The organism is Nocardia sp. CA-128927 (genome assembly GCF_050955855.1).
In the GTDB taxonomy this organism is placed as follows: domain Bacteria; phylum Actinomycetota; class Actinomycetes; order Mycobacteriales; family Mycobacteriaceae; genus Nocardia.
The window spans coordinates 2,631,065-2,688,187 of the sequence record NZ_CP192087.1 but is presented as its reverse complement, the minus strand read 5'-3'; the positions used below and the strand labels follow the sequence as shown (position 1 = coordinate 2,688,187).

At 67.6% G+C, this 57,123-nt stretch carries 53 protein-coding genes (2 of these 53 only partly in view); 22 read left to right on the top strand and 31 right to left on the bottom strand.

Annotated elements, in window-relative coordinates; all coding sequences use genetic code 11:
• Nucleotides 1-398 carry the 5' portion of a hypothetical protein gene (locus ACQPW1_RS12750; protein WP_433662927.1) on the bottom strand. Its footprint begins 85 nt before the window's first position, so the window shows 398 of its 483 coding nt (coding positions 1-398); the start codon lies at nt 396-398; the stop codon falls past the left edge of the window.
• A 140-nt stretch (nt 399-538) separates the two neighbouring features.
• Here ACQPW1_RS12750 and ACQPW1_RS12745 point away from each other — a divergent pair, with 140 nt between their 5' ends.
• A complete protein-coding gene (locus ACQPW1_RS12745; protein ID WP_433662926.1) occupies nt 539-1,462 on the top strand; it encodes an alpha/beta fold hydrolase in 924 nt (307 codons plus the stop codon).
• A gap of 39 nt (nt 1,463-1,501) precedes the next feature.
• Here the strand turns inward: ACQPW1_RS12745 and ACQPW1_RS12740 are convergent, their stop codons facing one another.
• Nucleotides 1,502-2,635, bottom strand: a complete 1,134-nt coding sequence (locus ACQPW1_RS12740; RefSeq protein WP_433662925.1) for a GGDEF domain-containing protein — start codon at nt 2,633-2,635, stop codon at nt 1,502-1,504.
• Nucleotides 2,636-2,884: 249 nt separating this feature from the next.
• Here ACQPW1_RS12740 and ACQPW1_RS12735 point away from each other — a divergent pair, with 249 nt between their 5' ends.
• On the top strand, nt 2,885-5,008 hold the full coding sequence (locus ACQPW1_RS12735; RefSeq protein ID WP_433662924.1) for a RecQ family ATP-dependent DNA helicase: 2,124 nt from the start codon (nt 2,885-2,887) through the stop codon (nt 5,006-5,008).
• Between the two features lie 726 nt (nt 5,009-5,734).
• Here ACQPW1_RS12735 and ACQPW1_RS12730 read toward each other — a convergent pair.
• The 3 genes from ACQPW1_RS12730 to ACQPW1_RS12720 form a co-directional block, all read right to left on the bottom strand.
• Nucleotides 5,735-5,938: a hypothetical protein gene (locus tag ACQPW1_RS12730; protein ID WP_433662923.1), complete on the bottom strand. Its 204-nt coding sequence runs from the start codon at nt 5,936-5,938 to the stop codon at nt 5,735-5,737.
• Between the two features lie 62 nt (nt 5,939-6,000).
• The gene (locus ACQPW1_RS12725) at nt 6,001-6,309 is read right to left on the bottom strand and encodes a hypothetical protein (RefSeq protein WP_223885149.1); all 309 of its coding nucleotides are present in this window, start codon (nt 6,307-6,309) and stop codon (nt 6,001-6,003) included.
• Nucleotides 6,306-6,554 carry a DUF6364 family protein gene (locus tag ACQPW1_RS12720; RefSeq protein WP_433662922.1) on the bottom strand — a complete coding sequence of 83 codons (249 nt, stop codon included), beginning with the start codon at nt 6,552-6,554 and terminating at the stop codon, nt 6,306-6,308. Before ACQPW1_RS12720 ends, ACQPW1_RS12725 begins: the two co-directional genes overlap by 4 nt.
• An 85-nt stretch (nt 6,555-6,639) precedes the next feature.
• Between ACQPW1_RS12720 and ligD the strand changes: the two genes are divergently transcribed.
• Nucleotides 6,640-7,614 carry a non-homologous end-joining DNA ligase gene (gene ligD, locus ACQPW1_RS12715; protein WP_433662921.1) on the top strand — a complete coding sequence of 325 codons (975 nt, stop codon included), beginning with the start codon at nt 6,640-6,642 and terminating at the stop codon, nt 7,612-7,614.
• 65 nt (nt 7,615-7,679) lie between these two features.
• Here ligD and ACQPW1_RS12710 read toward each other — a convergent pair whose 3' ends face one another.
• Nucleotides 7,680-7,847 (bottom strand): hypothetical protein, encoded by a 168-nt coding sequence (locus ACQPW1_RS12710; RefSeq protein ID WP_433662920.1) that lies wholly within the window; start codon nt 7,845-7,847, stop codon nt 7,680-7,682.
• Nucleotides 7,848-7,968: 121 nt separating this feature from the next.
• Here ACQPW1_RS12710 and ACQPW1_RS12705 point away from each other — a divergent pair, with 121 nt between their 5' ends.
• The 8 genes from ACQPW1_RS12705 (at nt 7,969) to ACQPW1_RS12670 (ending at nt 15,286) form a co-directional block, all read left to right on the top strand.
• Complete coding sequence (locus tag ACQPW1_RS12705; RefSeq protein WP_433662919.1) at nt 7,969-8,919, top strand: D-isomer specific 2-hydroxyacid dehydrogenase family protein; 951 nt, start codon at nt 7,969-7,971, stop codon at nt 8,917-8,919.
• Between the two features lie 209 nt (nt 8,920-9,128).
• The gene (locus tag ACQPW1_RS12700) at nt 9,129-9,485 is read left to right on the top strand and encodes a nuclear transport factor 2 family protein (protein WP_433662918.1); all 357 of its coding nucleotides are present in this window, start codon (nt 9,129-9,131) and stop codon (nt 9,483-9,485) included.
• A gap of 46 nt (nt 9,486-9,531) precedes the next feature.
• A complete protein-coding gene (locus tag ACQPW1_RS12695; RefSeq protein ID WP_433662917.1) occupies nt 9,532-9,951 on the top strand; it encodes a hypothetical protein in 420 nt (139 codons plus the stop codon).
• A 137-nt stretch (nt 9,952-10,088) separates the two neighbouring features.
• Complete coding sequence (locus tag ACQPW1_RS12690) at nt 10,089-11,075, top strand: alpha/beta hydrolase (protein WP_433662916.1); 987 nt, start codon at nt 10,089-10,091, stop codon at nt 11,073-11,075.
• Nucleotides 11,076-11,077: 2 nt separating this feature from the next.
• Entirely contained in the window at nt 11,078-11,983 is a 906-nt protein-coding gene (locus ACQPW1_RS12685; RefSeq protein WP_433662915.1) for an SDR family NAD(P)-dependent oxidoreductase, read from the top strand.
• Nucleotides 11,984-11,990: 7 nt separating this feature from the next.
• A complete protein-coding gene (locus ACQPW1_RS12680) occupies nt 11,991-12,911 on the top strand; it encodes a ferritin-like domain-containing protein (RefSeq protein WP_433665217.1) in 921 nt (306 codons plus the stop codon).
• A gap of 5 nt (nt 12,912-12,916) precedes the next feature.
• A complete protein-coding gene (locus ACQPW1_RS12675; protein ID WP_433662914.1) occupies nt 12,917-14,419 on the top strand; it encodes a flavin-containing monooxygenase in 1,503 nt (500 codons plus the stop codon).
• Nucleotides 14,420-14,461: 42 nt separating this feature from the next.
• Nucleotides 14,462-15,286 (top strand): MerR family transcriptional regulator, encoded by an 825-nt coding sequence (locus tag ACQPW1_RS12670; RefSeq protein WP_433662913.1) that lies wholly within the window; start codon nt 14,462-14,464, stop codon nt 15,284-15,286.
• On the opposite strand, the gene ACQPW1_RS12665 is transcribed toward ACQPW1_RS12670, so the two are convergent.
• The 3 genes from ACQPW1_RS12665 to ACQPW1_RS12655 all read right to left on the bottom strand — a co-directional run bounded on the left by ACQPW1_RS12665 (nt 15,283) and on the right by ACQPW1_RS12655 (nt 18,343).
• Nucleotides 15,283-16,182, bottom strand: a complete 900-nt coding sequence (locus ACQPW1_RS12665; protein ID WP_433662912.1) for an alpha/beta fold hydrolase — start codon at nt 16,180-16,182, stop codon at nt 15,283-15,285. The genes ACQPW1_RS12670 and ACQPW1_RS12665 overlap by 4 nt on opposite strands.
• 81 nt (nt 16,183-16,263) lie before the next feature.
• Nucleotides 16,264-17,031, bottom strand: a complete 768-nt coding sequence (locus ACQPW1_RS12660; RefSeq protein ID WP_433662911.1) for an ABC transporter permease — start codon at nt 17,029-17,031, stop codon at nt 16,264-16,266.
• Nucleotides 17,032-17,062: 31 nt separating this feature from the next.
• A complete protein-coding gene (locus ACQPW1_RS12655) occupies nt 17,063-18,343 on the bottom strand; it encodes a glycosyltransferase (RefSeq protein WP_433662910.1) in 1,281 nt (426 codons plus the stop codon).
• Nucleotides 18,344-18,450: 107 nt separating this feature from the next.
• On the opposite strand from ACQPW1_RS12655, the gene ACQPW1_RS12650 reads away from it, so the two are divergent.
• From ACQPW1_RS12650 to ACQPW1_RS12640, 3 genes are all read left to right on the top strand, one after another.
• Nucleotides 18,451-21,021, top strand: a complete 2,571-nt coding sequence (locus ACQPW1_RS12650; protein WP_433662909.1) for a cytochrome P450 — start codon at nt 18,451-18,453, stop codon at nt 21,019-21,021.
• 47 nt (nt 21,022-21,068) lie between these two features.
• A complete protein-coding gene (locus ACQPW1_RS12645) occupies nt 21,069-21,599 on the top strand; it encodes a pyridoxamine 5'-phosphate oxidase family protein (protein WP_433662908.1) in 531 nt (176 codons plus the stop codon).
• Between the two features lie 98 nt (nt 21,600-21,697).
• The gene (locus ACQPW1_RS12640) at nt 21,698-22,792 is read left to right on the top strand and encodes a methyltransferase (RefSeq protein WP_433662907.1); all 1,095 of its coding nucleotides are present in this window, start codon (nt 21,698-21,700) and stop codon (nt 22,790-22,792) included.
• On the opposite strand, the gene ACQPW1_RS12635 is transcribed toward ACQPW1_RS12640, so the two are convergent.
• Nucleotides 22,789-23,379: a TetR/AcrR family transcriptional regulator gene (locus ACQPW1_RS12635; protein ID WP_433662906.1), complete on the bottom strand. Its 591-nt coding sequence runs from the start codon at nt 23,377-23,379 to the stop codon at nt 22,789-22,791. The genes ACQPW1_RS12640 and ACQPW1_RS12635 overlap by 4 nt on opposite strands.
• A gap of 73 nt (nt 23,380-23,452) precedes the next feature.
• Between ACQPW1_RS12635 and ACQPW1_RS12630 the strand changes: the two genes are divergently transcribed.
• Nucleotides 23,453-24,277: a class I SAM-dependent methyltransferase gene (locus ACQPW1_RS12630; protein ID WP_433662905.1), complete on the top strand. Its 825-nt coding sequence runs from the start codon at nt 23,453-23,455 to the stop codon at nt 24,275-24,277.
• A gap of 82 nt (nt 24,278-24,359) precedes the next feature.
• Here the strand turns inward: ACQPW1_RS12630 and ACQPW1_RS12625 are convergent, their stop codons facing one another.
• The 9 genes from ACQPW1_RS12625 to ACQPW1_RS12585 form a co-directional block, all read right to left on the bottom strand.
• Nucleotides 24,360-24,704, bottom strand: coding sequence for a hypothetical protein (locus tag ACQPW1_RS12625; RefSeq protein WP_433662904.1), 345 nt, complete (start codon nt 24,702-24,704; stop codon nt 24,360-24,362).
• A 157-nt stretch (nt 24,705-24,861) separates the two neighbouring features.
• Nucleotides 24,862-25,782 carry a hypothetical protein gene (locus ACQPW1_RS12620; RefSeq protein WP_433662903.1) on the bottom strand — a complete coding sequence of 307 codons (921 nt, stop codon included), beginning with the start codon at nt 25,780-25,782 and terminating at the stop codon, nt 24,862-24,864.
• Nucleotides 25,773-26,381, bottom strand: a complete 609-nt coding sequence (locus ACQPW1_RS12615; RefSeq protein ID WP_433662902.1) for a nitroreductase family protein — start codon at nt 26,379-26,381, stop codon at nt 25,773-25,775. Before ACQPW1_RS12615 ends, ACQPW1_RS12620 begins: the two co-directional genes overlap by 10 nt.
• Complete coding sequence (locus ACQPW1_RS12610) at nt 26,381-27,373, bottom strand: ScbA/BarX family gamma-butyrolactone biosynthesis protein (RefSeq protein WP_433662901.1); 993 nt, start codon at nt 27,371-27,373, stop codon at nt 26,381-26,383. Before ACQPW1_RS12610 ends, ACQPW1_RS12615 begins: the two co-directional genes overlap by 1 nt.
• Nucleotides 27,370-28,290 carry a nucleoside-diphosphate kinase gene (locus ACQPW1_RS12605; protein WP_433662900.1) on the bottom strand — a complete coding sequence of 307 codons (921 nt, stop codon included), beginning with the start codon at nt 28,288-28,290 and terminating at the stop codon, nt 27,370-27,372. The genes ACQPW1_RS12610 and ACQPW1_RS12605 overlap by 4 nt, the downstream gene beginning before the upstream one ends.
• A complete protein-coding gene (locus ACQPW1_RS12600) occupies nt 28,287-29,378 on the bottom strand; it encodes an SDR family oxidoreductase (protein ID WP_433662899.1) in 1,092 nt (363 codons plus the stop codon). The genes ACQPW1_RS12605 and ACQPW1_RS12600 overlap by 4 nt, the downstream gene beginning before the upstream one ends.
• Entirely contained in the window at nt 29,375-29,644 is a 270-nt protein-coding gene (locus ACQPW1_RS12595; protein ID WP_433662898.1) for an acyl carrier protein, read from the bottom strand. The genes ACQPW1_RS12600 and ACQPW1_RS12595 overlap by 4 nt, the downstream gene beginning before the upstream one ends.
• Complete coding sequence (locus ACQPW1_RS12590; RefSeq protein ID WP_433662897.1) at nt 29,641-33,135, bottom strand: AMP-binding protein; 3,495 nt, start codon at nt 33,133-33,135, stop codon at nt 29,641-29,643. Before ACQPW1_RS12590 ends, ACQPW1_RS12595 begins: the two co-directional genes overlap by 4 nt.
• Nucleotides 33,125-35,821: a phosphoenolpyruvate synthase gene (locus ACQPW1_RS12585; protein WP_433662896.1), complete on the bottom strand. Its 2,697-nt coding sequence runs from the start codon at nt 35,819-35,821 to the stop codon at nt 33,125-33,127. Before ACQPW1_RS12585 ends, ACQPW1_RS12590 begins: the two co-directional genes overlap by 11 nt.
• 185 nt (nt 35,822-36,006) lie before the next feature.
• Between ACQPW1_RS12585 and ACQPW1_RS12580 the strand changes: the two genes are divergently transcribed.
• The 3 genes from ACQPW1_RS12580 (at nt 36,007) to ACQPW1_RS12570 (ending at nt 38,314) form a co-directional block, all read left to right on the top strand.
• A complete protein-coding gene (locus ACQPW1_RS12580; RefSeq protein ID WP_433662895.1) occupies nt 36,007-36,738 on the top strand; it encodes an ESX secretion-associated protein EspG in 732 nt (243 codons plus the stop codon).
• A 92-nt stretch (nt 36,739-36,830) separates the two neighbouring features.
• Nucleotides 36,831-37,205 carry a hypothetical protein gene (locus ACQPW1_RS12575; protein ID WP_433662894.1) on the top strand — a complete coding sequence of 125 codons (375 nt, stop codon included), beginning with the start codon at nt 36,831-36,833 and terminating at the stop codon, nt 37,203-37,205.
• Nucleotides 37,202-38,314, top strand: coding sequence for a hypothetical protein (locus ACQPW1_RS12570; RefSeq protein WP_433662893.1), 1,113 nt, complete (start codon nt 37,202-37,204; stop codon nt 38,312-38,314). The genes ACQPW1_RS12575 and ACQPW1_RS12570 overlap by 4 nt, the downstream gene beginning before the upstream one ends.
• A gap of 153 nt (nt 38,315-38,467) precedes the next feature.
• On the opposite strand, the gene proB is transcribed toward ACQPW1_RS12570, so the two are convergent.
• From proB to ACQPW1_RS12525, 9 genes are all read right to left on the bottom strand, one after another.
• Nucleotides 38,468-39,604, bottom strand: coding sequence for a glutamate 5-kinase (gene proB / locus ACQPW1_RS12565; protein ID WP_433662892.1), 1,137 nt, complete (start codon nt 39,602-39,604; stop codon nt 38,468-38,470).
• A 56-nt stretch (nt 39,605-39,660) separates the two neighbouring features.
• Entirely contained in the window at nt 39,661-41,115 is a 1,455-nt protein-coding gene (obgE, locus tag ACQPW1_RS12560) for a GTPase ObgE (RefSeq protein WP_433662891.1), read from the bottom strand.
• Between the two features lie 154 nt (nt 41,116-41,269).
• Nucleotides 41,270-41,536 (bottom strand): 50S ribosomal protein L27, encoded by a 267-nt coding sequence (gene rpmA / locus ACQPW1_RS12555; RefSeq protein ID WP_040732806.1) that lies wholly within the window; start codon nt 41,534-41,536, stop codon nt 41,270-41,272.
• A gap of 22 nt (nt 41,537-41,558) precedes the next feature.
• Complete coding sequence (rplU, locus tag ACQPW1_RS12550) at nt 41,559-41,870, bottom strand: 50S ribosomal protein L21 (protein ID WP_040732804.1); 312 nt, start codon at nt 41,868-41,870, stop codon at nt 41,559-41,561.
• 341 nt (nt 41,871-42,211) lie between these two features.
• Nucleotides 42,212-45,322 carry a translation initiation factor IF-2 N-terminal domain-containing protein gene (locus ACQPW1_RS12545; RefSeq protein WP_433662890.1) on the bottom strand — a complete coding sequence of 1,037 codons (3,111 nt, stop codon included), beginning with the start codon at nt 45,320-45,322 and terminating at the stop codon, nt 42,212-42,214.
• 506 nt (nt 45,323-45,828) lie between these two features.
• Nucleotides 45,829-46,245, bottom strand: coding sequence for a nucleoside-diphosphate kinase (ndk, locus tag ACQPW1_RS12540; RefSeq protein WP_433662889.1), 417 nt, complete (start codon nt 46,243-46,245; stop codon nt 45,829-45,831).
• 73 nt (nt 46,246-46,318) lie between these two features.
• The gene (locus ACQPW1_RS12535; protein ID WP_433662888.1) at nt 46,319-46,735 is read right to left on the bottom strand and encodes a DUF4233 domain-containing protein; all 417 of its coding nucleotides are present in this window, start codon (nt 46,733-46,735) and stop codon (nt 46,319-46,321) included.
• Nucleotides 46,732-48,201: a bifunctional tetrahydrofolate synthase/dihydrofolate synthase gene (gene folC / locus ACQPW1_RS12530; RefSeq protein WP_433662887.1), complete on the bottom strand. Its 1,470-nt coding sequence runs from the start codon at nt 48,199-48,201 to the stop codon at nt 46,732-46,734. Before folC ends, ACQPW1_RS12535 begins: the two co-directional genes overlap by 4 nt.
• The gene (locus tag ACQPW1_RS12525) at nt 48,198-50,876 is read right to left on the bottom strand and encodes a valine--tRNA ligase (RefSeq protein ID WP_433662886.1); all 2,679 of its coding nucleotides are present in this window, start codon (nt 50,874-50,876) and stop codon (nt 48,198-48,200) included. Before ACQPW1_RS12525 ends, folC begins: the two co-directional genes overlap by 4 nt.
• A 118-nt stretch (nt 50,877-50,994) precedes the next feature.
• On the opposite strand from ACQPW1_RS12525, the gene ACQPW1_RS12520 reads away from it, so the two are divergent.
• Complete coding sequence (locus tag ACQPW1_RS12520) at nt 50,995-51,318, top strand: helix-turn-helix domain-containing protein (protein WP_433662885.1); 324 nt, start codon at nt 50,995-50,997, stop codon at nt 51,316-51,318.
• A gap of 111 nt (nt 51,319-51,429) precedes the next feature.
• Here the strand turns inward: ACQPW1_RS12520 and ACQPW1_RS12515 are convergent, their stop codons facing one another.
• Complete coding sequence (locus ACQPW1_RS12515; RefSeq protein ID WP_433662884.1) at nt 51,430-52,353, bottom strand: NAD(P)/FAD-dependent oxidoreductase; 924 nt, start codon at nt 52,351-52,353, stop codon at nt 51,430-51,432.
• Between the two features lie 354 nt (nt 52,354-52,707).
• On the opposite strand from ACQPW1_RS12515, the gene ACQPW1_RS12510 reads away from it, so the two are divergent.
• Nucleotides 52,708-53,382, top strand: coding sequence for an AAA family ATPase (locus tag ACQPW1_RS12510; protein WP_433662883.1), 675 nt, complete (start codon nt 52,708-52,710; stop codon nt 53,380-53,382).
• A gap of 58 nt (nt 53,383-53,440) precedes the next feature.
• Here ACQPW1_RS12510 and ACQPW1_RS12505 read toward each other — a convergent pair whose 3' ends face one another.
• Complete coding sequence (locus tag ACQPW1_RS12505) at nt 53,441-54,397, bottom strand: diacylglycerol kinase (protein ID WP_433662882.1); 957 nt, start codon at nt 54,395-54,397, stop codon at nt 53,441-53,443.
• Nucleotides 54,394-55,971, bottom strand: coding sequence for an FAD-binding oxidoreductase (locus ACQPW1_RS12500; protein WP_433665216.1), 1,578 nt, complete (start codon nt 55,969-55,971; stop codon nt 54,394-54,396). The genes ACQPW1_RS12505 and ACQPW1_RS12500 overlap by 4 nt, the downstream gene beginning before the upstream one ends.
• A 139-nt stretch (nt 55,972-56,110) precedes the next feature.
• On the opposite strand from ACQPW1_RS12500, the gene ACQPW1_RS12495 reads away from it, so the two are divergent.
• Together ACQPW1_RS12495 and ACQPW1_RS12490 are read left to right on the top strand one after the other, a co-directional pair.
• Complete coding sequence (locus tag ACQPW1_RS12495; protein ID WP_433662881.1) at nt 56,111-56,743, top strand: TetR/AcrR family transcriptional regulator; 633 nt, start codon at nt 56,111-56,113, stop codon at nt 56,741-56,743.
• On the top strand, nt 56,740-57,123 hold the start of the coding sequence (locus ACQPW1_RS12490; RefSeq protein WP_433662880.1) for a glycerol-3-phosphate dehydrogenase/oxidase. 1,167 nt of this gene lie beyond the right edge of the window; only the first 384 of its 1,551 coding nucleotides appear in the window; it begins with the start codon at nt 56,740-56,742; its stop codon lies off the right edge, out of view. The genes ACQPW1_RS12495 and ACQPW1_RS12490 overlap by 4 nt, the downstream gene beginning before the upstream one ends.

Here is a 57,123-nt window from a genome sequence, read left to right as displayed (position 1 = left end):
TGCAGTGCGAGATGGAAATCGTCGGACAGCTCGGGCAGATTCTCGATCTGCTTGTAGGTGTCCTCCGGGAAGAGGATGTGCAGGACCCCGGGGATCAAGCCCCACACCAGGCCTGCGATCGCCGTGCCCACCGGGGAGAACGCCGCCAGCGCGGCCACCAGGAACAGCAGCACCGCGCCGCCGATGATCTGGAAGTTCGAAGCCCAGCGGTCGGCCGAGCTACCTAGGATGACCCACTGCCTGGTGTCCAGCGCGCCGTGCGCGGCTAGCCCGATCCCGATCGGCGTGATCACCAGCGAGATCAGCGTGCCGGTGAGCGTCCGGCCGAAGCCGCTGCGACTCTGGAACTGGGCGCCCGGCGGCGACCAGCCCGCCGGCGGCTGGTATTGGCTCGACATGGTTGGCCTCCTGCGCGGACTCCGGTGCCGGAATCCTCTTCGCCCTATTCTCCGTCGTTCATGGTCATTTCGCGATGAATGCCGCGCCGTTGCCCGTGCAGGGCGGCGACCGCACTCGTCGCCGCTGGTTACCATCGGGTATGCGCCAGCAGCAAGGTGATTCCGGCTCAGCGACGTCGACAGTGTCGGAAGCGGCCGATCCCCCGGCGATTCCGGGCGTTCGCCGATCCTTCGTCACCGCGCGCGGCGTCCGCTTCCACGTGACCGAGGCCGGACCGGCGGACGGTCGGCCGGTGCTCGCGCTGCACGGGTGGCCGCAACATCACTATGCCTATCGCCATCTGCTGGCCGATCCGCCGGAGGGTTTGCGCGTCATCGCACCGGATCTGCCGGGTTACGGCTGGTCCGGTCCGGCACCGCATCGGTGGGCCAAAGACGATGTGGCCTCTGATGTCCTGGCGCTGATCGATGCGCTCGAGCTCGATCGGGTGCTGCTCATCGGCCACGATTGGGGCGGTTACATCGGCCACCTCATGGTGTTGCGGGAGCCCGAGCGGTTCGACGGATATCTGGTGCTGAACATCGCTCATCCGTGGCAGACACCGCGCAGCTTCCTGCCGCATCTGTGGCGATTCCTGCTCTATCAACCGGTGGTCGCGAGCTTCGGCAAAGTCCTGCAACAGCGCACCCGGATACTGGAAGTGATGCTCGGCAAGGGCGTCAAGAATCGTGCGGAGTTCGGTCCGGAAGTGGTTCGCGCCTATAGCGATCGGTTCCGCGATCCGGTCGTCGCCAGCGCAGGCGTCGACACCTATCGCACCTTTCTGCTCCGCGAATTCCCACGCGGCGCCCGGCATGGTGAAACCCGTCGCGCCACCATCCCGATCCGTGCGCTGTTCGGTGTCGACGACGGTGCCGTGCACCACTCCCTGGCAGCCGCCGAAACCGCGCAGGCCGACGACTACACGTTGGAGCGGGTGGCGAACTGCGGTCACTTCATCGCCGAGGAACGTCCCGACCTGATCCGCGCCCGCCTGATCACGCTCGCCGCGGCGACCGCCTGACCCAGCAGTGCCGGATGTTGTTGTGGCGGAGCCCGATCCTCACATCGGCCGGATCGAATCGTGGTTGTCGATGCCCTGTAGCGCGGTGATGTGCTCCACCACAACGGTATTGCCGCCGCGCTGTTTCGCCTGATACATCGCGCTGTCGGCACACCGGATCAGATCCTGCACCAGCTGACGGCTGCGGCGGTAGCCGTCGGCACCCGCGTCGGCGACGGCGATACCGATGCTCGCGGTGACCGAGATCGACCCGACGGGTTCGGCGACGGCGTTGCGCAATCGCTCTGCGGCGGCGACCGCGGTCGGCACAGGCAGGCGCGCGACGATCGCGAACTCCTCGCCGCCGAGTCGGGAAACGATGCTGTGCGCGGGCGCCGCGCGCTGCAACCGATCGGCGGTACGCACCAGCACCTTGTCGCCCGCGGAGTGCCCGAAGGTGTCGTTGACGGATTTGAAACGATCCAGATCGACCATCATCACGCAGACCGGCACCGGCCCGCCGGTGCCGCCGACGATCATCGCGGAGTGGTACTCGAATCCGCGCCTGCTCAACAGCGTCGTCAATGGATCGGAGAGCATGTCGGTCCGCAGCACCCAGTAGCAGAACTGCAACCCGGGCGGCACCACCGTGGCCGCGACCATGCCGAGGATCATGATCACCGCCGACGCGGCGTCACCGACGCCGAACAGCGGAATCGACAGCACCGCGGCCGACGCCAACGACCATGCCGTGTGCCCGGCGAGGACCTGCGGACTGTGGAAGGCGCTGACATAGATGCCGACTATCAGCAGCAACATCATCCCGACCGAACGGACGACATAGCCGGGGCTCAGCACGCAGACCACTGTGATGCACAGGTCGCCGACCGCGACCAACGTCAGCGATTCGACTCTGCTCGGCCACGGCAACCACCACCAGCGCACGACCCACACCACGGCCGCCGCCACGATGCACCACAGCACCGTCCGGCCGAGCACGCTCTGCGGGCCCGCCGACGACGTCACGGTCAGCACGCTGACGAGCGGCGTCGCCAGCCCGCACAGTCCGATCGCGAACTTCACCACGCCGAGCGCCGAGCGGTCGGCGAGGGCGTTCACGACCCAGCGGTAGTCGACGCCATCGCGCCACCAGTCCCGCAGCAACCGCAGATATGACCTGACTCGCTCGCTCATTCGACTCGTCCTCGGCGTCTGAAGGAAGCCTCGTATCGTCTCGAACCGCACTCACTTGTGGTGAACGCCGCCGTGGGCCGGGGATTTCGGCAACATAGCGGCGATCCACGCAGTGTAAGACACATCACGGCGCATACCGAGAGTCCGACCGGTATCGATTCACGCGGTATCACTCACAACATGCACGGCCGGGGCGGGCGCGCGCGACGGGCGCGGTTCCTGTCGGTACCGTCGGGCACGATGGAGCGCATGACCACGGCGACCGATGTCCCGGCGATCGACCTCACCGCACCCGACCTTCGCGAGCGCGCGGAACACCTGCTGCGCGAGCTGGCCGGACCCAACGCTCGGCTACGCGAGGATCAGTGGACCGCGATCGAGGCGCTGGTGGTGCAGCGGCGCCGCGCGCTGGTCGTGCAGCGCACCGGCTGGGGTAAGTCGGCGGTCTACTTCATCGCCGCCAAGCTGCTGCGCGGGGCCGGGCGCGGGCCGACGGTGATCGTGTCGCCGCTGCTCGCGCTGATGCGCAACCAGGTCGCCGCCGCGCAACGGGCGGGTGTGGTTGCCGCGACCATCAATTCGGGCAATGTCACCGAATGGGACGAGATCCACACCCAGGTCGCGTCCGGCGAGGTCGACGTGTTGCTGGTCAGTCCGGAGCGGTTGAACAACCCGGACTTCCGCGATCAGGTGCTGCCGAAGCTCGCCGCCGACGCGGGTCTCGTGGTGATCGATGAGGCGCACTGTGTCTCCGACTGGGGTCACGACTTCCGGCCCGACTATCGGCGGATCCGGACATTGATCGCCGACCTCGGTTCCGACGTGCCGGTGCTGGCCACCACCGCGACCGCGAACGACCGGGTGGTCACCGACGTCGCCACCCAGATCGGCACCGACACCCTCGTGTTGCGCGGCACGCTGGATCGCGAGTCGCTGCACCTTTCGGTGGTGCGCTTCGACGACGCGGTGGAACGCACCGCCTGGCTCAGCGGCCACCTGCGCACGCTGGCCGGATCCGGGATCGTCTACACGCTCACCGTCGCCGCCGCGCACGACCTGGCCGACGTGCTGAACTCGCATGGGCACACCGTCGCCGCCTACACCGGACAGACCGATCCCGCCGAACGCGAGGCGTTGGAGTCGGCGCTGCTGAACAACGAGGTGAAGGCGCTCATCGCCACCTCGGCGCTCGGGATGGGGTTCGACAAGCCCGACCTCGGCTTCGTCGTGCATGTCGGCGCGCCGTCCTCGCCGATCGCCTACTACCAGCAGGTCGGTCGTGCGGGCCGCGCGACCGAGAGCGCCCAGGTGGTGCTGCTGCCCGGGCCGGAGGACGCGCGGATCTGGAGTTACTTTGCCTCCGTTGCGTTTCCGCGCGAGCACATCGTGCGCTCGGTGCTCGATGCGCTCGACACCGACCGGGCCTTGTCCACGGTCGCGCTGGAACCGCTGGTCGAGCTGAACCGCTCCCGGTTGGAGATGGTGCTCAAGGTGCTGGATGTGGACGGTGCGGTGCGCCGGGTGCGCGGCGGCTGGCTCTCCACCGGCCAGCCGTGGACCTACGACACCGAACGCTACGAGCGGCTGTCCGAAGCCCGCGAGGTCGAGCAGCAGGCGATGGTCGACTACCAGTCGACGAGCGCCTGCCGGATGGTGTTCCTGCGCAGTCAGCTCGATGATCCGGGATTGGTTGCCGGGCAAGTGGATTCGCCAGGGTGCGGCCGCTGCGACAACTGCACCGGCACCCGGCCCGATGTCTCGGTGGACGCCGAGGCGGTCGCCGCTACCCGGGCCCGCCTCGACCGTCCCGGCCTGGATTTGAGCCCGCGCAAGCAGTGGCCGACCGGCATGGCGAAGCTCGGTGTTCCGTTGTCCGGCAAGATCACCGGCGGCGCCGAGACCGGTCGCGTACTCGGCAGGCTCACCGACCTCGGCTGGGGTCAGCGCCTGCGTACCTTGCTCGACGGGCCTGATGATCCGATCCCCGAGAAGGTGTTCGAAGCCTGCGTCGCCGTGCTGCGCGACTGGAAGTGGACCACCCGGCCGACGTCGGTGCTGGCCCTGGAATCCCCCCGCTACCCGGTGCTGACCGCCACGCTCGCGGCGGGGCTCGCCGAGATCGGCCGCCTGAACGACCTCGGCACACTGCCGAATCGCCCGGACCGCCCACCAGTGTCGGCCGCCAACTCCGCACACCGCGTCGCGGGCCTGTTCGACTCCTGGGACGTCCCCGACCTCACCGACGTCGAAGGCCCGATCCTGTTGGTAGACACCCTCGCCGACACCGGTTGGACCCTCACCCTCGCCGCCCATGCCCTGCGCACTGCGGGCGCGGACGCGGTACTCCCGTTCGCCCTCGCATCCGTCACCTAGGCGGGCCAAGCCATCGAGGCGAGTCGAATGGTCGCTAAAGGATCTTCAACAGCGACCATTCGACTCGCCTCGATTGCGCTCAACCACCATTTGACTCGTCTCGATTTCCGGAAGCTCCCTCAACGGGACCACAGCCAGTCCTCACGCCGGAACTCGAGCGTTGCCCATCCCGGGCTGCGGAAGAGAAGGTCGGGTACGGCAGGCGACGTGCTCAGCACTACTCGATCATTCCCCGGATGGGTGCACCTACCGGGTGAGTACAGCTAAGGACGACCCAACGCGACCAGCCCAGTGAACTGAAGACCTACCCAGGTTTTCCCGTGAGTAGTGCTGGGCGCGTCGTGTGCCGTACCCGGCTTTAGGTGCACCTCAGGTGCGCGGTGTCGCGTTCCCGAGGTGGTCATCTGGCTGTGGTTGCGGCACAAACGCTTCGGACACAAGAGAGGTCGTCGGTAGGCGGCGGTTGGGTTGTCGATCAGCCCCGCGAACCGACCCCTCGCTCGTGTTGCCCAAGATCCGCACTCTCTCGGGATCCGCACTCGGAATAGGGCCCTGAAGTCAGTGCGGATCCCGAGTGTGGGTGCGGATTCTGCTGCCAGGCCTCTTCGCACACTTCCTTCTTCTTTCGCATATCTCGTGGCGTGCTGAGGGGTATGCGAAGGAAGAAGCAGGTGTGCGAAGGCGACCTATCTGTCGCTTGGTCTGTGGTCCAGGGGGCGGCAAGGATCAGTGGCGAGAGTCGGGGAAGGTGATCGTCTTCGGGTCGGGTTCGATTCGGCGGGTGGCGCTCAGGTGGTTGTCCGGCGGCAATGGCCTGCGGGGTTCGCGGACGCCTGCGGTGCCACCGCCGCCTTCACGACCTGGTCGACCGCCTCCGGTGGTCACCTTGCCGCCCAACAATCTTCGAATTGCCTGTAGCAGTTTTCTCATGAGATCCAGTGTGCGCGCAGCACGGGCGGTCACCGCTGTGTTCGCGCGCAGCGAAGGACCGATTACAGGCTGAGGGTGGCGCGGAGGCGGGCGTCGAGTGATTCGGATTCGCTGGTTGTCAGTTCGCCGAGTTGCTCGGTGAGCCAGGGGCGGTAGGCGCGGTGTAGTTCGAGGGTGTCGGCCCAGCCGTGTTCGGTGTGCGTGGCCAGGACGTGGCCGGGGTCGGCATCGCGCAGCGGGACGACGTGCAGCCAGCGGTACGGGGAGGTGATCACCGCGGAGTCGGAGACGAGCACGACCGACATGCGTCGCGGCAGCGGGGTGCCGTCGCGCAGTGCCGGGGAGTAACGCCAGACCTCGCCGCGCCTCATGCCGCGCCGCGGTTGCGGCGGGCGTCGGTTTCGGCCGCCTCGGTGACGTTCAGGTCGTCGTAGGCCGCGGCTTGTTCGGCGGCGTCGTCGACGGCCAGCTTGGCCAGGCTGTCGTGCACCAGCGCGGAGCGCAGGGAGGCGTTGATGACTGCGGACAGGCTGCGATTCTGCTGGTCGGCCGCCTGCTTCGCCCATTCGGCCACCTGCGGATCCAGCGTCACGGTCACACGCGTCGCCTTGCTCATACCCTCATGCATACCAGAATGCAGCACATTGTGGAGCGCGTTTTCGGACGGCGAGCAGGGTGGCTTGTCGGCTATCGTCGGACGCGTGGCCAGCAAGGCTGCGGCGTCGGCCATCGAACTGGATGTCGGCGACCGCACGATCCGCATTTCCAACCCGGACCGGGTGTACTTCCCGGAGACCGGCGCGACGAAGCTCGATCTGGTGCAGTACTACCTGAGCGTCGGCGACGGCATCGTCCGCGCGCTGCGCGATCGGCCGTGCATGCTGCACCGCTTCCCGAAGGGCCTGGCCGGGGACAAGGTGCATCAGAAGCGGCTGCCCGCGGGCGCGCCGGACTGGATCAACACGGTCCGCGTCTTCTTTCCCCGCTACAGCCGGCACGCCGACGAGCTCTGTGTGAACGAGCTCGCCGATGTCATCTGGGCGGTGCAGATGTCGACCGTCGAGTTCCATCCGTGGAACTCCCGCGCGGCCGACACCGAGAGCCCCGACGAGTGGCGCATCGATCTGGATCCGATGCCGGACTGCCCGTGGTCGCGGGTGCAGCGGGTGGCCGGGGTCGCGCACGAGGTGCTCGATGAGCTCGGCGCGGTCGGCTGGCCGAAAACGTCCGGCGGCAAGGGTTTACACATCTACGTTCGCATCGCACCCAACTGGGGGTTCAAGGAGGTGCGCCGGGCCGCGCTCGCCTTCGCCCGCGAGGTCGAACGCCGCGCACCCGACGACGTGACCACCACCTGGTGGCGCAAGGATCGCGACCCGAAACTGCTGTTCGTCGACTACAACCAGAACGCCCGTGATCACACTATCGCCGCCGCCTACTCGGTCCGCGGCGTGCCGACCGCCACCGTCTCCACCCCGATCCGCTGGGACGAGATCCCCGACGTCGACCCCCGCAACTTCACCATCAAAACCGTCCCCGCCCGCTTCGCCGAACTAGGCGATCTGCACGAGGGCATCGACGACTCGGTCTTCGAGATCGACCAACTGCTCGAATGGGCCGACCGCGACAAGGTGGACGCCGACCTCGACCAGGAAACCGACCTCGACGAAGACTGACCCACCCCGCTGGGCCGAGCACCCGCGCACCAATTCTCCCGGCGCGCACGAATCAGCCAGCAAAATCACGCGCGCCAGGCAAACTTGTGCGCGCCTTCGAAGGATGCAGCAGTCACACCGGAGCGCTCTCGGCACGTCTTCGTCGGATGCTCGAGCTGGCGCGCACCAATTCTCTCGGCGCGCACGGAATGGCTGGCGAATTCGAGCGCGCGGCGCGAAACGGTGCGCGGCATGGCGGCAAGAGAAGCGCAGGCCGGGGCGGTACTGCGCCGGATGGCGGCGGTGATAACGTCGCTGCGGCGTTGTCACCGGCGCCTTGCGCATCCGCTGTACTGCTCCGAAGGAGGTCTATCCATGAGCCGACCGGCAGTAGCGATAGCGATCGGGCCGACCGACCCGCCTCCCGCACTGTTGGCGAAGGCGGTCACGGACGGCGGCGCGACGGTGGCCGAGCTCCGCGAGGCGCGGGGCTTGATCTGGGTGGGCACTCCCGGACAGTTTCCGAAGGAGTTGCCGGACACGATCGAGTGGGTCCAACTACCCGCCGCGGGCGTGGAGGAATGGTTCAACGCGGGCGTCATCGCCGCCCATCCGAAGGTGCAGTTCACTTCCGCCGCAGGCGCTTTCGCGGCCAGCGTGGCCGAGCACGCGCTGATGCTGCTGCTGGCCGGGGTGCGCTATCTGCCCGAGCAGCTGCGCGCGGCCAGCTGGCGGCAACAGGACTTCATTCCGCACATCGGTTCGTTGCGCGGCAAGACGGTCACCATCGTCGGCGCGGGCGGTATCGGGCGGGCGCTGATTCCCATGCTCACCCCGCTCGGGGCGCACGTGATCGCGGTCAACCGGTCCGGCCGCCCGGTCACCGGACCCGGTATTCCCGACACGGTCGAAACGATCTCCACCGACCACCTCTCCCGGGTGTGGCCACGCACCGACCACGTGGTCGTCGCCGCCCCCGCCACCCCGGCGACCAACCATCTCATCGACGCGGACGTGCTCGCCCGCCTGAAGCCGCACTCGTGGGTCATCAATATCGCTCGCGGCAGTCTGATCGACACCGACGCCTTGGTCACCGCACTCGCCTCCGGCGCCATCGCGGGTGCCGGGCTGGATGTCACCGAGCCAGAGCCGTTGCCGGACGGCCACCCGCTCTGGGTTCTCCCGAACGCCATTGTGACGCCGCATGATTCGAACCCACCGCAGTTGCGGCTCGCCGCTTTCGCCGACCATGCGGGCGCGAACGTCGAACGGTTCGTCACGGGCAAAGACCTTCTGGCGCCTATCGATCCGGACCGAGGCTACTGACCTCTTCGACCAACGGGACACAGCTGCGGCATCGTGCGAGTAGGCACGCCACACGTCCCGTTGATCGCGGTTGACCGGCGACGTACGTATACCTCGCCGAAAAGTACTTATAGATGACTGATTCGGGGCACCCCCCTGCGGCCATAACGTAGTTCCTGTCAGCAAGAACGACAGCGAAACCGCAGATCACAGCCCCGAAGGAGCTCATCATGAACACCATCGTCGCCCAGTACCTGGAAGCCTGGAACACCACCGACGCCGCCGACCGCAAGGCCGCCGTCGCCCGGGTCTTCACCGAGACCGCCGGCTACACCGACCCGCTGATGGCGGTCGCCGGACACGACGCCATCGACGCCGGAATCGCCGCCGCGCAAGCACAATTCCCCGGCTGGACGTTCCGCCTGGCCGGCCCGGTGGACGCCCACCACGACCAGGTCCGGTTCACCTGGGAGCTCGGCCCCGCGGGTGAAGCCGCGGTGATCGTCGGCTTCGACGTGGCCATCGTCGAGGACGGCCGGTTCGCCAACGTGTACGGCTTCCTCGACAAGGTCCCCGCCGCAGCCTGATCAAACCCGCTCCACCCCAAGCTGATTCACCGAAGGAAACTCTGCCATGACCACCACCGCCCCGTCCTACCTGTCCGCCGTCATGACCCCCGGCCCGCAACTGCTCCGCCTGTCGCTCCGCTTGGATGCCGTGGTCACCGGCGTCAACGGCCTGGCCTACCTCGCCCTCGCCAAGCCGCTGGAGTCGCTGCTCGGCCTGGATACCGGGATCGGCATTCCGATCGGGATCTTCCTGACGCTGTACGGCGTGGCGGTGGCGATCATCGGCACCCGGCAGTCGATCAGCACGACCGCCACCCGCGTGGTGATCGCGGGCAACGCCGCCTGGGTCGTGGTCAGCCTCGTCGCCCTCCTCGAAGGCGCACTCGACCTGAATCTGGTGGGTTCGATCTGGACGGTCATGCAGGCGGCCACCGTCGGTGGCTTCGCCGCCCTGCAGTACCTGGGCCTGCGCAAAGCCCGCTGACCGCCGAACCAACCAACGACCGCGGTACCAGCAGACCTGCTGGTACGCGGTCATTTTCGCAGGTCAAGGCCCATCGCGATCAGCCTGCAACAAATGTGCCATTGACAACTGGCACATTCATCACTGATCCTGAACGCATGACAAGGTCAACGAGGACCTCGATCCCCGGGGTGCCCACCGCAGCCTCAATGCGGGCCACCGTGGCCGCGGCGGTCACCCAGGTGGGGTTGCGGCCGCTGAACAACGCGGTGCCGATGAACGCTCCGGGAGTCTGGTTCGCCCGCAAGCTGGTCGCCACCTTCATGGCCGTCGGCGGTCCGGTGCCACGCGGCACCGCCGTCACTCCGGTTCGGTCCGGGGCGGTGCGCGGCGAATGGGTCCGCGCGCCCGGCGTCTCCTTCGGCAAGCGCGCCGTCTACTACATCCACGGCAGTGCTTACGTCATCTGCTCGGCCCGCACCCACCGCGGGTTGGCCGCGCAGTTGTCCCGCAAGACCGGACTCCCGGTGTTCGTCGTCGACTACCGGCTCGCCCCGGAACACCGCTTCCCGGCGGCGGCCGACGACATCGAGGCCGGCTACCGCTGGCTGCTCGACCGCGGGTATGCCGCGAACGACCTGGTGATCGCCGGTGATTCGGCGGGCGGGCATCTCGCGCTCGACCTGCTCATCGAGAACGACCGTCACCGCGTCCCGCAACCGGCGGCCGTGGCGATGTTCTCGCCGCTGTTCGACCTCACCTTGCAGCTGGCCGCCGAACAGGAACGGCAGCACCGCGATCCGCTCATCTCGGCGGCGGCCGCGAGCCGGATGCCCCGCGAGTACACCCTGGGCCTGCCAGATGACCTGCCCCGGCTGCGACTGACCGTGCCGAAGGGTATCCCCTTGCCGCCCATGCTCGTTCAGGTCGGCGGCACCGAAATGCTCAGGGCCGACGCGCGAGCGCTGTGCGAAACGGTGCGCGCCGCGGGCGGCAGCTGCGAACTAGAAGTCTGGCCGGGTCAGGTGCACGTCTTCCAGGCGTTGCCGACCCTGGTGCCCGAAGCCGATCAGGCCCTGACCCGCGCGGCCGAGTTCCTTCGCGCGGCACTGACTGACCGCACTGTCTCCGAGAAGGTGAGCTGACGATGTTCGGACTGGAAAAGCTGCTGCCCCTTGGCAATCGGCCACGGCGCACGCATGGCGCGCGAGCGGTGGTGACCGGCGCGGGCAGCGGCATCGGCCGGGCCTTCGCGCTGGAGATCGCCGATCGCGGCGGGCAGGTGATCTGCGCCGATATCGATGAGGCCCGCGCCGATCAGACCGTCGCGCTGATCGAACGCAAGCATCCCGGCACCGCGCACGCGTTCCGCTGCGATGTGGCGCACCGCGAGGACGTGGAAAACCTTGCGCGCTTTGCCGAATCGCTGTTCGAACGCCCAGTCAGCCTGGTCATCAACAACGCAGGCGTCGGCATCGGCGGAAAGCGGGTCGGCCAGGTCGGTTTCGAGGACTGGGAGTGGGCGCTCGGTATCAACCTGTGGGGCGTGGTGCACGGGTGTGAGGTGTTCACGCCGCAACTGCGTGCCGCGCGCCGTGGCGGGATCATCAATGTCGCCTCCGCCGCCGGGTTCGCCGCCGCGCCGTCGATGGCCGTCTACAACGTGTCGAAGGCCGGCGTGATGTCGCTGTCGGAGACGATGGCGGCCGAGCTGAGCGGCACCGGCGTCGCGGTCACCGTGTTGTGCCCCACCTTCGTGAAAACCAATGTGGCCAAGGACGGCCGGATCACCCAGCAGTCGGCGAGCCTGGCCGACACCCTCATGCGCTGGACCGGCTTCTCGCCGGAATCCGTCGCCCGCACCACCCTCGACGCACACGACCGCGGGCAGCTGTATGTGCTGCCACAACTGGACGCGCACGTGGTCTGGCGGCTCAAGCGCTACTTCCCCGCCCAGTACACCTATGTCCTCGGCCTCCTGGATCGGGTTCTGCCCCAGGACAACTCCCCCGCCACCGACCGCACCTCGGTCACCGACAAGACAGGAGTCTGACATGGCCATCACGATGGACTTCGACGACATGCTCGCCAAGATCAAAGACCGCCAGTGGGCCCTTGCCGATATCGATTGGGACGCACCGGGTGCCGAGACGATCTCGCCCGAGTTGCACGCCAAGCTCAAGCCGTTCATGGCCGATCTGATGTGGATCGAGAACGTCGGCGCGCGCGGCTTCGCCGCGATGGCGAAGAAGGCGCCCACCGAGACGCTGCGCGAGATCTACCGCTACTTCCATGCCGAGGAGCAGCGGCACGCCAATGCCGAACTGGCGCTGATGCGGCGCTGGGGCATGCTCGACGGCGACGAGATCCCGCAGCCGAACGTCAACGTCAAGCTGGTGATCGACTTCCTGGACAAGTACGCCGACGGCATGTCGCTGTCGTTCCTGGGCACCGTCATTCCGATGCTCGAGGTCGCGCTGGACGGCGCGCTGGTCAAGTTCATCATGGACGAGATCCACGACCCGGTCTGCCAGGAGGTCTTCAAGAAGATCAACAATGACGAATCCCGGCATCTGGCCGTCGATTTCGCGGTGATGGATGTGCTCGGTCACGCACAGGTCCGCAAGCTTGCCACCGATCTCGTCGGCGGCTGGCTGAAGCCGTCGCTGATCATCGGCGTGCTGAGCTACGTGCCGCTGCTGAACAAGATGCGCGACAACATCGTCGAGTTGGGTGTCGACGAAGAGAAGCTGTACACGGCGCTCAAGCGCTACGCCAATGTCGGTGAGCGCAGCGAATGGGCACGCAGGCTGCCGATGTATCAGCTGGTGAAGATGCAGGGCGGCTGGGTGATCGACCGCGGCCACCCATATCACCTGTTCGCCGACGCGCTGGTGAAGATCACCGCCAGGGTGCCGAAGGCATTGCTGCGCAAGGACCCGACCTGGGTCAAGGAAGTCACCTACGAGCCGGCGGCATGAGGCAGATGAGCAACACGACACTCGACGTCGCCATCATCGGCGGCGGGTTCGCCGGTATCGGCGCCGCGATTCGCCTGAAACAGAAGGGAATCGACGGCTTCGCCATCTTCGAACGCGGCGACGCGATCGGCGGCACCTGGCGCGACAACACCTATCCCGGTGCGGCATGCGACATTCCGTCGCGGCTGTACTCCTACAGCTTCGCGCCGAACCCGGACTGGTCGCACACCTACTCGGGTAGCAACGAGATCCTCGGCTACATCGAGACGATGGCCACCGAGTTCGGGCTCGGACCGCACTTCCGGTTCGGCCACAACGTGACCGGCATCGTCTTCGACGAGGAAGCCGGGCGGTGGGACATCACGATCGACGGCCAGGGCACCGTGCACGCCCGCGCCGTCGTGCTCGCCTCGGGACCGCTGACCAATGCCAGCTTTCCGAACATCCGAGGCATAGACGAGTACGCCGGACACAAGATCCACAGTGCCCGTTGGGATCACGACTACGACTTCACCGGCAAGAAGGTCGCGGTCGTCGGCACCGGTGCCAGTGCGGTGCAGATCATTCCCGAGCTGGTCGATAAAGCGGCCTCGGTCAAGGTCTTTCAGCGCACGCCGGGCTGGGTGCTGCCCCGGGTCAACCGGCGCACCAACTCGGTGACCAAGGAGATCTACCGCCGGGCACCCGCCGCCGAACAACTGGCTCGGCAAGCCTGGTTCTACGGCCACGAGTCGGTGGCACTCGGCGTCGTCTGGAACACGCCGCTGACCAGGGTCGTCGAACTGGTCGGGAAGGCCCAATTACGCAGGCAGGTCAAGGATCCCTGGCTGCGTCGCCAGCTCACGCCGGACTTCCGGGCGGGCTGCAAGCGGCTGCTGATGACCGACGACTACTACCCAGCCCTGCAGCGAGACAACTGCAAGCTGATCACCTGGCCCATCGCCAAGCTCTCCGAGCGCGGCATCCGCACCGCGGAAGGCGTTGAGCACCAGGCCGATTGCATCGTCTTCGCGACCGGCTTCGATGTGTCCAAGACCGGTCCCCCGATCCCGGTCGTCGGCCGGGACGGTCGGGTGCTGGCCGATGAATGGTCGGGCGGCGCGTACGCCTACAAGAGTGTCGCGGTGTCGGGCTACCCGAACCTGTTCCTCACGTTCGGACCGAACTCGGGGCCGGGCCACAACTCGGCGCTGGTGTACATGGAGGCGCAGATCGACTACGTGGTGAGTGCCGTCGGTACCATCCTGGAGCAGGATCTGCGCGTCCTCGACGTCCGCAAGGACCGGCAGGACCGGTACAACGCGGGCATGCAGCGCAGGCTGACCAGCACCACCTGGAACTCGGGCTGCCGCAGCTGGTATCTCACCGAGGACGGTTTCAACGCGACCATGTACCCGGGGTTCGCCACGCAGTACGTCAATCAGCTGCGGACCGTGGACCTCGCCGACTACACGGTCGTCGCCTCGGACCGAACCGCACGGAAGCCCCGGATCGCGGCGGTTTCCTAGATGACCGGTGCCGGCGGCCTTGGCGATAGACTCGGTCGATCAATGACCGTGCTATTCGGCCGTCGGCAATCCGGCGCCGCGGAGGGCCAGGAGGTGGCATCGATGGAGTACCGAATCGATGACCTCGCGCGCGCCGCGGGCACCACCACCCGCAACGTGCGGGCGTACCAGGAACGCGGCCTGCTGCCTCCGCCTGTCGGCAAGGACGGCCGGGCCAGCATCTACGACAACTCGCACCTGGAGCGGCTGCGGCTGATCGACGCGCTGTTGCAGCGTGGTTTCACCACCGCGCACATCGGCGACTTCATCACCAGCTGGGAAACCGGCAAGGACCTCACCGAGGTGCTCGGCCTGCAGCACGCGGTGACGGAGTCCTGGGCCAAGGACGAAACGTTCGAGATTCCCCGCGAGCTGATCGGCACCATCCTCGGCGCCGAGGCCGACGAACTCGTCGACCGCCTGCGCGAGATGAAACTGGTCCGGCTGGAAGGTGACACCGTGGTGTTCACCGATACCCAGCTGCTCACCTCGTTCGCCGAATTGCACGAGTACGGCCTGGAACTGCGCACCCTCATCGAGATCTACGCCAAGGTCGCCGACCGCATCGACGACATCACCCACATCATGATCACCGCCGCCAAACAGCACATCATCGATGAACACGGCCCCGGCTGGCTCCCCGACACCAGCAGCGAAATCGCCGACACCACAACAATGTTGAACAAGATGCGCGAACTGGCCGTCGCCTCGGTGCACTCCACCCTCGCCCGCTCGCTCGACGGCACCCTGCGCAACGAACTAGGCGACTACCTCGCCACCGCCGCCGAACGCGAACGCGCCCGGACGGATTCGCGCCCCGACTCCTAGGCGTTGCGGGCTGGTTGAACCCGGACCGGATCGTGCTTGTCGGCGAAAGCCAGCAAGCGGGGAATCACCTTCTCCGGAATCACCCACAGCATGTCGTGCCCCACGCCGGGATAGTTCTCGATGTCGGCCGAGGGAATATGCCGCCGGACCCGGCTCGCCGCCTGTTCAGGATCGTGCAGAACCGTGTCGGCCCCGAAGAGAACCAGGAGCGGCGCGGTGACGGCAGCAAGCCGCTCGTCGGTGAATGGGCGCGGCAACGGCAGCGCGAGCCGGAACTTCAAGCCCGCCAACACCATTGCCCACTCCTCGTCGGTAGTCCGGATACCCGGGGAGACCCACGCGTTGAGCTTCTCCATCTTCGCTCTGGTGGGCCGGATACCGGCAACGATGAATTTGAGCAGCAAACCCCAGCGCAGCCTGGCGAAGATGGCCGGGGTCGGTTCCAGCAGGCTCAGGCTCGCCAGCCGCTCGGAGTGATAGGCCCCGGCCACGGCCGCTATCCACGCGCCGAGGGAGTAGCCCGCGAGGTGTACGCGATCCACACCTAGTCCAGTGATCACCTCGGCTACCCACTTGGCGACATCGGCCTCGTTACGCACGGGCGCAGTCTGCACACAGCGTCCCGCCCACCCGATGACATCGGGGGTGTAGACGACGCGATCGCGAGCCAGGTCCTCGATGAACGGAATCCAGAACAGGCCGTTGCCCGATATTCCCGGCAGCAGCAGCAACGGTGCGCCCGCCCCTGCTCCCGACTTACGCACTCGTGTTGTCCCGAAAGATGTTTCGACGTCGATGTCCGTCGATGGCACCGGCCAACGCGCCGCGATTGCTTCGTAGGCCCGCTGGTAATCGGCCTCCACCTGATCGCTGGTGAACCGTCCGATCTTCGGCATGATCTCCCCTTCCCTCTTGATGGTATCAACGTACCATATAAATGATATGTACATATCAGCAAAGGCCGTGCATCGCACGGTTCAGCCGCGGGAGCGACGAGCGAAGAGTGCTGCGGCGCAGGCGTATCCGAGGACGGCAAGACCGACCGACCAGACCACCGCGAGGGCCGCGCTGTTCCCCGAATCGGATCCGTTGAGTAGTGCGCGGAGGGTATCGATCACCGGGGTCGCGGGCTGGTGTTCGGCGAAGCCGCGTAGCCAGGAGGGCATGGATGCGGTGGGTACGAAGGCGCTGCTGATGTAGGGGATGAACATGATGGCGTAGGTGAATCCGCCTGCGGCTTCGGGGTTTTGCGCCAGCAGGCCTAGCGCGACCGCTATCCAGGTGATCGCGTGGACGAAGAGGACGATTATCGCGAATGTGCCCAGCCACGCGAAAAGGCCTGCGGTGGGGCGGAATCCCAGGAGGACGCCGACTATGAGCACGATGGCGACGGCGATCATGTTGCGGGTGACGCCTTCGCCCACGTGCCCGGCCAGTAGCGCTTGGCGGAAGATCGGCAAGGTGCGGAAGCGGTCGACGGCGCCGGTGCGCAGGTCGGTTGCTACGGCGGTCGCGGTGATCGATGCGCCGAATCCGGTGCACAGCAGGATGATTCCGGGGATCACGTAGTCGATGTACGGCCCGTCCACTTGGATCGCGCCGCCGAATACGTAGACGAACAGCAGCATGATCAGCACCGGCAGCAGCATCGAGATCAGCAGGGTGTCGCGGCTGCGCAGTGTGTGCCGCACCGCGCGGCGGAACATGACGGCGGAATCGGTGCAAGCCATGGTCAGCCCGCTCATGCCACCGCCGTGATTCGATCAACACGGCTGCTCACCCGGCGGCTGCCTCAACGATGTCGGCGGTGCGCGGCGTCGCGTCGGCATGCGATTGCAGCTCTCTCGCAAGGGCTTTCGCGCGCTGCGCGGTTCCCTGCTCGAGCAGCGTCCGCACACCCGCTTCCAGCCGGTCGCGGTCGAGTTTGCGGAAGCTCAAGTGCGCGCCGACGCCGAGACGTTCGATCTGGGCGCCCCACATCGGCTGGTCGAACGACACGGAACAGACCAGGGTGGGCAGCCCGGCGCGCAGGCCTTCGAAGGTGGTGCCGATGCCGCCGTGGTGGACCGCGGCGGCGCACACCGGGAAGACGATGTCGTGAGCGAGCGGCCCGACGACCTTGACCCGCGAGCCAGTCTCCGCGTCGGCGGCGGCCAAATCGCTCCAGCCCGCACTCACCAACCCGCGGATGCCGAGGCTCTCGCACACCTCCTCGACGATGGCGAGCACGGCATGGGTGTCGCGGATGGGCATGCTGCCGAAGCCGAAGTACACCGGCGGCTCACCCTCCGCGATCCAGGCGATCACCTCACCATGATCGGCGGCCAGCTCGCCCAGGGCCTCTCGCGCAGTCCGTTCCAACGGCAGGAAGCCGACGAGCGGCCGACGCTCACCCCACTCCTCTGCCAGGCCGGGCACCAGGACGGGGTCATAGATCTGCACCTCGGGCACGCCCTTGCGTTCGAGCACGGCGGCCGGGCTGGCGGTCGAACGAGGCAGGCCGAGTTCCCTACGGAGCTGGTTGAGGTACTTCATGAACACGATGCGGCGCAGATTCTCGGCCAGTAGCCAGGTGGCCTGGTTGACCACACCCGGCGGCTGCCAGTCCGACGGCAGCGCGCCCGGGAACGGATACGCCGCGTTCTTCCGGCACGGGAATCCGTGCAGCGAGACCAGCGGCACCCGCATCGCCTCGGCGACCGACGCGGCCCGATCCTCGGTGAGCATCGTCGACACGATGATGTCGGCCCCCGCGCAGACGTCGATCACCTCGCGGTTCATCTGCTCGGCGTAGTCGGCCATCTGCTTGCCGACCAGTTGCATCAGCCGGAAACTGCTGCCCGCGGCCAGCGCTTTCTGGCCTTCGTCGGAGGAGTAGAGCTGTTGTACGTCCGGCCCGCAGCTGACGGCGGACAGGCCGGCGCGGGTGGCGAAGTCGACCAAGTTCGGCGGTGCGCCCAGTAAGACGTCGTGACCGCGCCTGCGTAGCTCGAGCCCGAGCGCCACCGCCGGTTGCACGTCGCCTCGGGTGCCCGTCAACGGGATCGCCACTCTCATGCCAGCTCCTGTACTCGGCGGGCCGCCCCCGCACTCGTCGCGCCGCACGTCGGCGACTCGTCGTTCTTCCAGCATGCGCGTGGTGCACATGTCCGTACCGTGGTCCCATGCACGTCGCGCTGTTCACCGACTTCCATCCCGCGACCCTCGGCGGGATCCAGACCTCGGTACATGCCCAGCGTCGCGGGCTCGAGCGGCTCGGCCACCGCGTCACCGTGTTCACCGCGCCCACGCCGGAATCTACCGAACCCGAGCCGGACATTGTGGTCCTTTCCGCACTCGGCGGGGTCGTCGTGAACGGTTTCGCCATGGTGTTGCCGACTCGGGCGAACAACCGATTGATCGATGCGTCCTTCGCCGAGCGCGGGCCGATCGACGTCGTGCACACGCAAACCACCTACGGCGTGGCCATCGCCGGACTCCGCGCGGCGCGGCGCCACGGCATCCCTGTCGTCCACACCGTGCACAGTCGTGACGACGTCTTCATCGCCAACACCTCCCCCGCGCCGTACCTTTCCGCGCTGACCATGCGCGCCCTGCACGGTCGCTTCGTTTCTCATCGCGAACAGATGCCGCGCAACAACGAATCCCGAGCGGCGCGACACGCCTGGCGCACGATGGTCGCCCAGGCTCAGGCCGCCGATCGGGTGATCGTGCCGACCAACCACTTCGCCGAGCGCATCCTGGCGCACGGACTGGATCGGCCACTTCAGGTGATCTCCAACGGGATCGATGACGAACTGCTCGACGAAGCGCAGCTGCCCGAACCGAGTGCGACCCGAAACGGCCCACTGCGAATCCTCTGGTGCGCCAGGCTGTCCGGGGAGAAGCGGCTGCTCGAAGCCATCGAGGCGGTGCGGCGCGTCGAGAACTGCACGTTCGATATCTACGGCACCGGTGACCTGCAACAGCGAGCGCAGGAGGCGATCGAGTCAGGCGGACTGGGCGACCGCGTTCGACTGCACGGCGCGGTCAGCCAGGCGGACTGTCTCGCCGCGATGGCGACGCACGATGTATTGCTCTTCCCCTCTTCAGGTTTCGACACCCAGGGCATGGCGCTGCTGGAAGCGGTGGCGATGCGGCTGCCCGTCGTCTACTGCGATCCAGATCTGGGCGAGACCGTGCCCGAAGGCGGCGGTATCTGCACACGTGACCCGTCGGTGATAGCAATCGCCGATTCGTTGCGCGAACTCGCCGCGCACCCACAACAATTGGCGCCGATGCGCAAGATCCTCACCGACCGGGCCGATTCCGCGCGGCAGTCACGCCTGACCGAAACGATCCTCTCCATCTACGCCGACCTAGTCGGAGGTACGAAACCCGCTATGCCGCAGTCTGTTCCGAACGTACCCACCGCACCCGGGCGACTACCCCTGCTGGGCCACAGCGTGGTTGCGCTGCGTGACGGCCTGAAGTTCGTCACCTCGCTGGCCGAGGTCGGCCCGATCGTGCGGATCTATCTCGGGCCGCGACCGACCTATGTGCTCACCACCCCGGACCTCATTCGCGAGCTGAGTTTCGGTGAGGCAGGCGAATTCCACCGCGAGGAGCTGCGCGACGCGATCCAGGAGGTCATTCGCGGCGCGTCCAATGTGCTCAGCGGCAAGCCGCACGAGCTGCGCCGCCGGATGATCGCGCCCGCGCTGCGGCAGCGCCGATTGAACGAATACGCCGTGGTCGCCGCCGATCTCGCGAACGCATGGTCGAAATCGCTTCGGCCGGACCGGCCGCTGAACCTGGTCGACGAGGCGCACCGGCTCGTCCTCGACACGATCTCCTCGACCCTGTTCACCGCCGAATTCGGCGCGGACGCGAAACGGGAAGTCCAGCAGAACATCCCGTGGCTGCTCGGCCAGGTGATCCAGCGTGCCGCGTTGCCGCCGCCGGTGCGCCGCCTGCGCGTCATCGCCAACCGCCGGTTCACCACCAAGTCCCGTCGGTTGCGCGCCGAGATCGGTGCCGTGGTCGCCGAATACCGCCGTGCCGACCGCGATTTCCACGATGTGCTCTCCGCGCTGGTGCGCCACCGCGACCCGGAGACCGGCATCCGGCTGTCCGACGAGGAGATCATCGACGAGCTGCTGCTGATGCTCGCCGCCGGCGTCGGCTCGACCGCGTCCATCCTCGGCTGGGTGTGGCACGAGATCATGCGCAATCCGGTCATCGCCACCGAATTGCGCCGCGAGCTGGACGATTTCGTCGGCGACGGCCCGGTCATTCCCGATCACGTCGCGGAGCTGCCCTATCTGCGGCTGGTCGTGCTGGAAACGCTGCGGTTCTGGGGGCCATGGGTCAGCACGCACACCGCGGACGGTCCCGTCACGCTAGGCGGCACCACCCTTCCCGACGGTGCCATGGTCGTGTACAGCCCGTACATGATCCACCACAACGCGCACTACTACCCGGAGCCGGAAACCTTCGACCCCGATCGCTGGTTCCCCGGCCGGGTCGAGGAGATCGACAAGAAGGCGATCCTGCCGTTCGGCGTCGGCAACAGGCATTGTCCAGGCAACAACTTCGCCCTGCTGACCATCACGCTCGCCACCGCCGCGCTCTTCTCCCGGTGGCAGCCGGTCGCCGACCCCGGCTACCAGGTGAAACCGTCGAACCGCGATTTCGTCGCCGCCCCGTCTCGGCTGCCGGTGGTGCTCCAGGCCCGACACCAAGCACGCGAGTGAAGGGTCGTAGCCGATGAATTCTGCGTCGCCGGATCGTCAGCACAGGTATGGACACCAAGAATCTCGCTGACCTCTACTCGTTGCCGGAGCTGGATTGGGCAAACGTCCAGAAGACTCTCGACGCGAACATCCCCCAGGCCCCCGGCACCGGCGGCCCGAATCGGCACACCTACTGGCTGACCACGATCAACCCGGACGGCAGTCCGCACATGACGGCGCTCGGCGCGCTGTGGCTCGACGGCGCGTTCTGGTTCACCACCGGTGCGCGATCCCGCAAGGGCCGCAACCTCGCCCGCGATCCGCGCTGCGCGATCAGCATCTCCACCAACGACTTCGACCTCACCGTCAACGGCACCGCGGAGCAGGTCACCGATCCGAAGGCGGTGGCGGAGATCGCCGCGCGCTACGCCGCGGACGGCTGGCCCGCCAAGGCCGACGACACCGGCCAGGCGCTCACCGCCGAATACAGCGCCCCGTCCGCGGGACCGCCGCCCTGGCACGTCTACCGCATCACCGCGAGCACCGCGATGGCACTCGGCACGGTGGAGCCCGGCGGCGCGACCCGCTGGCGTTTCTGAGCGGACATCGGCCGCCGGTTCGGCACACAACGCGCACCAGGCCCGTACCCTGCTGGGTGGCGCAAAGTGCCGACCGTCGAGCGGATGGGAGTCGCCCCGTGGCATCCGACCACCCGAGAATGCCGCCGCAAGGGATGGTCCGCGCGATCGAGCTGGTGCGCAACGGTTTATCCGTCGCCTACCGCAAGCTGGTCCCGGGGCATCTGGCCGTGATGGAGTTGCTCGGCGCCGGGTGGTTGACGCAGGCGATCCATGCCGCCGCCGAACTCGGTGTCGCCGACGCGCTGGCCGACGGTCCGCGCAGCGGTGCCGAGCTGGCACGGACGGTCGGGGCCGACGAGGACGCGTTGCATCGGCTGCTGCGCCTGCTCATCGGGCACGGCATCTTCACCAGGCGCCGGGACGGCCGGTACGCGCTCACGCCGATGGCGCGGGCGCTGCGGCGCGACGTCGACGTCTCGCTGCGCGACGCCGCCTTGTTCTTCGGCTCCCCGATCCACCGGGACAACTGGTCACATCTGGCCGACGCGGTGCGCACCGGCAAGCCGGTCGGTGCAGCGCTACACGGCATGTCGTTCTTCGAGCACGCGCGGACCGACCGGACGCTCGGCACGCTGTTCGACAACGCGATGACCAGCATCGGCAGCCTCGGCCTCGCCCCGCTGCTCGCGGCATACGACTTCGCCCGCTACGAGACCCTCGTCGATGTCGGCGGTGGCGAAGGCACGATGCTCGCCGAAATACTTTCTCGTGCACCGCAATCCAAGGGGATCCTGTTCGAACTGCCGGAGGTTGCCGATGCGGCGACCAACCGGCTGGCCGATCTCGGACTGGCCGACCGCTGCACGGTCGAGCGCGGATCGTTCTTCGACACGGTCCCGCACGGCGGAGATGCCTACATCCTCAAACACATCCTGCACGACTGGCCGGAGGACGACGCGGGCCGAATCCTCGCGACGGTCCGCGCGGCGATGAAACCCGATGCCCGCCTGCTGATCATCGAACTCGTCGTCCCGGAGAATGCCCGCGCGCACCCCGGCAAGTTGATCGATCTCGAGATGCTGGTGAACACCGGCGGTCGCGAACGAACCGCCGACGAATACCGAAAGTTCCTGGCGCGCTCCGGATTCAAGCTGAACCGGGTGATCCCGACGGTCTCGCCGGACAACATTCTCGAGGCCGAGCCCGCCTAAGGCGTCAGCACCCCGGCGATGACCGTGGTCACGACCCGGCTGACAGCTTCGGCCGCCGGCGGGGTGCCTTTGCGGTCGGCGAACAGCAGATGCCCGGCGCCGATCAGCGTGGGAGCCAACACATCTACGTCGGCTGTCGCCACGACGCGACCCTGTTCGCGCTCGGCGTCGAGGTAGGACGCGATCATCGCCGTGGCCTCCGCCAACAGCGGAACGCCGGTCGGCCTGGTCCGACGCAGCCTGGCGCGCAACTCATCTCGGAAGGTGACCAGGCTGACGATCGCCACCGCGACCGAGCCGAACACGTCCGTCAGCGCGCCGCTGAGATTGCCGACGACGCTGCCGGTTCCCGCGGACGCGCGCAGTGCGGCGGACTGGTGGTCGATCCGCGCGATGCGGTCGAGCACGAGTTCGGCGAGGAAGGCGTCGAAGTCGGCGAAGTGCCGGTGCAGCACGCCCTTGGCACAACCCGCCTCGGTGGTGACCGCCCGGCTGGTCAGCGCGCTCGGCCCGTCCTGCAACAGGATGCGCTCGGCCGCGTCGAACAGCTGCTCGCGCACGTCGCGCATGGCCACTCCGGTTGGCACCGTGTAGTTCTCCTTTGCCTGGTCGAGCCCGCATCGGTTGAAGAGTGGGCATGTGCCCACTTATAGTGGGCACATGCCCACTATACCGTCGGAGCAACCGTCGGCTCCGCAACAACAATCCCATCAGGCCCGCGCTATGGCGGAGTCGTTCGGCGTGGACGCTGAGCGCTACGACCGCTCCCGACCCCGGTATCCCGAGGCGATGGTGCAGTCGATCGTCGCGGCCAGTCCGGGACGCGATGTTCTCGACGTCGGCATCGGTACCGGCATCGTCGCCCGGCAGTTCCGAGCGGCGGGCTGCAAGATACTCGGTGTCGAACCCGACGAACGCATGGCCGACTTCGCGCGACGCGACGGCACCGAGGTCGAGGTGTCCACCTTGGAAACCTGGGATCCGGCAGGCCGGACCTTCGACCTCGTCGTTGCCGGGCAGGCATGGCACTGGGTGGATCCCGTTGTCGGCGCGGCCAAGGCGGCCGAGGTGCTGCGACCCGGTGGCAGGCTGGCCTTGTTCTGGAACGTAGGGCAGCCACCGCCCGAACTCGTGGAAGCTTTCGCGGAGGTATATCGCCGACTGCTCCCCGACTCCCCGCTCACCCGCGGGCTCGCGGCCTCCGCGGTGGCGATCTACCTGGCGGGGTGCGAGAAGGCCGCCGACGGACTCCGCGAGTCGGGCGGCTTCGGCGAGCCTGAACAGCAGCAATTCCATTGGGAGCAGCGATACACCCGCGACGAGTGGCTGGAGTTCTCGGCCACCACCGGCATCACCACACAACTCCCGCAGGCGGTGCTGGACGAGGTGCTCGGCGACCTCGGTGCGGCCATCGACGAAATGGGCGGAAGCTTCACCGCGCAGTACACCGCGGTGATGGTCACGGCGGTACGAGTCGCTACCTGACCCCGGCCCTCGATTGCCGGATATCCTTGTGGTGACACGCTTCCGGAAGGTGCAGCTCATAGCCGCGATCGATGCCTAACGGCTAGGTGGGTGATACGAAGGCGCGGGTGGTGATGCCGAGGGCGCTGCTTGTCACGCAGGAGGCGCGCATCGGCTGGCCGACCGTGGTCGATACGGAATCGGTGCCGGAGTAGGGGCCGAAGATCGGGCCGCCGGGTGTGGCCGGGGCGCTGATGCCGAGGCATTCGACCTCCAGCACGGAGGATCCGTAGCCCTCGTGGCAGAGTGCGACGGCGTCGGTCAGTCCCCGGTCGACGAAACAACCACCGGGGTCGGCCGCCGCTCGATCGGCTCTGCCGACCACTAGGCCGCAGGCGAGCACGACCAGGCAGCCACCTCCGACAATTCGTCGCAGCACGATGCTCACATGAATCCTTCCTCAGCGCGATAGTGCAACCCTTTGTCCGGTACCGGCCCGGTCGCCGCATCAGCGTGAAGCGTCCTCCCCCGCGCTATTCCACCAGACGTGACGCTCACTCAGGCGGGACACGACGGTGGCATGGCTCGGCGTTTGCCGAGTTCGGCTACGGCAAGGTCAGGGCCTGGCCGATCAGGGCGAGGTAGAGCGCGAGGATGAAGACGACGGCGGGCAGGGCGGGATAGTCCGCGCGGTTCCCACGGAGGAACTTCAGTGCGCCGAAGGCTGGAATCAGCAGCAGCGAAATGGGGAGCCAAGCGATGAGCGACGACGGCGAGGAGTAATCCCATGGCCGGACGAGAGCGAGATCGCACAGCACCGCCGCGACCGCGCATAGCAGCGACGCCGCGACACTTCCCCTGGCGCCCAGGGCATTCGAATACAGCAGCTCGTCCGGACGATGTTCGCGCGAGGTCTTTCTGGCGAACTCGAATTGGAGGAACGCACCGGCGAAGACACCGGCGACCGCCGCGGCCTGCCAGTGTGCGCGCACCTCTCCGGTGTCGATCGCCGAGACCACGATGTAGCCGGTGACGAGTAGTTGCACCGGATAGGTGACGACCAGGTTGACCAGGATGTTGGTGCGCACGGTGGCGAACAACCGCTCCAGACCCCACAGAACCAGCCCGTAAGCCATTGCGACGGCGATCATTACGGCCGAACCGACGGACAGCGCGAGACTGGCCGCGATGGCACCGATCGCGATGAGCCCCATCGCTACCCGCAGTTCGACAGCACTCACCGCGCCCGTCACCAACGGACGGTCCGGGTTATGGACACGGTCGTATTCGAGATCCTTCTGCTCATCGACCATCCGCAGATACAGCAGCACGAACGCGACGACCACGATCCGGACCACGGTGGCACCGGTCGGCCGCCAAGCCGAATCGGGCTGCGTCACAAGGGAAGCCGTGCCCTCCAATGCGAGCACCCACAGCACGCCGTACAGCAGGTAGTGCGGCTTGTACATCACCGCGGTGAACCGGGCGATACGCGCGGCGGACACCAGCGGATTGATCACTCCCACCTATCCCACATGGTCACCTCGGCGGCCGGAGCACGCCGCCCCGGCCCATCACTGCCGGGCAACAGCCGCGCGACCGGGACCATGGCCACCTGGGCCACTTCCTCGAACGGGATACCCAACAGGTCCGCGACCTCCCGCTCGTGGGCCAAGTGCGCCGTCGTCAGGCACGACCCGAGTCCACGTTCGCGCAAGGCGAGCATGAAGTTCCACACCGCGGGATAGATCGACCCGTAGAAACTGGCCAGCCGCAGCGGCGACGCGGACTCCGGCGGACGGCCGAGCGAGCAGACGAGCACGAGCGCGGGCACCTCGTGCAGATGCTCCGCGAGATATCGGCCGGACGCGAGATCGCCGAGCTGATCGGGTCGCGGCGTGCGCCCGGACAGGTTGGCGGCGAAGCCCTTTCGGTAGTACTCCGCGATTCGCCGCTTGGTCTCCTCGTCCTGCACGACGAGGAATCGCCACGGCTGCCGATTGCTGCCGCTCGGCGCCTGCACCGCGATATCCAGGCACTCCAGCAGATCTCGTCGCTCGACCGGCCGTGTGAGATCGAGGCGGCGGCGAAACGATCGCGTGGTGGTCAGCAGTTCGGTGCCCATCAGCGATCGACCTCCGCTTCCTCGGCATCGAAAGCCAGTTCGTCGTCGGCGAATTCGAGATCGACCGCGGCCGCGAGCGCGTCGCACTGCCGGATTTCGCAGTGGATGACCGTCCGGTCGGCCTGCTGCCCGGTGATCTCCGCGACGCACTCGGCGGGGCGGTCCAGCTCCACGAACCGTTCGAAAGCGCTTCCGACGCATTCCAATCGGGGTGCCCGGTGCAGCACCATGGCCAACGCGGTCTGCCTGCACGCCTCGATCAACAGGCTGCCGGGAACGTGGTCGAGTTGGTGGTCGAACAGAAACGGATGGCCGAGATCGGGGACCAGCGTGGCGCGGGCAGTAGTCCCGGATACCTGCGGCGCGGCGATCACGACATTGCGCCAGTTCTCGCGTCCGACGTCGGCCGAGACCGCGCGGTCGTCGAGCGCCGAAGCACCCAGAAACGCCCCGAGGCCGAGGCTTTTCCGGAACGCGCCGCGGAGCCCCGTCCATTGCCGCGGCGTCATCCAGGAGAACGAACCGTCGACGGTCATCATCGACTCGTCGCCGCAATCGATTTCGAGCACCATGTCCAGGCCCTGCACCGTCTCGCCGCGCACGTGCCGCCGCGGCACCCGCGCCCGCATCACGAGATCGGCGGGGGCCGTGCCGACTTCCCAGGCCGGGGTGTCCGCGCCGGTGCCGTTGAAGGTGCGCACGATGAACGCCATATCGGAAGGGACGCCGTAGAACTCGTGGCTGAGCGCGATCGCGGCCTGCCTGGCGGCCTCCATCACCAGCAGCGGATCGTGGCGCAGGCCGAGTGATCCGATGTGGTCGCTGTAATAGGCGTGCATCCTCGGTAACTGGGCGCCGACCACGAACTCGTCCTCGGCCACCGTGTCCAGTGAGGTGACGAACACCTCGGACACCGCGCACCGGTGCGCCAGCTCGCGCGAGATCGTGCGTAGATGGGTCGCTGTCTTCACCGTTTCCACGTTCGCCGTCACGGTCGTTCCTCCAGCCAGTCTTTCGCGGACACCGGTCGCAGCGTTTGCGGCTGCGTGCCGACCCGCATCGGGAGTACATAGGACCCGAGCACGATCACCGACCACGGATCGAGTTTCCGGCCGTCGGTCCACGCGGAATACAGCAGTCGCGCGCATTCCGCGTCCGACTGTGCGTCGAATTCGGGCGCGACCGGGGCACCGGCCGTCGCGAGATCGCCCAGGATCCGCTCGACAGCGGCAGCACGGTCGAAACTGCGAGCGGGTGCCTGTGCGTACAGGTCGTTCGCGATCGTGAGGGCTTCCGACGAGCGGTCGACACCCTCGCCCACCTCCGCTATCACTGTCGCCCTGCGGTGCTCGTCCAGGTAGATGGCGAGCTCCCGCAGTACATCGGCGGGATCGTCGGGCGAATGCACCAGATTCAGCAGATAGCTGTGCCGGCCGAGCAGATGGCGCAACTCGCCGGGCTTGCGTTTGCGTGGGTCGGTAGCGCCCTTGGCCTCGGTAAGGCGCACGGGGACAGGGAGTTCCGTGTCCTCGCCGCGGACGACGAGCACCAGCACGTCCGAAATGCCGACCAGCAGATCGGCCAGGCGCCTGCGTTCGGGTGAGGCGATGTTCCAGGCGAAGTACCACAGTGCGCGGGCGAAGTGCCGGTCGACCGCGACTCGGAAGGCGGATACGACCCGGAAGTCGTTGTCTGACAGCCATTTCAACGTTGGCTCGACGGACCTAGCGACGATGGCGTCCGGTTTGAGCAGCAGCATGGAGTGCTCTCTGGCGAACTTCGCGGCGTCGACGCCGAGGCGGTCGAGTTGGTCGACGGTCTCCTGCAGGTAGGTGTCGTCGACGTAGGCCGCCACCTTCTCCTGCTGCGGCGTCAGCGCGGCGAGCAGCTCACGCAGCGGCGCGGTCACCGGTCGGCTCCGCCGGAGTCGTTGCCTGCCAGCACTTCTTCGATCGACGGCAACGGCACGCCGAGATACCCGGATTCCAGGCAGTAGTCCAGCAGCACCCGCAGATACTCCTTGCCGGTCGACGGTGATGGTTTACCGAGCAGCACTTCGGCATTCGCGGTGTCGAAGGCCAGCCGCCGGTCGAAGTAGCTGGTGTAGAGCGAGCCGATGCGCCGGTAGTACTCGCGCTCGATGGCGCCGAGATCGTCCTCGCGGAAGGTCGCGGCGGGCACGAAGGTCGCGACCTCGAACGACGGGTATTCGGCGAGCACGTCGGATACCTCGCGCAGCGACAACGTGTCTCGGCCGAGGGCGTGGAAGGTGCGGTGGGTGGCCGAGTCGAAATCCAGTACGGCGGCGGCGATCACATCGGCGACGTGGTCGACCGGAGCCAGCGAGAGCGTCGCGTCGTACCGGCCGGGCAGTGAGCGCAGTTTGCCTTCGACCATGAGTTTGACGACGGTGTAGAGATTCTTGTACTCGCGGATCACGCCCGTGCCGCTCGCGCCGGTCACGATGCCGGGTCGGACAATCGCCCAGCGCATGCCTTGCTCCCCGGCCGCCTGCACGAGCTGTTCGGCGCGGAACTTGCTCTCCTCGTAGCCGTTTCCGAAGGTTTGGCCCGCATCGAGTTCGTCCTCGGCGATGGTGCCGCCGCGCCGTCCACACACGTAGGTCGTGCTGACGTACACGAGCGGGATATCCCAGGATTGCGCCAGTGCGATCGCATTGGCGGTGCCCTGCACGTTGAGCTCGTGGTAGTCCGCCGGTCCGGCGTCGAACGCGGTGGTGGCGGCGCAGTGCACGATCATGCCGACACGTTCGGACAGGTCGGCGGAATCACGCTGGGACAGGCCGAATCCGGGACTGCGGATGTCACCGGCGACCGGGCTGCCCGCGCCGAGGACAGTGCCGTCGTTGCGGACGATGGACGAATTGCTGTGCAGCACAGCGGCGACCGGGCGGCTCGCGGCGGCCAGCCGGGCCACCACTTCCGCGCCGACCAGTCCCGTTGCGCCGGTGACCAATACGGTGTCACGCGCGCTCATGATTGGTCTCCCGCAGCCAATGTGGCCGCGACCAGGCTGATGACGTCACCAACCCGGCGCACGCCGACGAGTTGCTCCGGTTTGTAGCGTGGCAGGCCGAACGACCGCTCCAGCACGACGGTCAGTTCCATCAACCGCAGCGAGTCGAAACCCAGGTCCTCGATCAGCCGTTGGCTGTCGCCGGTCGATGCCTGCGGGTCGGGTGCCATGGCGTGCACCAGCTTGCGTACCCGCTCCGCCACCGCCGCGTCAGCCATGGCGGTCATGACCGCACCGTGTCGTCGCGTAGGTGCGGCTGTTGGCCGCCGGAGGTCAGTAGGTCGCGGGCTTCGTCGAGCGGTAGGTCGGTGTCGAGATAGCCTGCGATGCGGAGCCAGTCGTAGCCGATGGCCAGGGTGCGCCGCCACTGTTCGCGGGAGTCGAACGAGGCCGGGAAGTTCGCGGTTTCCGGGTCTGCGGCGACCGAGCGCACCAGCGTGACGAAGTCGTCGATGACCGAGATGCCGGTGCCGGTGTCGCCCGTTTCGACGAGTTCCGAGAATCGCACCTGCCGAGCCGATTCCAGCCGCGCCAGCAGGTCGTCACGCTGCTGAGCGTGTGGTGGGAGGAGACGTTGCAGGGTCGTCGACGGGGCGACGTCGGCGGGCAGCGGGTGAATGCCGAAGGCGGACAACACGACCCGCACGGCCATCGCGATCATCCGATGTGCTGCGATGTCGGCGACCGCGCCCTGACCGTTCTTGACCGCACCCGCCAGATCCTCACGTGCGTTCTCCAGGACGATGTTCGACCACACCAGGCTCATCGCGCACTCGGTGAAGCGGCGGGCGGGCAGCGGTGAGAGGGTCGCGATCGAGTCGTCGCGCGCGGCGCCGGTCACGCCGAGGGCGGGTGCCAGCGCGGACGGCACGGGTGTGTACGGCCGCACTGGTTTGCACATGGCGAGGGCAGGTTTCAGGAGATCACCACGGCGCCACTGCAATCCGACGAAGCCGAGCCGAAGGAACTCGGCCAGTTCGACGGTGTTGTCGTGTTGCGCGCGGGCCAGCACGGCGGCCAGCGAGTGTCGGAACACCACCGAACGCCAGGCACGGGTACCGCTGTCCGAGAGTACGAAAACGTCGCTGTCACCGCGGATGACGTGTACGCGCTGGCCGATGGCCCAGGTGGTGACGCCGGGTACCCGCGCGAACAGAAGCTGGTCGGCATCGTCTTCGACGCCTGCGACACCGAGGTCGGTGGCGAGCTCCAGAACCTGCGCCCAGGTCGCCCGCTCGGACAGCGCCCGCGCCTTCGCATCGCCGAGCACGCTTGGCAGGGCGTCGCCGTACGTCCGCTTCGGATCGTCACCCGCCCACGCACCTGAATCGCTGAGATCGAGGTAGCGGTCGATGAGTTCGTCACTACCGATCCGATCCAGTTGCTGTGGAAGCCATTTGGTCTCCAGGTAGCTTTCACCGCGCCGCGCGGCCCAGCCCTTGATGGCTTGCAGCAAGCCGTCGCGTGCCCAGTCGATTGCCTCGTCGCGCGCCTTCAGGGTGCGCAAGGCGATGGCGTACCGCAGGGCCTGCTGGGCGCGGGCAGTCCACCAGTCCGCGATCAGTGTCGTGAACGTGGAATACGGCAGCAGCGTGCGCAGTTCGTCGATATCCGGGCTGCCGGATCGGACCACGGTCGCTCGCAGGAACCGCTGGCACCTGTTGAGCAGGTCCTCGTCGAGCTCGGTCACGGTCGCGGCCTTCGCCACCTGTTCGAGCTGTCGCCGCATCTGGGACTCGGAGCGGGTACGCACCTCGACCCGGCGGCCGTCGATGAACAGCACTGTCGGCAGCGTGGGCAACTCTTCGTCGCCGGGTGCGAGGACCAGGAAGTCCACGTCGGACCCCTCGTTCCCGAAGCCCTCGGCCAGTGAGCCCTCGAACAGCACGGTCGAATTCGCGGGAACTGCAACACTTTCCAGCGCACTGTCGAGCAGCTGGTTGACCCGTTCGGCGGCCAGCGTCGGCTCGGGCACGTCGTCGCGCCCTGCCCCGGTCTCCACTCGATTCCGGCCGTCGTCGGTGGGACCGTCCGCCTCGTGCACAACCGCGTCCGCCAGAGCCCCGCTACGGAACTGCTCCCACATGTACCGCCGACGCGGTTTGCCGCTCGACGTGCGGCGGATGATTCCGCGCGGACCGGTGACAATGGTGACCGTCTGTGCAGGCCCCAACTCGCCACGAATGATCTTGCGCGCCTCGGAAATCCACTCGCCGGGCTTGGACTCGGCGAACAACGCGATACCTTGCTCGCCTGGCTCAGTGATCGCGACGGCAGCGAGTTTGCCTTTGGTGACACCGGTTTCCTGCGCGACGCGGGATTCGATGTCCTCCATGAACACCGAGCGCCCGCGCACCTTCAGACTCGACCCCATCCGGCCGAGCACGAACACCTCACCGCGATGCAGGAATCCGGCGTCGCCGGAGTAGAGCGCGCCGCCGACGATCCTGGTCGACGCGTTATCGGAATCGTCGGAGTACCCCAGCGCCACCGAGTCACCGACGACCACCATCTCGCCGAGCGTGCCGTCGGGCAGCTCGTGGCCTTCCTCATCGACCACCGTCACAGTGGATTCGGTTGTCGAGTAACCGAGCCCGGTGATCCAGCCCGCGCCGTCGACGCGGTGCGTGTCGTCGAGCAGTTCCCGCTCGAGGATGGTGACGGGTTCACCGAAGCGCAACGTTGGGGTGTCGATGCGCAGGGCGGTGATCGGGCGGTGTCGCGCCGAGGACGTCACCATCAGCGTCGACTCCGCCAACCCGTAGGCCAGCGTGTAGGCGTTCATCGAAAAGCCAAGGGGGCCGGTGAGGTTCGCGAACGATTGGAGGTCGGCCACCTCGACCGGCTCGGAACCGACGGCGAGCGTGCGCCAACCGGACAGGTCGAGGTCGGCGATCTCCTCGGGCGAAACCCGATGTGCCACATAGCCGAGCGCGAACGACGGCGACGGGGAATGCTGCGCGTGCGCCATCGCCCGCAACCAGCGCACGGGCTCGCGGACGAACTGGTCCGGGCGCATCAGGTACAGATCGCCCTGATTGGTGACGGTGGTCAGGAACGCGCCGACCAGACCCATGTCGTGATACAGCGGGAGCCACGACACCATCGCCTCGCCGTGCCGCCACTCGACCAGCGCGGAGATCATCGCGATGTTGTTGGCCAGGTTGTGCCAGCTCACCCGCACCCCGCGCGGGGCGGCGGTGGAGCCGGAGGTGAACTGCAGCAGCGCGCACTCGTCGGGCGCGCCGAACACGCGTTCTTCGGGCGGGCACGGGCGCAGCGTCGATGCGTCGATCACCAGCGGTTCGTCGGTGCGTCCGGCCGCCGTCGCCGCCTGCCGCACGAACTGCTCGAATTCCGTCGAGGTCACCACCAGCCGGGGCCTCGCCTGCACCAGGATCGCGGCGATGTGGGCGATGATCTGGTCGAGGTCGCCGAACATCGGCGGCGCGACCGGCGTGAACACCCCGCCGCACGCCCAGACCGCGTAGAACGCCGCGACACAGGGGAATCCGGTCGGCATGATCACGCAGGCGCCGTCGCCGCTGCCCATCCCGTGCTGCCGCATGAGCGCGGCGATCGACCAGGTCTGTTCGGCCAGTTCGGCATAGCTTCGAAAGTCCCAGCCGTCGGCCTCGTCGGCCAAGTGGATCCCGGCCCGCCCGGCCGGGTCGGCTAGCCAATCACGTACGGCCGCAACGTCTTTGTCATGATCCATCGCGGACATCTCCTTCGGCCAGCACAGTAACGGTTCCGTTTGTGCCATCGACCCGAATCCGCATACTGGTCCGTACCTTTTTGGTTACGTCTTTGACCTGGACCACCGTCGGCACCCCGAGTTCCCGTGCCACGATCGCGACATGGGTGAGCGGGCTACCGCGCTCGATGACCAGCGCCGACGCCGAGGGCAGTGCGGCCACCCAGCCGGGATCGGTCCGATATGCCACCAGAATGCCACCTGCCACGTCGCGTGGCTCGTCGACGACGACCGCGGTGCCCTCGACGATCCCGGAGGCCGACGGCGTGCCCGTGAGCACGGTCCCGGCCGCGGCCGCCGGGGTGTCAGTGAGCGGCACCCAGCCCTGGCCCGCCAGCTCGGCCCGGCCGAACGCGGGTCCGGTGGTGACGAACCTGGCCGGAGCGACCAGCCCGGCGTCCTTGGCGCGCTGCGCCTTTCGTGCGCCGACGAGGTCGCGTAGGTCCGTGGTGTCGGCGTCGTCGTAGCAGCCGCGCAGTTCTTGATTGGTCAGGTAGAACACGTCGGAGAACTCGTCGATCACGCCGCGCTCGGCCAGGTCGCGGCCCATCACTCGGATCATTCGCTTGACCATGCCGAAGGCCCTGGTCCGACAGAACCGGAGCCGCTCGCGGTGCGCGGCGCAGCGAGAAACCTTGCCGCGCAACCGTTCATAGATTCGGCGACAGACGCCGTGCAGGTGGGCGTCGAGGTATTCCTCGGCCTCGTCGCGGTGGCCGAGCGGCGCGTCGGGCAGGGCGCTGCGCAGCATGATGAACAGGCTTGCCGGATCTTCGCGTAGGTCCGGTGTTTCCAGTTTGAGTTCGTCGAGGCTTCGATAGCCGTAGCGGTTGATGTAGTCGTCGACCTTGTCACGGAAGTCCGGCCGGTCCGCCAGGGTCGGGTAGATCTCTTCCGGCGCGGTGGAATGCACCAGGGCGGTCAGTTCGGGGTCGGCGCGGGCGGCGTCGGCGAGCGCCTTCATCGCGCGGGCGGGTTCGGCGGATTCGACGTCGGCGCCGGGGCCGACCACCGCGTAGAGGAACCACTCCGGGGCCTTCGGCAGCAGCAGCTTGGTCAGCAGGAACATCAGGCCGGTACAGGTCAGCAGGATCGCGTCGAGGACCATCAGCGGGCCCCAGCGTTCGACCAGGTCGCGGTCCACTTTCCGGTATGCCGCATAGGCTTCGGGGCCGGAAAGCGCGGTGTAGTCGATGGCGTCGTATTCGTCGTAGACGCGGTAGAAGTCGGTCATGAACTGTCCGACGATGTCGTCGATGCCGAACAGTCGTCGCAGATAGGTCAGTGTGGTGACCGAGCGCGACCGCAGGCGGCTCAACGGGTTACCGAACGTGAACGGCCGCAACGTTTTCGCGATGTCGTCGGCCAGCGGCTCGTCCACGCCGAGCGCGGCCTCGAGCACCTTGCGGTTCAGCGGATATCCCGGTGCGATGCCCACCATGCGATACCAGTGCAGCAGGTTGTAGTAGACGCGACCGTGAAAGTAGCCGAGCAGCACCGGAGTCCACTGTTCGGTCTGCCGCAGCTGCGTGTCGGGGACCCGGAGGGATTTCGCGTAGCCGTGGTACACGCGGCCGTAGATGTCGGCGGCGGTGGTGTAGGTCAGCGGGGACGTGAGGCCGTTGAAGCTCTCGATGATGTTGGAGTTGTCCCAGATTCGCTGTTCGCCGTCGGGCACCACCTCGCCCGCGCCGCGGATGATCGCGCCCGGGCGAGCACTGAGGGTGGTGGTGATCGGGCGCGATTGCAGGAACCAGAGTCCGTCTTCGTCGATCGCCCATTCCACGTCCTGCGGGGCATCGAACTCGGCCTCCACCTTGCGGCCCAGTTCGGCGACCTCGGCGATCTCGGCGTCGGTCAGTGCGGGCAGTTCGCGGCGCGACGGGTCGATCTCGCTGATCGCGTAACCCTGATCTCCCTCGACCACGTACGAACGGTCCTTGTTCCCCAGCACCGTTTCCAGCACCGCACCGGAGGACTTGTCGACCACCACCGAGTCGGCGTCCACCGCACCCGATACCAGGCCCTCACCGAGCCCGTAGACCGCGCTGATGACCAGTTCGTCGCGCGCCCCGCTGATCGGATTCGCCGTGAACATCACGCCGCTGGCCCGCGCCGCGATCAAACGTTGCAGCACAACCGCCACCGCGCCCGCCCTGGGCTGCTTGTTGGCGAACGCATAACGCAGCGATCGTTCCGAGAACGCCGACGCCCAGCAGTCGCGCACCCGGTCGAGCACCGCGTCGACGCCGTTGACGTTCAGGAAGGAATCGAACTGGCCCGCGTAGGAATGCTCCGGCCCGTCCTCGGCGACCACCGACGAGCGCACCGCGATCGGGCCGCCGAGTCGCGCGTAGGCGTCGGCAATCAGCTCGCGGATCTCGGTCGGCAGCGGCGTCGCGGCGATCTCGGTACGCAACGCGGCACCGGCCACGATTGTCGCATCCAGGTCATCCAGCTGTGTGACCTCGGTCACCATCCGCAGGAGATCGGTCTCGGCGGTGAACCGCGCGAAGACATCGGTGCCGAGAACGGTCCAGTCCGGGGCCCGAAATCCGCACTGCCGCAGGCGGTGCAGCCCGCGCGCTTTACCGCCGCCGACAGCGGCGATCGTCGCGATATCGGTCCACGGTCCAAGCACCTGCACGGCATGCTCCCATCCCCCTGATCATCGTGCCGCAGCACAGCGCTCCGGCAGGCGAGCCGAGCAAACGTAAGGGGTTGTATGGATATATCCGAGAATTCACCGCAGTGTTAGCCCACAATCCTAGGTGCTCGGTGCGGCGACCGCCCCCGCGCGCGACGACCGTTAAGCTACGAAGCAGTTTCGGTGTGTTCGGTGAGGATGTGATTCGGGCGGTGAGTTGGACCTTCACTCCGGACGAGTTCGCCCACCTCTGGCGCGAAACCGACCAAGATCGGCATCCGTACCCGCTGCGGATCCTGGAGACGGCGCGCACCGAGGACGAGGCCGACCGGCTGCGCGCGACGCTGAACGAACGGCTGCCGCTCGGCGCCGACCCCGACCTGAGTGCCTGCCTGCGCATTCTCGCGGCGCCGCACACCAGGATCGTCGCGATCGGCGGCACCCACACGCCGGGTAGCGAGATCCGGCTGCTCGCCGCGGCGATCTTCGACCGAGCCGTGCTCGCCGTGCAGGAGCCCGGCACGACCCCGGATTTCGGCGGCCGCGTTCGCCTCTCGATCGGGCACAGCGGCAAGCTGGGCGTCCGGATCGCCGGACTGCTGCCCGACGCCCCGCCCGGCCGCGAACCGGCCCGGGTGGCGCCGACGGACGCCGTCCGCGACGAGGAGACGGTGGTCGCGCAGCAGCCGATCGCGCCGCGCATCCGCAAGCTGCTGCTGAAACCGCACAGCGCGGAAGGTCATATCCGGATCGAGCCCGCGCTGGACCGGCCCACGCCGGCACCGCCGATCCACTACACCTGGTTCGACGTCAAGGGGGACGGGCGCTACCTGATCAGGGCGGGCAAGGAAGTCCACATCACGCCCGCCTCGGCCGAACAGATCGGTGCGCAACTGCAGAAACGCATCCTGCCGTGAACTCGTTCGCCGATGCCGACCGATAACCACTGCTGCCGGTGGATCCGGCCACGGGTTAGTCTGAGGCTGACCGACCATCTCAGGGGTGTGCGATGACGATCGAGACCAGCCGAGCCGATATCGTCCGGTTCAAGCAGGCGGCCCAGGCAGGCACCGTCCAATTCGACCCGGCCGCGGCGCGGCGTTGCGCCGAGATGTACGACCAGCAGGCCGAACGCCTGATCCATCTGCAGCAGCGCCTCGAAACCGCCTCGGAGCTGGGCGGATTCGGCGGATTCGTGTCGGCGCAGCAGTTACAGGCCGGGTTCAATCACAAAGCACGGGATGCCGCTACGTTGCTAGATCACTACATCGAGGCCGCCTACCGGATGAAAGAAGCGTTCTTGATCAGCGGCGGGTTACTCGAAGAAGCCGATGCCGCCAATGCCGCCGCCGTGCGCGCCGTCGCATCGAGGCTCCCGCGATGACCGGCACCGATCCCGACTACATCAGCTCGATGGAGCACTTCGAGTCGATGCGGCACGAAGAGATCTACGCGAAGGCCCAGCAGATCGACGCCGCCGAGGTACTGCGCGCGTCGGTCGCCTGGCTGGAGGTGGCGGGCACGCTCAGCACCTCCTTCCCGCTCACCCGCGGCAGCGTGGACCGAGTCATGAACTCGATGGAGTGGAAGGGCGCCACGGCCGACGCGGCATACGCCAGCATCCACAGCTTCGCGGCCTCGGCCGATGAGCTCGCCGCGGTCATGGGCCAGGTCGGCGCCAGGTTGGGCGGCGTTGCCGCGGCGGCCGAGGCAGTCAAGATCGCGGTGGCACCGCCCGGCGCGTCCGGGCCGATCGGCGCGATCGCGCGACTGCTCGAAGCCGCGCACGTCATCGACGCGAAGATGGCTGAGGAGGCGCTGCGGCAAGAGGCCGTGCTCGCGATGAACATGGTCTACAAACCGGCTTATGGCATGGCGGGCAAAGCCGTTCCGGCGCTGCCTTCGCCGCCTGAGTTGTCGGCCGAGGTCAAACCGGCCCCCGCCGCGCCACAGCAGCGTCGGCCGGTGCCGCCGAGCGAGCCGGAGTACACCCCGCCGCAGAGCCAGCCGGATGGACGTCCGCCAGCCCAGCCGAACGGCCACCCGCCAGCACCCGCGCCCACCCCGTCGGTCCCGGAATCCCAAGCGCCGCCGAGCACTACGACGCCGCCACGCCCGGCGCCCGACCCGCAGCCGACACCGCCACCGACTACCCAGCAGGCACCGCCACCGTCGACCCACCAGGCGCCACCGCCCGCACCGCCGACCCCGGACGCACCGCCGACTCAGCAAGCGCCACCGTCGACGCAACAGGCCCCGCAGCCCCCGCCAACCCAGCAGGCGCCGCCCCCACCGCCGCCGTCGACCGAGCAGGCACCCCCACCGCCGCCCCCGGCACCACAACCGCCGCCGCCCGCCCCGGCGCAACCGCCTGCCCCCCTTCCGGATCCAGGCGGCCAGCCAGGCGTCACCGGCCCGATCCCCCCGGAAAACGAACAGCAGCAACCGCAGTCGACCACCAACCAACCCGGAGTCGTACCCTCCCAGAAGTAACCGCTTGCACGTCGAACCCGTTGGCGCGCACCGCATTGGCCACGAGCAGCAGCTCATAGTCGCACACGTCTGTGCCACGGCCGCTTTCGCTAAACCTGCGCACGCCGAACGGTTGGCCGCACCACTTTGGCCGCAGATACCTGCGGCAGGTGGCTAGACCTTGACCAGGTCGTCGGCGTGGATTACTGGGCGCTGCATGGTGTCTGGGAGTTCGGCGGTGGAGTGGCCGAGCATGCCGATGAGTTCGGTGCTGTCGTAGGCGACTACGCCGCGGGCGACGATGTGGTTGTCGGGGGCGACCAGGTCTACTACGTCGCCGCCGTAGAAGCGGCCGCGTAGGGCGGTTATGCCTGCGGCCAGGAGGGAGCGGCGGTCGGCTACAGCGCGTGCTGCGCCGTCATCGATCAGTAGTGCGCCTCGGCTGTCGGCTGCGTGGCGGACCCAGAACTTACGGGCGGACAAGCGGATTGGGCGGGCGGCGAATGCGGTGCCGACCTTGCCGGTGGTCAGTGCTTCGTCGGCGGCGGTGGCCGCGGCTAGTAGTACGGGGACGCCTGCGTCGGCGGCGAGGCGGGCGGCGGACAGCTTGGACGCCATGCCGCCGGTACCGAGTGCGCCACCGCTGCCTGCGATTACGCCGTCGAGGTCGATGCTGTTACGGACCTCGGGGATGAAGTTCGCGGCGCCCTTGCGTGGGTCGCCGTCGTACAGACCCTCGACGTCGGAGAGCAGGACCAGGGCGTCGGCGCCGACCAGGTGGGCGACCAATGCGGCGAGGCGGTCGTTGTCGCCGAAGCGGATCTCTTCCGTTGCGACAGTATCGTTTTCGTTCACCACGGCGATCGCGCCGAGCGAACGCAGCCGATCGAGTGTGCGCTGCGCGTTGCGGTGGTGCTCGCGGCGGGCGAAATCGTCGGCGCTCAACAGGACTTGGCCGACCGTGCGGCCGTACCGCGCGAACGAGGTGCCCCAGGCGTGGGCCAGCGCCAGCTGACCGACGCTCGCGGCGGCCTGCTTGGTGGCCAGGTCACGCGGGCGGGTGCTCAGTCCGAGCGGTGCGATCCCCGCGCCGATGGCGCCCGAAGACACCACCACCACATCGGATCCCGCGCGCATCCGCGCCTCGACCGCATCGGCGAGCCGATCGAGGCGTGCGGTGTCGAGCCCACCCTTCAGGCTGGTCAGCGCCGACGAACCGATCTTCACCACGACCCGGCGCGCCGACGCGATCGCCAGTCGGGCCTCGCTCAGTTCCGAATCAGCCTCGGTAGCATCCGAACTCACTGTCATCGCAATCGAACTCCCTGCGCAGCAATAGAACTCGCCGACACCGAACCCACCGTCGGCTACTCTTCGTCGTCCTTAACGAGCCCGCGGCGCACCCGCGACGCGTGCTTGCGCTCAGCGGCGCTGATCCGATCGTCCTGCTCCAGCCGGATATCGGTGCCACGGCCGGTGGGCACCATGTCGATGCCCGCCGAGATCTGCGGCTCCCATTCGAAGGTCACGTTGCCGATGGTCACCGGGGCGCCCGGCTCAGCACCCTGCTTGACCAGCTCGTCCTCGACGCCGAGGCGGGCAAGCCGGTCGGCGAGGTAGCCGACGGCCTCGTCGTTGTCGAACTGCGTCTGCACGACCCAGCGCTCGGGCTGCGAGCCACGCACGATGAAGCCGCCCGGCTCCTGCGGGTCGGCGATCACGCTGAAACCGGTCTGGTTGACCGCGATCGGCCGGATCACCGGACGCGCGGGCGCCGCCTTCGGATGCGCCTCGCGGTACTTCAGCACCAGATCGGCGAGCGCGAAGGTCAAGGGCCGCAAGCCTTCTCGGCTGACCGCGGAGATCTCGAAGACCGGCCAGCCGCGTGCGGTGAATTCCGCGGTGACCATTTCGGCCAGCTCGGCGGCATCCGGCACGTCGATCTTGTTCAGGATCACCACGCGCGGCCGATCGGCCAGGTCGCCCAGGTCGGCGTCGGCGCTCAGCGCCGGTCGGTAGGCCGCGAGCTCGGCTTCCAGCGCGTCCACGTCGGAGACCGGGTCCCGGCCCGGCTCGAGGGTGGCGCAGTCGACGACGTGCGCGAGTACCGCGCAGCGTTCCAGGTGCCGCAGGAAGTCGAGGCCGAGGCCGCGACCCTCGCTGGCACCGGGGATCAGGCCGGGCACGTCGGCGACGGTGAAGGTGGTGTCACCACTGAGGACCACACCGAGGTTGGGCACCAGGGTGGTGAACGGGTAGTCCGCGATCTTCGGCTTGGCCGCCGACAGCACCGACACCAGCGAGGACTTGCCCGCGGATGGGAAGCCGACGAGGCCGACATCGGCGACGGACTTCAGTTCGAGGACCACCTCGATCTCTTCGCCGTCCTCGCCGAGCAGCGCGAAGCCGGGGGCCTTGCGCGCCTTCGAGGCGAGTGCGGCATTGCCGAGTCCACCGCGACCGCCACGGGCGGCGATGAACTGGTTGCCCGCGCCGACGAGGTCCATCAGGACTTTGCCGTCTTTGTCGAGCACCATGGTGCCGTCGGGCACCTTGAGCAGCAGGTCGATGCCCTGCTTGCCGTCGCGGTTGCTGCCTTCGCCGGGCTTGCCGTTGCCCGCCTTGGCGTGCGGGTGGAAGTGGAAGTCCAACAGGGTGTGCACGTTGGGGTCGACTTCGAGGATCACGTCCCCGCCGTTGCCGCCGTTACCGCCATTGGGGCCGCCGAGCGGCATGAACTTCTCGCGGAGTACCGAAGCACAGCCGTGTCCGCCTTTGCCGGCACGCACGTGCAGTACGACACGGTCGATGAACTTGGACATTTCCGAATCATCCTCCTTCAGGACTGGTCGATCGCAGTGGTGCGTGGGTGAAACGCGTAGGTCTTTCGGAAAACGCGCTCTGTGTTCTGAAAACGCGAAAACGGGCCAGGGTGGCGACCCTGACCCGCTCGGCTGTTGTCTGGAGAGGTAAGGCCTAGGCCTCGACCGGCTCCGGGACGACGATGTTGACGGTCTTGCGTCCGCGCTTGGTGCCGAACTCGACCGCGCCCGCCGCGAGGGCGAACAGGGTGTCGTCACCGCCACGACCGACGTTCACGCCGGGGTGGAAGTGGGTTCCGCGCTGACGCACCAGGATCTCGCCTGCGTTGACCTTCTGGCCGCCGAAGCGCTTGACGCCGAGGCGCTGGGCGTTGGAATCGCGACCGTTCCGGGAGCTGGACGCACCCTTCTTGTGTGCCATAGCTGAATCTCCTCGGGATGTCTTACTTGATGCCGGTGACCTTGATGACCGTCAGCGGCTGACGGTGACCCTGACGCTTGTGGTAGCCGGTCTTGTTCTTGAACTTGTGGATGCGGATCTTCGGGCCTTTTGTCTGCTCGACGACCTCTGCGGCCACGGAGACCTTGGCCAGCTTTGCGGCGTCGGTGGTCAGGTCGGCCCCGTCAACGACGAGAACCGGATCCAGGGCGACGGAAGTACCCGGCTTACCCTCGATCTTCTCGACCTTCACCAGGTCACCGACCGCGACCTTGTACTGCTTTCCGCCGGTCTTGACGATCGCGTACGTTGCCATCGGTCGGCTTCCTCCACTCGAATAAGTACAGTCATGTTTCTTCTCGCGTCACAAGTGCGAGACGCGAGATGTTCTTGGCTGGCTTGCTGCGCGGGGCGTGGTATAACGCCCATCGCCAGGCAGCGACCGACTTAGGTTACCAGAGCACCCCTTCAGCGACACAATCCGCCCGTCGGCAGCCTGCGAGCAACCCTTTGTCCGTGGGGTTTCGGTGTGTTTCCCGCGCTCCGGCGAGCGCCGCGAGCACGGTCGTAGACGGCCCGTGCGTGGCCGCCACCCGACGAGACGGCCGGTCGCACCCGAAGGCATGACCGGCCGTATCGAAGCTGTCAGAGCAGCTGCTACGACTCCGCAGGCGGCGGGCCCGCGGGACGGCCCACGGCACGACGCCGCGGCCTGCGCTGCGGCACCTCGACCGGTGCCTCGGCGGTGAAGTCGACGGCGGGCGCGGGCGCCTGCTCAGCGGTCGGCAGCACGAACACCGCGCCACTGCTGTCCGCGGCGGGAGCTGCGGCCGAACGAGCGACTCGACGACGCCGTCCGGTACGCGGTGCCGGTTCTGGCGCACCGTTGGTTACCGCACGATCCGCGGCGGGCGGTGTCACCGATTCCGCAGGAGCGGCCGGTGTCTCGGCGACCGGTGCGGTCTCGACTGCCTCGACTGGTTCGATGTCCTCGTCCGCGGCAGTCTCGGCCTCGGCCTCGACGACCTCGGTCTCGAGCGGCTCGACCGCCACCGCCGCGCTCGCCGCCGCGATCGACTCGTCCGGACCTGCCACCGACTCGTCCGTGTCGATACCCGACTCGTCCTCGTCCGCATCACCGTGATGCGCGGCCATCGCCAACGCAACCGGGTGCGCCCGCTTGACGGCGATGTCCTCCTCGGACTCCACCGGCGCGGTCCCGTTGGTCGCGACGACCGGCGCGGCAGGCGCCGCACCCTTGTCGCGGCCACGGCGGCGACGCGATCCGGTTTCCCGAGCCGCGCCACGTGCGCCCCCGTCGTCGCCGGAAGACGGCTCGACCGGGTAGGCGTGCACCAGGATGCCGCGCCCATGGCAGTGCTCACAGGTGGTCGAGAACGCCTCGACCAGGCCGGTGCCCAGCTTCTTACGGGTCATCTGCACCAGGCCGAGCGAGGTCACCTCGGACACCTGATGACGGGTGCGGTCCCGGCCGAGTGCCTCGGTGAGCCTGCGCAGCACCAGGTCCCGGTTCGACTCGAGCACCATGTCGATGAAGTCGACGACGATCATGCCGCCGATATCGCGCAACCGCATCTGGCGCACGATCTCCTCGGCCGCCTCCAGGTTGTTGCGGGTGACCGTCTCTTCCAGGTTGCTGCCGCCGGAACCGGTGAACTTGCCGGTGTTCACGTCGACCACCGTCATCGCCTCGGTGCGGTCGATCACCAGGGTGCCGCCGGAAGGCAGCCACACCTTGCGATCGAGCGCCTTGGCGAGCTGTTCGTCGATCCGGTAGGCCTCGAACACGTCGACGCCGTTGTTGTTGTCGTGCCGGGAGACCCGGGCGAGCATTTCCGGCGCGACGGTGCCGATGTACTTCTCGACCGTGCTCCAGGCCCGGTCACCCTCGATGACGAGCCGGGAGAAGTCCTCGTTGAACAGGTCGCGGATGACCTTGACCAGCAGGTCGGGCTCTTCGTACAGCGTCTTGGGCTGGCCGTCGTTCTTGCCTTCGGCGGCCTTCTCGATGGTGCGCCAGGTCGCCTGCAGCCGTTCCACGTCGCGGGCCAGCTCGTCCTCGGCGACACCCTCGGACGCGGTGCGAATGATCACACCGGCGTCGTTGGGGACGATGTCGCGCAGGATTTCCTTGAGCCGCTTGCGTTCGGTGTCGGGCAGCTTGCGGCTGATGCCGGTGGAGGTGCCGCCGGGCACGTACACCAGGAAGCGGCCGGCCAGGCTGATCTGCGTGGTCAGCCGGGCGCCCTTGTGCCCGACCGGATCCTTCGAGACCTGAACCAGCACCAGCTCACCGGGCTTGAGCGCCTGCTCGATCTTGCGCTCCTTGCCGCCGAGACCGGCGGCCTCCCAGTTCACCTCGCCGGCGTAGAGCACGCCGTTGCGGCCGCGGCCGATGTCGACGAACGCCGCCTCCATGCTGGGCAGCACGTTCTGCACCTTGCCGAGGTAGACGTTGCCGACCATCGACGCGGAACCGGTGCTGGTGACGAAGTGCTCGACCAGGATGTTGTCCTCGAGCACGGCGACCTGGGTGGCGGTCGGGTGATCCGGGAACGCCTTCTCGCGCACCACCATCACCCGGTCCACCGCTTCGCGCCGGGCCAGGAACTCCGACTCGGTCAGGATCGGCGGGCGACGCCGACCGGCCTCGCGGCCGTCGCGCCTGCGCTGCCGCTTGGCCTCGAGCCGGGTGGAACCGGTGATGCCCTGCACCTCGTCGACGGCGGCGACGGCGCGGCTGCGGCTCTTGTTCCGCGGCTCGCGCTCGTGCACGACGGTGTTCGGCGGGTCGTCCTCGGTCGTGGCTGCTGCCTCGGCCTCGGCGGGATCGCCGGCCACCTTGCGACGGCGACGACGGCGACGGCGACGGCTCGCGCCCTCGGGCTCGTTCTCGTCGTCATCGGAGTCGGCGTTGTCGTCGGACGAGTCGCTGACGTCCGTGTTGCTGTTGTCTTCGGCGGCGGTGTTGCCGCTCTGCTCGTCCTCGTTGTCGTCCGAGTCGTTCTCATCGTCGGCGTCGTTCTGCTGCTCGCCACGACCGCGGCCACGGCCACGGCGGCCACGACGCCTGCGACGCGGCTGACCGTCCACGTCGCCCTGCTGGTCGGTCGACTCCTGGTCGTCCTCGACCGTCTCGGGCTCTTCCTCGGGCTGCGGCTCCTCGACCACCGGCTCTTCGCGCTGAACGACACGCTCGGTGCGGCGCTTGCGGCGCGTCTGCTCGGCGGCCGCGGCATCCGGCGGCAGGAACAGCGGTGCCTGCACGACGGCGGCCGACTCGAAGACCACCGGGGCGGCGACGTGCGGCTCTTCCCGGACCGGGTGGGTGAACAACTGCACCGAGGGCTGGTGCGCCACTTCGTTCGGGTTCTCGGCGCCGGAGTTGCCGATCAGCGGCTCGGGCGCGGAGAAGACCAGCCCGCCGTGACCGCGACTAGGCGCGGGCTCCGGGTCCGGGTCGGCCTGGACCGGCGCTGCCGGTGGCGTCTCGACGACCGGCTCGGCTGCGGCTTGCGGCGCTGGGGCGTCGCCCTCCGGCGGACCGAGCGCGTCGCGGACAGACTCCGCGATCGCTCGATCGACGTTCGATTGCGCGCTGCGCGCGTCGGACCCCAACTCGGTGAGCTTGGCCAGGATGCGCTTGCTCGTTACCCCCAGCAGCTTGGCGAGTGCGTGAACTCGGATTCGCTCCGGCAATTGTTCGGCATCCTGTGGTGTTGTTTCCAATGGCTCTTTTTCGGCCACGAAGTCTCCTCGGACCCCCGGGCGCGTCCCTCCCGGTAAGGAGTGAAGCGGCCGACGCGGGGGCACTATCCGTTCGCCTCACGCTGTTCAGCGCAAGGTCATGTGGTCTCGCCCCGCATGTCCGGTTATCACCATGTTGTTCGTCGGTTTGGGCTAACTGGTCACGCGGCGCCTGGCTGTTGGCTGAACTCCACGATTGTGAGCGCTCATCCAGCGTGCCGACGCGAACAGCAGGCCCAGCGACCGGGCCTTTTGTCCGTGGCAGCGATGATCGGCATCGAACCGCGGTGTGTCATCCGGCTGCGATGGCCCCGATAGTCCACGTACCTGCGCGAACAGTCGGCATCAAAAGCAGCCGATGTCAGTATCCCATACCGTGCGCCGCGGGCTCACCGCGGCGCACGACTAACCTCGCTAAAGCTCGGTTAGCCGCGCACCGCTGGGCGCTGTGTTTTTGGTTCGCTCGCTGCGCTCACTCACGACTGTGTTCAACTCGCAAACTATTTTCAGGCCGGAAACTCGGGGAACCAAAGAGCAATCTCCCGCTTGGCCGATTCGGGCGAATCGGACCCGTGTACCAAGTTCTCCTGGGTCTCCAGGCCGAAGTCTCCGCGAATGCTGCCCGGTACGGCCTTTTCGACCGGGTCGGTGCCGCCGGCGAGTTGCCGGAATGCCGCGATGGCGCGCGGCCCCTCCAAAATGGCCGCGACAACGGGGCCGGAGGTGATGAATTCGATCAGGGAGCCGAAGAACGGCTTTTCGGCGTGCTCGGCGTAGTGGCCCTTGGCCAGCTCCTCGGACACATGCTTCAGCTCGAGGGCCGCGATCTTCAGGCCCTTGCGCTCGATTCGCACCAGCACCTCGCCGACGAGGCCACGGGCCACACCGTCCGGCTTGATGAGTACCAACGTCTGCTCAGTCACGGCGCACACTCTAACCGGCACCCCCGGTGGGTACCGAACTCGCGGTTCGATCGATGCCCGAGCGGCCCCGGATTCAGACGGAGCGCTGGGCTCGCTGACTCGGCAGCAAGCCCTTCTCCATCCGCGCGCGCACGTCCGCGCGCAGCACCAGAATGAAGCCCCAGACCACCGCGAAGACGATGCCGATAACCCCAATGGACAGGTGGATAAAGGTGCCCAGCAGCACGAACACCTGCAGGCCCAGATTGAACGGCATCGCCCACGACCTGCGCTGCACGCCCGCACCGAGGAACATCACCACGGCGAGCACCACCAGGTAGGTGCCCGACGCCCAGGTCACCCCGCCGCCGACCGAGCCGACGACCGGCAGCGCGAGCAGCACCACGATCGCCTCGAGGATCAGCGTGCCCGCCATGACCCCGCGGAAGCCCTTCCACGGGTCGGTCGCGGGCGGCGGTACCGAATCCGGCTGGGCGGCGGGCTCACTCATGCGGGGTCCTTTCCGAACAGCGCGCGCGTCGCGCCCGCCGTGACCACGGATCCGGTCACCACGACGCCGGCGCCGGACACCATCTCCCCCGCCTCACCGATCTCCTCGGCGATGGCGATGGCGGTCTCCAGCGCGTCCGGCAGGGTCGGCGCGGTGATCACCCGCTCGTCGCCGAAGCGCTGCACCGCGAGATCGGCGAGCACGTCGACGTCCATCGCGCGCGGCGAACCGTTTCCGGTGACGACGATTTCGTCGAGCACCGGCTCCAGCGCGGTGAGGATGCCGTCGGCGTCCTTGTCGGCGAGTACGGAGACCACGCCGACCAGCTTGCGGAAGTCGAACTCCGCGGTCAGTGTCGAGGCCAGCGCCTGCGCGCCCGCCGGGTTGTGCGCGGCGTCGATGAAGATGGTCGGCGCGCTACGCATCCGTTCGAGCCGGCCCGGGCTGGTCACGCTCGCGAAACCCGCACGGATGGCCTCGATGTCGAGCTGCCGGTCGGCGCCCGCGCCGAAGAACGCCTCGACCGCCGCGAGCGCGAGCACCGCGTTGCGGGCCTGGTGCTCGCCGTGCAGCGGCAGGAAGATCTCGTCGTACACCCCGCCGAGGCCCTGCAGTTCGAGCTGCTGGCCGCCGATCGCGATCTGGCGGGCCAGCACTCGGAACTCGCCGCCTTCGCGAGCCACGGCCGCGTCCATTTCGACTGCCCGGCGCAGCAGCACGTCCATCGCCTCGGGGTCCTGCTCGGCGATGACCGCGACGGTGTCACGCGGAACCAGGCTCTCCGGTGCGCGTTTGATGATCCCGGCCTTCTCTCCCGCGATGGCGGTGAGATCGGTGCCGAGGTAGTCGGTGTGGTCCAGGCCGATCGGGGTGATCACCGCGACCTGCCCGTCGATCACATTGGTGGCGTCCCAGGTGCCGCCCATGCCGGTCTCTACGATCGCCACGTCGACCGGCGCCTCGGCGAAGGCGGCGAAGGCCATGCCGGTGAGCACCTCGAACTTGCTCATCGCCGGGCCGCCGGCCTCGGCCGACTGCGCGTCGATCATCTCGATGAACGGCTGGATCTCGCGGTAGGTCTCCACATACCTGGCGGGCGTGATCGGCGCGTTGTCGATGCTGATCCGCTCGGTGGCCAGCTGCAGGTGCGGGCTGGTGATCCGGCCGGTGCGCCGGTGCAGCGCGGTGAGCAGCGCGTCGATCATCCGGGTCACCGAGGTCTTGCCGTTGGTGCCCGCGACGTGGATCGCCGGGTAGCTCTGCTGCGGCGAGCCGAGCAGATCCATCAGGGTGGCGATGCGGGTGAGCGACGGCTCGATCTTGGTTTCCGGCCAGCGGGTGTCGAGTTCGGCCTCCACCAGCGCCATTTCGGCCAGCTCGACCGGTGACGGCCCGGAACTCAGCCGCGGTCCCGCGGCCGGGTGGCGGAGGTCGTCGCCGTACTGCGGTTCGGGTTCGTGATTCATTTGCCGCTCAGTTCTGCGAGTCGGGCACCGATGCGCGCCACCTCGGCGGCGGCGACATCCTGCCGGTCCTTGATCTTCGCGACCACCGGCTCCGGTGCCTTGGCGAGGAAGGCCTCGTTGCCGAGTTTGGCTGTGGTGCCCGCCAATTCCTTCTCGGCGGCGGCCAGATCCTTCTCCAGACGGCGGCGCTCGGCGTCCAGGTCGACGGCGCCGGAGGTGTCCAGCTCGACGGTGACGGTGGCACCGCTCAGCCGGACCTCCACGGTCGCGGTCGCCGCGAACTCGTCGCCGGGCTCGGTGAGCCGGGCCAGGTTCGCGACCGAGTCGTGCAGTTCGGTCAGGCCCGCGGTATCCAGCCCGATCAGCTTGGCCGCCACCTTCTGCTTGTCGGCCAGGCCCTGATCGCCACGGAACCGGCGGATCTCGGTGATCAACCGCTGGGTATCCGAAATCCGCTGTGCCGACACCTGATCCGTCGGCACCCCGGTGGCCTGCGGCCACGCGGCGATCACCACGGACCCGCCCTCGGTGAGCGCCTGCCACAGCGATTCGGTGACGAACGGGATGACCGGGTGCAGCAGGCGCAGCACCGCGTCGAGCACATTGCCGAGCACCACCCGGGTGGACTCCGCGCGCGGGCCTTCCGCGGCGAACTGCACCTTGGTCAATTCCAGGTACCAGTCACACAATTCGTCCCAGGCGAAGTGGTACAGCGCCTCGCACGCCTTGCCGAACTCGTAGCTGTCGAACGCCGAATCCACTTCGGCGCGCACCTCTTCGAACCGATCCAGGATCCAGCGGTCGGCATCGGTGAGCTGCGCGCGGTCCGGCAGTTCGCCTGGCTGCGCGCCGTTCATCAGCGCGAACTTGGTGGCATTGAACAGCTTTGTCACGAAGCTGCGCGAGGCGAGCGCGTGTGGTTCGCCGACCGAGAGGTCACCGCCGGGTTGCGCGGCCCGAGCCAGCGTGAATCGCAGTGTGTCGGCGCCGTATTCGTTGATCCAGACCAGCGGGTCGATGCCGTTGCCACGCGACTTCGACATCTTCTTGCCGAACTGGTCACGCACCAGACCGTGCAGGAACACGTCTTTGAACGGGACCTGGCGCCGGCCACCCTTGCCCGCGGTGAGCACCGGGTCGTCGGCGACGAAGGTGCCGAACATCATCATCCGCGCCACCCAGAAGAACAGGATGTCGTAGCCGGTGACGAGAACGCTTGTCGGATAGAACTTCTCGAGTTCGGGCGAGGCGTCGGGCCAGCCCATGGTGGAGAACGGCCACAGGCCCGAGGAGAACCAGGTGTCGAGCACGTCCGGGTCCTGCACGTAGCCCTCGGGCGCGGTCTCGTCGGGGCCGACGCAGATCACGTCGCCTTCGGGGCCGTACCAGATCGGGATGCGATGACCCCACCAGAGCTGGCGGGAGATACACCAGTCGTGCATGTTGTCGACCCAGTCGAACCAGCGCGGCTCCGAGCTGGCCGGGTGAATCACGGTGTCGCCGTTGCGGACCGCGTCACCGGCAGCCTTGGCCAGCGACTCGACCTTGACCCACCACTGCATGGACAGGCGCGGTTCGATCGGCTCGCCGCTGCGCTCGGAGTGCCCGACGCTGTGCAGGTACGGACGCTTCTCGGCGACCACGCGGCCCTCGGCGGCCAGCCGCTCGCGCACCGCGACGCGCGCCTCGAACCGGTCCATGCCGTCGAATTCGGTTCCGGTGTCGATGATTCGACCGCGCTCGTCCATGATGTTGGGCATCGGCAGGTTGTGCCGCAGGCCCATCTCGAAGTCGTTCGGGTCGTGCGCGGGGGTGATCTTCACTGCGCCGGAACCGAATTCGGGGTCCACGTAGTCGTCGGCGATGATCGGGATCTGCCGCCCGGTGATGGGGTGTTCGAGGGTGGTGCCGATCAGCGCCCGGTAGCGCGGGTCGTCCGGGTGCACTGCCACGGCGGTGTCGCCGAGCATCGTTTCGACGCGGGTGGTGGCCACGATGACGTGCGGTTCACTGTCGTCGAGCGAGCCGTAGCGCAGCGAGACGAGCTCGCCGTCGACGTCCTCGTACTTGACCTCGATATCCGAGATGGCGGTGCGCAGCGCGGGCGACCAGTTGACCAGTCGCTCGGCGCGGTAGATCAGTCCGGCGTCGTAGAGCCGCTTGAAGATCGTCTGCACAGCCTGGGACAGGCCGTCGTCCATGGTGAATCGGTCACGGCTCCAGGCGACGCCGTCGCCGAGCGCGCGCATCTGCCACTGGATGGCGCCACCGGAGTCGCGCTTCCAGTCCCAGACCTTGTCGATGAACAGCTCGCGGCCGAAGTCTTCCTTGGTCTTGCCATCGACGGCGAGTCGTTTCTCCACCATCGTCTGGGTGGCGATGCCCGCGTGGTCCATGCCGGGCAGCCACAGCACCTCATAACCCTGCATCCGCTTGCGGCGAGTGAGGGTGTCCATCAGGGTGTGGTCGAGGGCGTGGCCGATGTGCAGGTTGCCGGTGACGTTCGGCGGCGGCAGGACGATCGAGTAGGGCGGCTTGTCGCTGGTGGCGTCTGCCTCGAAATAGCCAGCGGCTACCCAGCGCTCGTACATCGAGGCCTCTACCTCGCCGGGGGTCCAGCTCTTGGGGAGGGCATCGGCACGATTACGTGGATTGTCAGGGGCTGCGCTGGTCACCCGACGATTCTAGTGGTCGGGCTCAATCGATTTCCGCAGGGTGCGACCGACACCGGGCCGTCGGGTCGAACACCCAGGGTGGGCATCCCGCAGCGCGTGCCGTGTGAGACTTGCCGGTGTGAGTGAGCTCGGCGAATTCCTGAGGGACAAGCGTGCGTCGATCGCGCCGGAGCAGGTGGGGCTGCCGCCGGTCGGCAATCCGCGACGGGTGGCCGGGTTGCGCCGCGAGGAAGTTGCTCAGCTGGCAGCGATGAGCGTCGACCAGTACACCCGGCTGGAGCTCGGAAGAGTGACCCGCATCTCAGACGAGGTGCTCAACGGCATCGCGCACGCCCTGCTGCTGACCGAGGCCGAGCAGGCATATCTGCGGCAGCTCATGGTGCCGCACAACAGGATTGCCGAGGAATCGGGCGAAAAGAAAGGCGGAGTCTTCGGTGGATGAGGGACACCGAAGACTCCGCCTACACCTCAAAGCTTACCGTCCCAAACGGAAGGGTTCCTGAATCCATAAGCAATTCTCAGCTTCTGGCATTTTCTACCCTTGATCTCCGGATTAACCGGTCGAAACGGGCACCTGGACGGCCGCTTGTGCCAGGTCGACATTGATCGCGACTGCGGCGGAATAGCCCGCCGATGCGGCGCCGACGACCTGGGCCGCGGGGTTCGAGACGTTGCCCGCCGCCCAGACGCCCGGCACGCTGGTCCGCCCGGACGGGTCGGCGACCGGCCAGCCCTTCTCGTCGAAGTCGCATCCCAGGGTGTGCAGCAGGTCGGCGTTGGGCACGAAGGTGGGTGCGACGAACATGGCCTTGCAGGGCACCGCCCGGCCGTCGGCCAGTTCCACCCCGCGCAACGTGCCGTCGACGACCAGTCGCGCGACCTCGCCCTCGACGATCCGGACGCCGCGTGCCGCGAGCTGAGCCCGGTCGGCGTCGGACAACTCCATGGTGTGCTGGAACAAGGTCACCTCGGCCGACCATTGCGGCAACACCAGCGCCAGATGCGGTACTCGCGGATCGGTGCCGCCGAGTAGACCGAGCGGCTGGTCGCGCACCTCGTATCCGTGGCAGTACGGGCAGTGCAGTACGTCGATCCCCCATCGTTCACGCACGCCGGGCAGGTCCGGCAGTACGTCGCGCAGTCCCGTCGCGATCAACACCCGGCGCGTGGTCAGCGTTCGCCCGCTCGCCAATCGGACGGTGAAATCGTCCTGGCCATCATGCTTTTCGGCGCTCGTCACTACGTCATCGATCAGCTCGCCGCCGTATCCGGCGACCTCCGCCGCACCCTTTTCGAGCAGCTCGCCCGGCGATATCCCGTCCCGGGTAAGAAATCCGTGCATGTGCTCGGCCGGTGCGTTGCGCGGTGCGCCACCGCGCACCACCGCCACCGTACGCCGAGACCTGGTCAGCACCAGCGCCGCGGACAGTCCCGCAGTGCCCCCGCCGACGATCACTACGTCATACAACTCGCTCATGCCTGCGCCTCGCTGGCGCTCAGCTCCGGCACGAGCGAGTGCTCGGCTGTATCTATTGTTCGCTCGCTCATCTAGCGATCACCTCCGCCGGAGAGGATGCCGGGCCCGTCGCTGTTCCGGCAACTTCTATTGCCGTTTCCGGGAATTCGACGTGGACTGGATGCCACCGCGCGACAGGCAGTCCGTTTAGTCACAATTCAACAGTGTCCGTATTGTCCGTTCTTGCCAGATCGGCCGAAGGTGCGGACTCTGGAAGGCGTGAACACATCCGCTAGTCCGATTCAGGGAAATCTCAGTGAAAATGCAGGGTTTTCCCCGTTGCCGGAACAGCGGCCGCTGGGGACCCTAGAAGAGGTGAACTCTCCGCTTGCCACGTTGCCACCGCAGTCGTCCGAGGCCCTACTGCCCTTCCTCGCACCGGATGCCGTGCACGATCTGCGGGGCAGGGCGATCGACGAGTTGCAGTATCCGCCGATGACGGCGCTGGTGGTCGCAGGGATACCGGGTGCGGGCAAAAGCACTGTGCTGCGCCGGTTCTTCGGCGCGACCACCGAGGCCGAGGATCCGTCGGGTGGGCCGGAGGGATCGGTGGTGCTGGACTCGTTGCAGGCCCGGAATCGGTTGCGGCACCGGCTCGGCTGGCTGCCCTATTCGCTGTGGCGGCCGGTTGTGCACGTCGTGCATTTCGCGGGAATTCGCGTGGCACTGCGGGATACGGATGGTCCGGTGGTCATCCATGACTGCGCCACCACGGGATGGGCGCGACGGGTCATCTCCTTCTGGGCCGCCGGGTACGGCCGGGAGTTGCATGTGATCCTGCTGGATGTGCCCACCGCGGTGGCTCGCGCCGGTCAGCACGCACGGGGACGGCGATCCAATCGAATGACCTTCGTACTGCACTGCTTTCGATGGCGGCGGCTGATGGAGCGACTGCGCGCCGGTGGTGGGTTGCGGCCTGCGCCGGAGTCGCTGGTGATCGTCGACCGGATCAATATCAATCGCATGCGCCGAGTTACGTTCGCCGCGTAGGGAGCTCATCTCTGCGGACGTCGGGGGCGGGTCGTCGTTGTCACCGCACCGGAATCTCTCAGGGGACCAACACTGTCAGTGCACCGGGAACGGCTCGGATGGTGATCGGCAAGCTGCCCGCCGGTTCGCCGTCCGCGGTCGCGGGGGCGACGGGCGCGGTCAGAGTGATCTCGGCGGCTCGATACTGCTTGACCTCCGGGTGATTCTGCCGTTTGCCCGCGGACAGTACCGGCAGCAAACGCAGCATCTCCAAACGAGACAGCTTGCCGACCACGGTGAGGTCGAGCAGACCATCGTCCATCACCGCGTCCGGGCAGATCAGCATGCCGCCACCGTAGGTTCGGGTGTTGCCGACCGCGACCATCACCGCGTTCGTCGCCACCGTCGAGCCCGCACCGAGGTTCGTCAGTCCGTCGGTGACCGCACCGGTCAACTCGACCCGGTACGGCACGGTGAACCGGCCGGAGATCTCGGCCAGCGCGGCGAGGGTGTAGCGCAATCGTCCCCTCGGCCAGCGCATGGCGTTGGCGCGCAAGGTGACTCGGGCGTCGAACCCGGTACCGGTGACGGTGGCGAACCACATCGGGGCCGATCCCGGTTCCGACAGGTCGATCTGGCCGAGGTCGATGGTCCGGGTGCGCCCGTCGACCACGACATCGGCCGCGGCGACCGGATCATCGGTCGGCACACCGAGTTCCCTGGCGAGGTCGTTGCCGGTACCCGCGGGGACCAGGCCCAGCGGCACGCCTGTCCGCGCGACGGCGTCGAGGGTCACGTTGATCAAACCGTCGCCGCCGATGCAGACCACCGCGTCGGAGTTGTCGCGTTCGATCGAATCCCGTACCAGCCGAGCCGTTTCGGCGGCCGACGGTGCGCGCACCTCGGCGACCTCGACGCCACGTTCCCGGAACCGAGCCAGCGCCGCGGCTGCGACGTCCTGACCGGCGCCCAGCCCCGCGTGCCGATTGGTCACCACGGTGACCGCACACACGGCGCGGGATGAATTCTGCGTCACGGGACCAGCTTTCCAGGATTGAGGATGCCTGCGGGGTCCAATTCGGCTTTTACCGCACGCAATACGCGTACCCCGAGGTCGCCGATCTCGGCGGGCAGCCACGGGCGGTGGTCGGTGCCGACCGCGTGATGGTGCGTGATGGTGCCGCCGGACGCTACGATCGCGTCGCCCACGGCCTGCTTCGCCGTGTGCCACTGGGCGATCGGGTCATCGAGTTGCTTGGCGACGATGGTGAAGTACAGGGACGCACCCGTCGGGTAGGTGTGCGAGATGTGGCACATGATCAGCGGTGGGGTGCCCTGTCCGGATAGCGAATCGGTCAGCGCCGCAGTCACCTTCGCCTTCAGATTTGCGAGATTCGCCCAGGTGGTCGCGGTCTCCAGCGTTTCGCACAGCACGCCGATGTCCAACAGGGCATCACGCATGTACGGCGCACCGAAGCGCCCGTGTTCCCATTCCTTGGCCGGGGTTTCGCCGAGCTCCGTGCCACCCGCGGCGGCGAGTAGTGCGCTCGCTTCGGCGCTGCGTGCCGCGACGTGCGCCTCGGAGCCCTCGAAAGTGGTGATGGCAAGGCAGCCGGATACCGCTTTGCCACCGATATCGCTGGAGCGAGCCAGGTTGACCCCGGTCTCGGCCTCATCGGCGAGCCGGAGCACCGTCGGCGCAGCACCGGCCTGCACGACCGATCGCAATGCGGCAGCGCCGGTTTCGAAGTCGGGGAACGACCACCCTTGATAGGCAGTGGTTTCCGGCACCGGATGCACACGCACAGTGACCTCGGTGATCACCCCGAGTGCGCCTTCCGAGCCGACGAACAGCTCACGCAGGTCCGGGCCCGCCGCCGAAGCCGGCGGACGGCCGAGCGCCAATGTGCCAGTGGGCGTGGCGATCTTCAACCGCTGCACCATGTCATCGAAACGCCCGTAGCCCGCTGACGCCTGCCCGGACGACCGCGTGGCGGCGAATCCACCGATGCTGGCGAATTCGAAGCTCTGCGGAAAGTGCCCGAGCGAAAGCCCATGCGCGCGAAGCAGTTCCTCCGCACGCGGGCCGGTGAGTCCAGCCCCGAGAGTAACCATGCCGCTGACCGGATCGGACTCCGTCACCGCGTCGAGCCTGCGCAAGTCGACCGCGATCACGGCGTCGAAGCGACCACGTACCGGATCGACGCCGCCGACCACACTGGTGCCGCCACCGAACGGCACGACAGCGATGGCGTGCTCGGCGCAGTAGGCCAGCACGGCGAGCACCTGCCGGTGATCAGCGGGGAAAACGATGGCGTCGGGGGCGTCCTGCGGCCCCTCGGCGCGGCGACGCAGCAGGTCGGGGGTGCTCTTGCCACCCGCGTGCCGTAGCCGATCGTGGTGGTCGGCCGAGACGTTGTCCGCGCCGACCACCTCGATCAACCCGTCTCGTTGGGCAGGCGTGAGCGCCGACTCTCGGAGTGACACTTCGCCCTCATCGCGGCGCGCCACCGGGTCGCCGGACACTCCGAACACCTGCGTCAGGAGGCCCCGGATCTGTGCCGATAACGGCTTGTGTCCGGCCGGAATGCCCCAGGCATCCCAGACCATACTCGCCGCGGTCCCGGTTACGCCCGGGTTTTCCGCCGGAGCCGATTCCTCGCCGGTGTGCTTCTGCGTCTCGACCATGCGTTACAGTTTGACATAGAATGTCAAGCAGTAACGAAGCCGACCTCCCGAAAGTGACGCCTTGACCGCTCCCGCGGGCCCAGCAGACGACGTGCTCTCCGCCATCGATCTCGCGATCCTCGACGCGGCCCGCCGTTGCGTGGAGGAGTTCGGCGTGCGCCGCACCACCCTCACCGAGGTGGCCCGGCGCGCGGGCGTCAGCAGGCCGACCGTCTACCGGCGCTGGCCGGACACCGGCGCGCTGGTCGCCGAGCTTCTGGTCCGCGAGCTGCGCGCGATCGTCGCCGCCACCATGCCCACGGCGGGTATCGGCCGCACCCGGCTGGTCACGGGCATCGTCGCTGGTGCGGTCAAGATTCGTTCGAACCCGTTGTTCGGCAAGATCTTCCGCACCGATACCGACCTAATGCTCACCTACGTCTTCGGCCGCCTCGGCCGCAACCAGCGCGCGCTGATCGAGTTGTTCGCCGCGGGCATCCGCGAGGGTCAGCAGGACGGGTCGATCCGCGCGGGCAATCCGGAACACCTGGCCACCATGCTCCTGTTGATCGCGCAGTCCGCGGTCCAGTCGGCGGGCACGGTCGCACCACTGCTCGCCGGTGCCGATCTCGACACCGAGCTGGCCAACGCACTCGACGGCTATCTCGTTCCGACCGGACACGGCACGAATGAAATCGGAAAGGCACTGCGATGACCAGGAATTCGGTTGTCACCGGCGACTCCGCCCTCAACGCGGAGCGCCGCACCCGCGAGTTGGGGCGGCTCGGCGATGCGGCGCAGATCGATGTCCTGGTCATTGGTGGCGGCGTCACCGGCGTCGGCGCTGCGCTGGACGCGGCGGCGCGTGGCCTGCGGACCGTGCTGGTAGAACGGCACGATCTGGCGTTCGGGACGAGCCGGTGGAGTTCCAAGCTGGTGCACGGCGGGCTGCGGTATCTGGCCAGCGGTCAGGTCGGCATCGCGCACGAAAGTGCCGTGGAGCGGGGCATTCTCATTCGCACCACCGCACCACATCTCGTGCGTCCGCTGCCGCAGCTGGTGCCGTTGCTGCCCAGCATCGGGGCCGCGCAGAGC

Coding starts and splice junctions, on each gene's coding strand:
- ACQPW1_RS12665 (WP_433662912.1), bottom strand. CDS start 16,182: ATGCCGAAGATCGGACGGTTCACCAGCGATCAGGTGGAGGCCGATTAC.
- ACQPW1_RS12740 (WP_433662925.1), bottom strand. CDS start 2,635: ATGAGCGAGCGAGTCAGGTCATATCTGCGGTTGCTGCGGGACTGGTGG.
- ACQPW1_RS12730 (WP_433662923.1), bottom strand. CDS start 5,938: ATGAGAAAACTGCTACAGGCAATTCGAAGATTGTTGGGCGGCAAGGTG.
- ACQPW1_RS12500 (WP_433665216.1), bottom strand. CDS start 55,971: ATGGTCTGGGATGCCTGGGGCATTCCGGCCGGACACAAGCCGTTATCG.
- proB (WP_433662892.1), bottom strand. CDS start 39,604: ATGACAGTGAGTTCGGATGCTACCGAGGCTGATTCGGAACTGAGCGAG.
- ACQPW1_RS12615 (WP_433662902.1), bottom strand. CDS start 26,381: ATGGGCACCGAACTGCTGACCACCACGCGATCGTTTCGCCGCCGCCTC.
- ACQPW1_RS12690 (WP_433662916.1), top strand. CDS start 10,089: ATGACAAGGTCAACGAGGACCTCGATCCCCGGGGTGCCCACCGCAGCC.
- ACQPW1_RS12645 (WP_433662908.1), top strand. CDS start 21,069: ATGGACACCAAGAATCTCGCTGACCTCTACTCGTTGCCGGAGCTGGAT.
- ACQPW1_RS12710 (WP_433662920.1), bottom strand. CDS start 7,847: ATGCCGCGCACCGTTTCGCGCCGCGCGCTCGAATTCGCCAGCCATTCC.
- ACQPW1_RS12600 (WP_433662899.1), bottom strand. CDS start 29,378: ATGAGCGCGCGTGACACCGTATTGGTCACCGGCGCAACGGGACTGGTC.
- ACQPW1_RS12590 (WP_433662897.1), bottom strand. CDS start 33,135: ATGGATCATGACAAAGACGTTGCGGCCGTACGTGATTGGCTAGCCGAC.
- ACQPW1_RS12735 (WP_433662924.1), top strand. CDS start 2,885: ATGACCACGGCGACCGATGTCCCGGCGATCGACCTCACCGCACCCGAC.
- folC (WP_433662887.1), bottom strand. CDS start 48,201: ATGAATCACGAACCCGAACCGCAGTACGGCGACGACCTCCGCCACCCG.
- ACQPW1_RS12670 (WP_433662913.1), top strand. CDS start 14,462: ATGACCGTGCTATTCGGCCGTCGGCAATCCGGCGCCGCGGAGGGCCAG.
- ACQPW1_RS12700 (WP_433662918.1), top strand. CDS start 9,129: ATGAACACCATCGTCGCCCAGTACCTGGAAGCCTGGAACACCACCGAC.
- rpmA (WP_040732806.1), bottom strand. CDS start 41,536: ATGGCACACAAGAAGGGTGCGTCCAGCTCCCGGAACGGTCGCGATTCC.
- ACQPW1_RS12705 (WP_433662919.1), top strand. CDS start 7,969: ATGAGCCGACCGGCAGTAGCGATAGCGATCGGGCCGACCGACCCGCCT.
- ACQPW1_RS12695 (WP_433662917.1), top strand. CDS start 9,532: ATGACCACCACCGCCCCGTCCTACCTGTCCGCCGTCATGACCCCCGGC.
- ACQPW1_RS12660 (WP_433662911.1), bottom strand. CDS start 17,031: ATGAGCGGGCTGACCATGGCTTGCACCGATTCCGCCGTCATGTTCCGC.
- rplU (WP_040732804.1), bottom strand. CDS start 41,870: ATGGCAACGTACGCGATCGTCAAGACCGGCGGAAAGCAGTACAAGGTC.
- ACQPW1_RS12655 (WP_433662910.1), bottom strand. CDS start 18,343: ATGAGAGTGGCGATCCCGTTGACGGGCACCCGAGGCGACGTGCAACCG.
- ACQPW1_RS12630 (WP_433662905.1), top strand. CDS start 23,453: ATGCCCACTATACCGTCGGAGCAACCGTCGGCTCCGCAACAACAATCC.
- ACQPW1_RS12515 (WP_433662884.1), bottom strand. CDS start 52,353: ATGAGCGAGTTGTATGACGTAGTGATCGTCGGCGGGGGCACTGCGGGA.
- ACQPW1_RS12745 (WP_433662926.1), top strand. CDS start 539: ATGCGCCAGCAGCAAGGTGATTCCGGCTCAGCGACGTCGACAGTGTCG.
- ACQPW1_RS12650 (WP_433662909.1), top strand. CDS start 18,451: ATGCACGTCGCGCTGTTCACCGACTTCCATCCCGCGACCCTCGGCGGG.
- ACQPW1_RS12535 (WP_433662888.1), bottom strand. CDS start 46,735: ATGAGTGAGCCCGCCGCCCAGCCGGATTCGGTACCGCCGCCCGCGACC.
- ACQPW1_RS12685 (WP_433662915.1), top strand. CDS start 11,078: ATGTTCGGACTGGAAAAGCTGCTGCCCCTTGGCAATCGGCCACGGCGC.
- ACQPW1_RS12575 (WP_433662894.1), top strand. CDS start 36,831: ATGACGATCGAGACCAGCCGAGCCGATATCGTCCGGTTCAAGCAGGCG.
- ACQPW1_RS12595 (WP_433662898.1), bottom strand. CDS start 29,644: ATGACCGCCATGGCTGACGCGGCGGTGGCGGAGCGGGTACGCAAGCTG.
- ACQPW1_RS12725 (WP_223885149.1), bottom strand. CDS start 6,309: ATGAGGCGCGGCGAGGTCTGGCGTTACTCCCCGGCACTGCGCGACGGC.
- obgE (WP_433662891.1), bottom strand. CDS start 41,115: ATGTCCAAGTTCATCGACCGTGTCGTACTGCACGTGCGTGCCGGCAAA.
- ACQPW1_RS12570 (WP_433662893.1), top strand. CDS start 37,202: ATGACCGGCACCGATCCCGACTACATCAGCTCGATGGAGCACTTCGAG.
- ACQPW1_RS12720 (WP_433662922.1), bottom strand. CDS start 6,554: ATGAGCAAGGCGACGCGTGTGACCGTGACGCTGGATCCGCAGGTGGCC.
- ACQPW1_RS12675 (WP_433662914.1), top strand. CDS start 12,917: ATGAGCAACACGACACTCGACGTCGCCATCATCGGCGGCGGGTTCGCC.